The organism is Streptomyces sp. NPDC050416, assembly GCF_044458845.1.
In the GTDB taxonomy this organism is placed as follows: domain Bacteria; phylum Actinomycetota; class Actinomycetes; order Streptomycetales; family Streptomycetaceae; genus Streptomyces.
Genome location: NZ_JBITII010000003.1, coordinates 629,619 through 685,501, shown reverse-complemented (window position 1 = coordinate 685,501; position 55,883 = coordinate 629,619). Strand labels below are relative to the sequence as shown.

Below are 55,883 nucleotides of genomic sequence, written 5' to 3'. Positions count from 1 at the left end.
TCACCCGTTTGCGGGCCCGGTCGTCCGGTGCCCGGTCGAACAGGGCGCGGAACTGCGGGTCCAGGCCGTCCGGGGCGCGGGCGGTGAGCGCCTCGGCGAGTTCGGCGACGACGACGCGCTGGTCGGCGCGCAGGCGTTCCTGCTCGGCGCGCTGCATGACGTAGAGGTCGGCGACGGCCTTGAGGACGGCGCACTCCAGACCGGCCTCGCGCGGCACGACCAGTTCCGCGGCGTACCGGGTGAGCCGTCCGGCGCCGTACGCGGTGCGGGTCGCGGTCTCGGCGGCCAGGCAGAAGCGGCCGATGAGCTGGCTGGTGGCGTCCTTCAGACGGGCCTGGGCGACGGCGGTGCCGTCGTAGCCGTGCGGCCACCACTCCTGGGCGAGCAGCCGGTCCAGGGCCTCGGCGAGTTCGGCGGGGTCGGTGTCCGCCGGTACGTAGCGGTCCCTGGCGACCTGGAAGACGTCCTGCCGTTCGGGCTCGGCGTGCAGGCAGTTCGGGTCGATGTGGCCGGCGTGCAGGCCGTCCTCCACGTCGTGCACCGAGTAGGCCACGTCGTCGGACCAGTCCATGACCTGCGCCTCGAAGCAGGTGCGGGTGCCGGGGGCGTCCTTGCGGACCCAGTCGAAGACCGGGCGGTCGTCGTCGTAGACACCGAACTTGCGGGACTCCGGGTCGGTGGGGTGGGCGCCGCGGGGCCAGGGGTACTTGGTGGCGGCGTCGAGGGCGGCGCGGGTGAGGTTGAGGCCGACGGAGCCTTCGGGGGTGAACCGTTTGGGCTCGATGCGGGTGAGGAGTCTGAGGGACTGGGCGTTGCCCTCGAAGCCGCCGCAGTCCGCCGCGAACTCGTTGAGGGCCGCCTCGCCGTTGTGGCCGAAGGGCGGGTGGCCGAGGTCGTGGGAGAGGCAGGCGGCTTCCACGAGGTCCGGGTCACAGCCGAGGGCCGCGCCCAGTTCGCGGCCGACCTGGGCGCATTCGAGGGAGTGGGTGAGGCGGGTGCGGGGGCTGGCGTCCCAGGCCGGGCCCATGGTGCCGGGCGTCACCACTTGGGTTTTGCCGGCGAGTCTTCTCAGGGCGGCGCTGTGCAGGACTCGGGCACGGTCGCGTTGGAAGGCGGTGCGGCCGGGGCGTTTGTCTGGTTCCGGGGCCCAGCGGTCGGCTGACGCCGGGTCGTAGGCCGGGGGGTGTTGTGAGGTGCCTGCCATGTGTCGACAGTACGGGCATGGGTGTGCTGCTGTGTGCCTGAGCGTTTGCCGGGTTCGGGTGTGTGGCGGGTGCGGGTTGAGTGTGGCTGGTCGCGCAGTTCCCCGCGCCCCTTGGGTACCTGCACCGACCCGCGTTCTAAGCCGATGCCAATTCGGGCACAGCCGATGAAGCCGCCGCCAGCGTCTCGTCGTAGCGGTGGAGGAGGAGGTGGGCCATGGACGGGTGCGTGCCGAGGGGGGCCGCCGCTATCCAGGGGGCCGACTGGGCGCACTCCGTGGCGAAGCGGCCGGGGGCCGTGAAGTAGGAGGCCAGGGCTATGTGGCGGCGGCCCCTGGCGAGGAGGGTGCGGACGGCCGTTTCCACCGTGGGGGTCGCCGCGGAGGCGTAGGCCGGGAGGACGGGGACGCCCAGGCGGACCGCGAGGAGGTGGGCCGTGCGGGTGGTGTCCGTCTTGGCGTCCGGGTCGCGGGAGCCGGCCGCGGCGAGCACCACCGCGCTGCTGCTGCGGGGCGTGCCGCCCCAGCCCGCCTCCTCCAGGCGGGACTGGAGGGCGTCCACCAGCAGGGGGTGCGGGCCGAGGGGGGCCGCCAGGTGGGTGCGGGCCCTGGAGGCCGCGGCCATCTCGGGGATGTCCTGCTTGACGTGGTAGCCGCGGCTGAGGAGGAGGGGGACGAGGACCGCCTCCGTGTCGCCCAGGGCGGCGAGCGTGTCGGGGAGCAGGGGGGCGTTCAGTTCGATGTGCCCGAGGTGCACCGGCACGTCGGGGCGCTGCGCGCGGACGCGGTCCAGGAGCGCGCGTACGGTGCTCAGCGCGCGGGGGTCGCGGCTGCCGTGCGCCACGACCACGAGGGCGGGCGGGGCCGGGCGGCGCGTGGCGGGCTGCGGGACGAGGCTGAGCTGGCTGGGCATGGCATCGATGGTCGCCGCCGCACGTTGCCTTCCCGTTGCGTGGGCGTCACGGGTGTTTTCCGGCGGTTCACGATGCGGGACGGGTGGAGTGTGAGGCGGCTTGACCTGGCGGTTCCGTGTAACGGGTGAAGCTGGTCACGCACCGGCGGATGAACCGGGCGGTCCGTGTGGACGTCCCTGACTGTCGAGGGGCCGACCTGGGGAGGGACCGTCCGATGCGTCCTGTGACGTTCCGCAGACCGCGGCTGCCGCGTACCCGGCGGGGGCAGCGGCGGCTGGTGCAGGCGGTGATGGCCGGGTGTGTGCTCGCGCTGCTGCCGGCGACCTGGATGTACGTGGCCGCGGGTGACCGGCTGCGGACGGCGGCGGACGTGCCGCGGACCGATGTGGCCGTGGTGTTCGGTGCCGGGCTGTGGGACGGGGAGCCGTCGCCGTACCTCGCGCACCGGCTGGACGCGGCGGCCTCGCTGTACCGCGCGGGGCGGGTGAAGGTGGTGCTCGTCACCGGGGACAACAGCCGCGAGGACTACGACGAGCCGGACGCGATGCGGGTGTACCTGACGCGGCACGGGGTGCCCGACGGGCGGATCGTCAGCGACTACGCGGGGTTCGACACCTGGGACTCGTGTGTGCGCGCGAAGAAGATCTTCGGCGTGGACGAGGCCGTGCTGATCAGCCAGGGCTTCCACATCCGGCGGGCGGTGGCGCTGTGTCAGGCGGCGGGCGTCGAGTCGTACGGGGTGGGCGTGGACGCCGTGCACGACGCGACCTGGTACTACGGGGGCGCCCGGGAGATCCTCGCCGCCGGGAAGGCGGCTCTGGACGCGGTGTTGCGTCCGGATCCCCGGTTCCTCGGGCCCCGGGAGCCGGGCGTGGAACGGGCGTTGGCCACGGCCGAGTAGCGGATTGCCGCCGTCGGCGGGGGGGCGGGAGCGCGGCCCGTGCGCTCCCGCCCGTGGCTCGCCTGTGGCCGATCAGCGTGCGTGGAAGCGCGGGGGGCGCTTCTCCAGGAACGCCGTCATTCCCTCCTTCTGGTCCTCGGTGGCGAACAGGGCGTGGAACACCCGCCGTTCGTAGCGCAGGCCGTCCCGCAGGCCCGTCTCCAGGGCCCGGTCGACGCACTCGCGGGCCGCCCTGACCGCCATACGGCCGTACGAGGCGATGGCCGCCGCCGCTTCCAGGGCCTCGGCGACGACCCGGTCGTCGGGGACCACGCGGGAGACCAAGCCGCAGCGCTCGGCCTCCCGGGCGTCCATCGTGCGGCCGGTGAGGATCAGGTCCATCGCCTTGGCGCGGCCGGCCAGACGGGTCAGCCGCTGGGTGCCGCCGATGCCGGGGATCACGCCCAGTTTGATCTCCGGCTGGCCGAACAGGGCCGACTCGCCCGCGACGACCAGGTCGCACATCATGGCCAGCTCGCAGCCGCCGCCGAGCGCGTAGCCGGACACGGCGGCGATCTTCGGGGTGCGCAGGTCCGCGAAGTCCTCCCAGGCCGCGAAGTAGTCCTCGGACATCATGTCGACGGCCGATCTGCCCGCCATCTCCCTGATGTCCGCTCCGGCCGCGAAGACCTTCTCCGAGCCCGTGACGACGAAGCAGCCGACATCGGGGTCGTCGTCCAACGGGCCGAGGAGGCCGAGGAGTTCGGCGAGCAGTTCGGAGCTGAGCGCGTTGAGGGCGTGCGGGCGGTGCAGGCGGACGGTCACGACACGGCCGTCCCGTTCGGCTTTCAGGTGGTTCATCTTTCCTCCCTGGACGGTGGTCACGAGTCCCAGATCGCGCCGTACGCCGGTATGCCGCGCCGTTCCAGGCCGTGCACCACCTGCCAGGTCAGCCGCTTGTTGGAGATGCAGATGACGGCCTCCGCGCCGAAGTCCTGGTACGCGGCGTGGGCGAGCCGCACCATGTCGGGCTTGCCGTGCCGGGAGGTGTCCCAGACCAGGGCGTGCGGCTGGACGGCGAGGATCTCGTCGACGAGGGCGTCGCCGTAGGTGGCGCGGGGGTCGCGGGTCGCCCAGACCAGGCGCGAGGGGACCTCGGCGGCGAGCAGATGGGGCAGGCAGGGGCCGATGCCGCTGCCGGTCGCGACGTAGACGACCTTTGTGAAAAGGACCTCGATGTTGGCGACTCCGGCCGTGGTGATGCCCTTGACCCACACGCGCGACGGCAGGTCGTCGATGAAGGAGCCGGTCCAGTCACCGGCGCGGGAGATGGTGAGCCGGAAGCCGGAGCGGCCGGGGGCGGGGACGTTGGCGAAGGAGTGCCACTCGGTCAGCGGGCTGCGGCTGATCGTAGTCGAGGAGCCGGCGAAGGGGGTCTCGCCGTAGTCGAAGTGAGCCAGGGTCACGTGCGGGGACGGGCGTTCGGTGCGGACGTGCACCTTGCGCAGTCGCAGCCAGGGCAGGGCCACGCTGAACGTGACGACGGCTAGGACCGCGAGCGGCACCGGTCCCTGGCCGGACAGCAGGGTGTGGGTCCACAGGAGTGCGAGGGCGCTCCAGCCGCCGAAGCGGTGGATCTTCTCGAAGTGGTCGTGCCGGCGGGAGCGGAAGGGTGGCAGGGCGGTGGCGGTGATCAGGGCGAGGAGGGCCACCAGGGTCCAGCTCACCGTGATCAGCGGCAGGTCCGTTCCGGCGCGGGTCACCGCGACCGTCAGGGCCAGGAACCAGGCTGTCGCGGCCAGCGCCCCGCCCACGTGCAGCCCGCCGAAGTGATACACCTTCCCGAGCGTCCAGCGGATCTTCAGCGGCCAGTGCGCCGGAGCCGAAGTCGCCAGCCTGAACAGGAGGTTGATGACGTACTGCTGGCGTACCAGGACGGCGAGGGCGAGGTTGGCGAGGGCGGCGTGCCCGAGGGTGGGCCTGGCCGGTGGCCCGGCGGCCCACAGGTACGCCGCGTTGGCCAGGAGGACCAGGGCCGCGAGGCGGTTGTAGTGCATCAGGCGGGGGTGCTTGAGAAGGCGGCGGGGGGCCGGCAGGAGCGGTGGGAGCTCGCCCGCGTCCTGGCGGGCCCGGGCCGGGGACGTGGTCATCGGGCCACCGCCAGGCGGTGTTCCAGCATGCCCAGCAGGGCCTGTTTGTCGACTTTGCCGCGGTCGGTCTCGGGGAGGAACGCGAGGGGCAGGATCTGCTCGGGGACGCAGTAGTAGGGCAGGGCGTCCGCGACGGCGCGGCGGGCCGTGCCGGGGTCGACGTCGGCGGGGCAGACGAAGGACACCAGGGTGCGGGCGTCGCGTTTCAGGGTGACGGCGCGGGTGCAGCCGGCGGCCGTCTCCAGGACGGAGGAGACGGAGTCCAGCTCGACGCGGAAGCCGCGCACCTTGACCTGGTCGTCGGTGCGGCCGAGGTGCTCCAGTTCGCCGCCGGGCGTCCAGCGGCCGAGGTCCCGGGTGCGGAACATGCGCCGGCCGCCGCCGAGGAACGGGTCGGGGGCGTAACGCTCGGCGTTGAGGGCGTCGTCACCGAGGTAGCCCGCGGAGACGCAGTCGCCGCCCGCCCACATCTCGCCGGGCTCGCCGATGGGCAGCGGGCGCCGGTCGGCGTCGAGGACGTAGACCGTGTTGTTGGGGGTGGGGCGGCCGATGGTGAGCAGCGGGGCGGCCGGGTCGTGGCGGCTCATGGTGTTGACGATCGTGGTCTCCGTCGGGCCGCAGCAGTTGTGGAAGACGGCCCGCCGGGCCCAGCGGTCGGCCAGCGGGCGCGGGCAGGGCTCCCCCGCGACGGCGACGGTGCGCACGCGCGGGCAGGCGGCGGGGTCGAGGCCGGAGAGCACGGTCGGGGTGGCGATCAGCACGTCGGAGGTGCGGGCCGCGGCGGCGATGTCCTTGCCGCGGATGACGAGGGTGCCGCCGTGGGCGAGGCAGCCCAGGATCTCCCAGGCCGCCATGTCGAAGGCGATGTTGAGGAGCTGGGCGACCCGGTCGCCGGGGCGGATGCCGAGGCCGCCCGGTTCGGTGAGCAGGATGTTGGCGACGTTGCGGTGGGTGACCTTCACGCCGTTGGGGCGGCCGGTGGTGCCGGAGGTGAACAGCACGTAAGCGCCGTCGTCGCCGGTGACGCGCGGGCGCGGGGCCGGGGCGTACGGCTGCGGCTCGTCGAGCGCGAGGAGACGGTGGCCGTCCGGCAGCGGCACGCGGTGGGCGTGTTCGGCGGTGGTGAGGACGACCCGGGTCCGGGCGGTGCGGATGACGTGGGTGAGCTGGGCCGGGGGCGCGAGGCCGATGTCCTGCGGGACGTAGGCGGCGCCGGCCTTCAGGATGCCGAGGAGGCCGACGAGCATGGGGATCGAGCGGCGGACGAACAGGCCGACGTGGTCGCCGGGGCGTACGCCCTCGCGGGGGAGGCGGGCGGCGAGGGCACCGGCGTACCGGTCGAGCTCGCCGTAGGTGAGGTGCGCGCCCTGGTGTTCGGCGGCCACGGCGTGCGGGGTGGCGGCGGCGTGCCGGGCGACGGCGTGGTGCAGGAGCGGGTCTGGGACGGGGACGGTGGGGCCCCGGCCGAACTGGCGGAACAGGTGCCGGTCATGGGGGGTCAGATGGCGCAGAGGCATGGTCGGGTGGCCTCCTGGCTGTGTTCGAGGGTCGGATGGCCACACGCGGCGGGGCCGCGGGTGGATGCAGCCGTGAGCGGCGGGCATGCCCGGGTGTCGAACGCCGTGCGGAGTCGTGCGAGCGCTGCGCGTAGCGAGAGCGTAGTGCCGCTGCTTCAACTCTCAACGAGGTCGGACCAGCCAAGAAAGGAGAGCAATGAGCCACATGTGACGTTTTTCGTCACATAGGCAACGTCCGTGCCGGTCGGCGGCGACCTGAAGGCGGACAGGCGTGTGCCTCACGCCGGCGGGGTGGTGGCGGGGAGGTTGCCGTCCCTGCCGCGTAACAGGGAACCGTCCCGGGCGTAACACGGCCGAAGCAGGCTGAACGGTATGCAGACCACCGCCACGCCCACGCACTGCCCGTACTGCGCCCTGCAGTGCGGAATGAACCTGACGCCCGCGCCCGACGGGACCGTCGAGGTGAGCGAGCGTACGGACTTCCCGGTGAACCGGGGCGCGCTGTGCGGCAAGGGCCGGACGGCTCCGGCGGTGCTGGCCTCGAACGTGCGCCTCACCTCGCCGTTGGTGCGCGAGGGGGGCACCCTGGTGCCGGCCTCCTGGGACGAGGCGCTGGACCGGATCGCCGAGGGACTGCGCCGCACGCGCGCCGAGTACGGGCCGGACGGGGTCGGGGTGTTCGGCGGGGGCGGTCTGACGAACGAGAAGGCGTACACGCTCGGCAAGTTCGCCCGGGTCGTGCTCGGCACGTCCCAGATCGACTACAACGGCCGTTTCTGCATGTCGTCGGCCGCGGCGGCCGGGATCAAGGCGTTCGGTCTCGACCGGGGCCTGCCGTTCCCGCTGGAGGACATCCCGAAGACCGGCTGCGTGATCCTGGTCGGCTCGAACCTCGCGGAGACCATGCCGCCGTCGCTGCGTTTCTTCAACGAGCTGAGGGAGAACGGCGGCACGCTGATCGTCATCGACCCGCGCCGCACGAAGACCGCCGAGCAGGCGGACCTGCACCTGGCGCCCCGCCCGGGCACGGACCTGGCGCTCGCCCTGGGCCTGCTGCACCTGGTGATCGCCGAGGGCCGGGTGGACGAGGAGTACGTCCGGGAGCGGACCACGGGCTGGGAGGACGCCCGGGCCGCCGCGATGGCGCACTGGCCGGAGTACGTGGAGCGGATCACGGGGGTGTCCGTTCCCGAACTGCGGGAGACCGTACGGATGTTCTGCGAGCCCGAGTCGGCGATGGTGCTCACGGCACGCGGGCCCGAGCAGCAGTCCAAGGGCACCGACACGGTGGGCGCGTGGATCAACCTGTGCCTGGCGACCGGCCGGGCGGGCCGCCCGCTGTCCGGGTACGGCTGTCTGACCGGGCAGGGCAACGGGCAGGGCGGCCGCGAACACGGGCAGAAGGCCGACCAGTTGCCGGGCTACCGCAAGCTCGACGACCCGGCGGCGCGGCGGCATGTCGCCGAGGTGTGGGGCGTGGACCCCGACTCGCTGCCGGGGCCGGGTCGCAGTGCCTACGAACTGCTGGACGCGCTGGGCACCGACATCAAGTCCCTGCTGCTGATGGCGTCCAACCCGGTGGTGTCGGCGCCGCGCGCCGCGCACATCGAGGAGCGCATCAAGTCCCTGGACTTCCTGGCCGTGTGCGACGTGGTCCTGTCGGAGACGGCGGCCCTCGCGGACGTGGTCCTTCCGGTCACCCAGTGGGCCGAGGAAACGGGCACGACCACCAACCTGGAGGGCAGGGTCCTGCTCCGCCGCCGGGCCATCACCCCGCCCGACGGTGTCCGCAGCGACCTGGAGGTCATGCACGAACTGGCCGCCCGCCTGGGCGTGGAGAAGGGCTTCCCGACCGACCCGGAGGAGATCTTCGAGGAACTCCGCCGGGCGAGCGCGGGCGGCCCCGCGGACTACTCGGGGATCACGTACCGCAGGATCGTGGAGGAGAACGGGGTGTTCTGGCCGTGCCCGGCGGCGGAGCCCGAGGGCCTGACGGGGGCCGAGGACGGGGCGGGTGGCCTCGCCGCGCAACGGGGCGCGGCGGGCCGCCCGGCCTCCGCAAAGACGGAGGAAACGGCGGGCGTTGCCCACCCCGGCACCCCGCGCCTCTTCCTCGACCGTTTCGCCACGCCCGACGGACGCGCCCGCTTCGTCCCCGTCTCGCACCGGGCCATCGCCGAGGAACCGGACGACGAGTACCCCGTGCTGCTGACCACGGGGCGGGTCGTGGCGCAGTACCAGTCCGGGGCGCAGACCCGGCGTGTGGCGGAGCTGAACGCCGCCGCGCCCGGGCCGTTCGTGGAGCTGCATCCGCGGCTGGCGGCCCGGCTCGGGGCGGCCGAGGGCGATCCCGTGGCCGTCGTGTCCCGGCGGGGCCGGGCCGTGGCGCCCGCCCGGATCACCAGCACGATCCGCCCCGACACCGTCTTCATGCCGTTCCACTGGCCGGGCGAGGGCCGCGCCAACTCCCTCACCAACCCCGCGCTCGACCCGACCTCCCGGATGCCGGAGTTCAAGGCGTGCGCGGTACGGCTGGAGGCGGTGCGGCCCTGAGCTCCGTACCGGCTCGGCTCACTTCACGTTGACCGCGCTCCAAGCTGCCGCCACGGCCTTCTGCTCCGTGCTGCCGCTGCCGTAGAGGTCCTTCGCCGCGCTCAGGGTCGCCGTGCGGGCGCCCGCGTAGTCCGTCGAGGACGTCATGTAGACCGTCAGGGCGCGGTACCAGATCTTGCCCAGCTTGGCCCGGCCGATGCCCTTCACCGTGGAATCGTCGCAGGTCGGGGAGGTGTGGGCGACGCCGTTGATCGTCTTCACGCCGCTGCCCTCGGCGAGCAGGTACGCGAAGTGGTTGCCGACGCCCGAGGAGTAGTGCACGTCGAGGTCGCCCAGGTCCTTGCTCCAGCAGTCGGCGGACTTCCCGTCCTTCGACGGCTCGTCCATGCGGCGCAGGGCCTCCCGGCCGAGCCCGGAGCGGACGACCTTCTCGCCGATCAGCCAGTCACCCCGGTCCTCGGCGTTGTCCGCGTAGAACTCCACCAGCGTGCCGAAGATGTCCGACGTGGCCTCGTTCAGGCCGCCGGACTCGCCCGAGTACGTCAGCGCCGCCGTCTTCGACGTCACGCCGTGGGACATCTCGTGCCCCGCCACGTCCAGCGACACCAGCGGTCCGAGCTGCTTGCCGTCGCCGTCGCCGTACGTCATGCAGAAGCAGTTGTCGTCCCAGAAGGCGTTGTTGTAGTCCTTGCCGTAGTGGACGCGGTTGTACGAGCCCTTGCCGTCGCCGGCGATGCCGTTGCGGCCGTGCAGGTTCTTGAAGTAGTTCCAGGTGACGTCCGTGCCGTACTGGGCGTCCACCGCGACCGTCGCGCGGTCGGAGGTCGCGCCCGTGGCCCAGTGGTTGTCGGCGTCCGAGAAGACCGTCGCGGGCGCGCGGGTCAGGCAGATCGTCAGCAGGCACTGGTCCGTCTTGTTCGCCGCGTCGCCCGTGTACGTGCCGCCGCGCGTGGCGTCCTTCAACTGGTACGACGAGCCGGACTGCGTCGTCTCCAGCGGAACCGTGCCGCCGTAGAGGGACTTGCCGTCGCCGGACGCCGACTCCAGGGTGTCCCAGGCGTCGATCCGGTCGCCGGTCGTCGCGTCGGTCAGCACCGTGCGCCCGACCGGGTTGCCGAGCCCGTCGTGCGCCACCGCGTCGGTCTGCCAGGCCAGCTTCGGGGCGCCGTGCAGGGCGTCGACGACCAGCCGCGGCTTGGCGGTCAGCTTCTTCAGGGTCTCGCCGAGGTGCGCGGCGCGCAGCAGGCTCGCGGCGAGGTCGGCGGCCTTCGGGGCGGTCACCTTCGGGGTGACGCTCTCGAGGGAGAGCGCGGACTTCGTCGCCCTGCTCGTGCCGCGGTAGGTGCCGTCCGGGTTCAGATGGAGAACGAAGTCACCGCCCAGGACAGGGAGTCGGTGGTACGTGCGGTCGTAGCGGACGTGCCGGGTGCCGTCCTCGTCGACGACCACGTCCCGGACCTTGGTCTTCTGGGCCGAGGTGAGACCCAGGTCCGCGGCCCGGTCGGCGAGGACCGTCTCGGCGCTGTCGATCGCGTCGGACCGGGTCGGGCGTTCCTCCGCCAGGGCGGTCGGCGAGAGCGCGGCGGCCAGCAGGACGGCGGTGCCGGTGGCGGCACCACCCGCGAGGGCGAGACGGGAACCCCGGACGTGACGTATCCGACTCATCGGTCTCCTCATACGGGCGCACCCGGTCGCGTGGGGTCGACCGGGGGCGGCGTTGATGTTGACCGCGAGTTAAGGCGGCCCAGACATGTCATGTCCATAGGCCCGCTGTGGAGGTGTGTGAGGGTGGAGAATCGTTCCTGTGACCCTGCCTTTCTTCGTCTACGGCACCCTCCGTCCCGGTGAGGTCAACCACGACCTCTTCCTGCGCGGCCGCACCCGCTCCGAGGTGCCGGGGCGCCTGTTCGACGCGGTGCTGTACGCGGGGCCGGGCTATCCCTACGCGGTCGAGGAGCCGGGCGGCGGGGTCGTGCGCGGCGAGCTGGTCACCGCGCACCCGGAGACGTACGCGGAGCTGCTCGCCGAGCTGGACCGGCTGGAGGACTACGTGCCGGGCGACCCGCGGAGCCTGTACGAACGCGTCGAGCGGAAGGTCGTGCGCGACGCGGACGGGGCGGCCGTCCGGGCCTGGGTGTACGTGGCCGCGCCCGCCGTCGCCGCACGGCTGCGGACTCGCGGGAGGCCGGTCGCGGGCGGGGACTGGCGGGCGCGGGGGTGACAGGGGCCGGGCGGGGGGGGAGGCGGGGCTCAGCCCGCGTACGGTGTCTTCGCCCTCGCCTCGCGCAACGCCCGGCCCCACCACACCAGTTGGTCCAGCATGGTCTTGGCCGCCGCGTCCGGGCCGGACGGGTCGCGCAGGGTGCCCGCGTCGTCGAAGGACGCACCGGCGTTGTGGAAGGAGACGGTGTCGCGGATCGTCACGGCGTGCAGCTCGGCGAAGACCTGCCGGAGGTGCTCGACGGCGCGCAGGCCTCCGGACAGTCCGCCGTAGGAGACGAGGGCGACGGGCTTGGCCCGCCACTCGCCGAAGTGCCAGTCGACGAGGTTCTTCAGGCCAGCCGGGAAGGAGTGGTTGTACTCGGGGGTGAGGACCACGAAGGCGTCCGCGCCCGCCAGTTTCGGGGTGACGCCGGACAGCGCGGCGGTCGCCTCGGGGGTCGGTTCGAAGGACGTCGGCAGGTCGATGCCGGCGACGTCCACGACCTCGGCGACCAGGTCGTCCCGGTCCCGGAGGCGGTCGAGGAGCCAGCCGGCGACGACCGGGCCGAAGCGGCCGTGGCGGTTGCTGCCGACGACCAGGGTCACCCTGAGGGGCTCGGTCGCGGACTGGGCAGGGCTGGATGCGTCTGTAACGGCTGTGTTCATGCCGCACAGCCTCATACCTCAACCATTCTTGAGGTCAAGCCCCGCCTCTGCGACGCCCGGGTCACCCGTTCACACGCCCGTCCGGCTCTTTTCCGCGATCCGTCCGCCGATCGCCTGTGACCTGCCCAAACGACCGTGAAGACCCGCCTGTCCGCCTCGCCCTGACACCCATTCACCCCAATTCTGACGCCCCCTCAGAGAGCGCGGTCGCCCCGCTGCCCGTTACCTCGGAAGGGCAGGTGCACGACCGACCGAACCGCTCGAAGGAACACCGATGCGACGTACCGCCCGGCCGCTGACCGGCACCGCGCTCGCCGTCGCCGCCGCGGCTCTCGCCGCCGGCCCCGCGTACGGCGTGCCCGCCGGTGACGTGGAGGTGCACCCGTCCTCGGTCGTCCCGGGCGGACAGGTCACGGTGCTCACGGCGGCCTGCGGTGACGGCGGTTCGGCGACGGGTGACGCCGGCGCTGTCGGGGCCGGTTCCCTCGGCCTCGCGCCGGGCCCGCACGAGCAGGACGCGACCGGGCGGTTCAAGGTGCCGCCGAGCGCGCAGCCGGGGACGTACGAGATCACCGCGACGTGCACCGGGAGCGGCCGGCGGATCGCCGGTGACCTGGTGGTCACGCTGACCTCCGGACGTCCGGAGGTCCATCCCAGAGGGAGTGTGAAGACGGGGGTCGGCGGCGCCCTGGGCCCCGATCCCGCGCAGACCGCGGCCGGCGTGGCGGCCCTCGCCGTCGCCGCCGCGGGCGGTACCTGGCTCCTGCATCGCCGGGCGAGAGGCGACGGGATCTGACGGACACCCTCCGCTGTCCGTCGCCGGTACCGCACATCCCCTCCCCCTCCGGGTCCGACGCCCCTCGCGGCCCGGAGGGGGGTACGGGGCGCACCCCGGTCGGGAGGCGGGGTCGAAGGCCGGGGGCCGGGGCCGGAGGCCGAAGGTCGAAGGCCGGGGGCCGGGGCCGGAGGCCGAAGGTCGAAGGTCGAAGGCCGGGGGCCGGGGCCGGAGGTCGAAGGTCGAAGGCCGGGGGCCGGGGGCCGGGGCCGGAGGTCGAAGGTCGAAGGCCGGGGGCCGGGGCCGGAGGTCGGGGGCCCGGGGGCCGAAGGCCGCAGGCCGGGGGCCCGGGGCCGAAGGCCGCAGGTCGGAAGCAGGACGGCTGTCGGGAATCAGGAAAGGTCGGCCATGCGCAGGTTCCCCAGGTACGGCACCAGGTTCGGCAACCCGGCCGACGCCGCCATGGCGGCCGTCACGGTGTTCGCCCTGTGCTCCGGGACATGGCTGGTGCGCGACGGCGCCGAGACGCACGCCCCGCCGCAGCCCTCCGCCGCGCAGGCCCGTACCGGGCAGGACGGGCAGGACGGCCGAGCGGGACATGACGGCCGGGGGCGTGAGCGGCCGGGCGTGCCCGCGCTGCCGCCCTCGCCGCCCGACCGCATCCGCATCCCGGCGATCCGGGTGGACGCGCCCCTGACCGGTCTCGGCCTGACGAGGACCGGCAGTCTCGACGTACCGCCCGCCGAGCGGACGAACCTCGCCGGCTGGTACGAGGCCGGCACCACGCCCGGCGAGCGGGGCACCGCCATCGTCGCCGGGCACGTCGACAACGCCGACGGCCCCGCGGTCTTCTACGGCCTCGGCGCCCTGGCCAAGGGCGCCACGATCGAGGTGGACCGGCGGGACGGCGGCGTCGCGGTGTTCACCGTGGACGCCGTCGAGGCGTACGCGGCGAAGGACTTCCCCGACGAGAAGGTCTACGGCGCCGCCCGCCGCCCCGAGCTGCGGGTCATCACCTGCGGCGGCGGCTGGTCACGCGGCTCCGGGTACCAGGGGAACGTCGTCGTCTTCGCGCATCTCACCGGCAGCCGGTGACCCTCCCAGGACGTTGGCCCTCCCCCAGGCCCCCAGCGGTTTCAGCGCCTCGTTCAGGCAGACGCCGCGGGGTGTCAGCGAGTACTCCACGCGGGGCGGCACCTCGACGTACGCCTCGCGGTGCACCAGCCCGTCGGCCTCCATCTCCCGCAGATGCGAGGCGAGCACCTTCTCGGTGATGCCCGGCAGCTCGCGGCGCAGCTCGCCGAAGCGGCACGGCCGCTCGTTCAGCGCCCAGAGGATCAGCACCTTCCACTTGCCGCCGATCACGTCCATCGCCGCGTCGATCCCGCAGACGTACGCCCCCGGCCGCCGCCCCGTCGTCCCCATGCCCGAACCCTCCCCTTCCGCTGCCTGGACCCTTCCCCCCGGGTAACCACCCACTTCGAAGTACGTACTTGAGCAGGCGCTTCCCCTGGGACGAGCCTAAACGCCATGACCGACAACGCAGTTGTTTCCCGCACCCCTCTCACCCTCCTCGGCACCGGCGCCATGGGCACCGCCCTGGCCCGCGCCTGGCTCGCCGCGGGACACCCGGTGACCGTCTGGAACCGCACTGCCTCCCGCGCCGAACCCCTCGCCGCCGAGGGCGCCACCGTCGCCCGGACCGCCGCGGAGGCGGTGGCCGCGAACCGGCTCGTGGTCCTCTGTCTGCTCGACGACGCCTCCGTGGGCGAGGCCCTCGACGGGGCCTCTCTTGCCGGACGGGACCTGGTGAACCTCACCACCGGCACGCCCGGTGACGGCCGCAGCCGCGCCGCCTGGGCTCAGGCGCGCGGCGCCCGCTTCCTGGACGGCGGGATCATGGCCGTCCCGCCGGTGATCGGGGCCCCGGAGTCCGGCGGATACGTGTTCTACAGCGGCTCCCGCGAGCTGTTCGAGGAGCACCGGGACACCCTCGCCGTCCCGGCCGGCACCCGGTACACGGGGACCGACCCGGGCTTCGCCGCGCTGCACGACGTGGCGCTGCTCAGCGCGATGAGCGGCATGTTCGCGGGTGTCACGCACGCCTTCGCGCTGATCCGCCCGGACGACATCGCCCCGAAGGACTTCGCGCCGCTGCTCGTGGACTGGCTGACCGCGATGGCCCGAGCCGTGCACCGGACCGCCGACCAGCTGGAGAGCGGCGACTACACCAGGGACGTCGTCTCCAGCCTCGCCATGCAGGTCGCGGGCAACGCCACGCTGCTGCGCACGGCGGAGGAGCAGCGGGTGAGCCCGGAACTGCTGACGCCGTACATGGCGCTGATGGAGCGGCGCCTCGCCCAGGGGCACGGCGACGAGGACGGCACGGGGATCGTCGAGCTGCTGGACCTTCGGGCCGGGGCGTCCTCCTAGTACCGCGGCGTCAGGCCAGCCACTGCTCGTACGCCAGGTTCGCCACCAGGGCGAACACCACCGTCAGCAGCACGATCCGTACGAAGCGGCTGCCCTGCTTCAGGGCCGTGTGGGCGCCCAGGGTGCCGCCGGCCAGGTTGAACACGGCCATCAGGGCGGCCAGTTGCCACAGGACCGCGCCCTGCCAGGCGAAGGTCGCGAGGGCGCCCGCGTTGGTGCAGCAGTTGACGATCTTGGCGGTGGCGGAGGCGGTGACGAGGTCGAGGTGGAGCAGGGCGGTGAGCGCGAGGACCAGGAAGGTGCCGGTGCCGGGGCCGATGAGACCGTCGTAGAAGCCGATGCCGAGGCCGGCGAGGCCGATCGCGGCGAGGATCTGGCGCCGGGTGGCCGGGCCGGTCGCGGGGGCCGTGCCGAAGGCGGGCCGCAGGATCACGAAGGCGGCGACCCCGAGCAGCACCACCATGATCACGGGCTTGAGGACGTCGGTGCTCATGCCGGCCGCGAAGAAGGCCCCGGCTGACGACCCGGCGAGCGCGGCCAGCCCGATGCGCACCGCCGTGCGGACATCCACCGGGGCCTTGCGGGCGTAGGTCACCGCCGCGCCCGTCGTGCCGACGATGGCGACCGCCTTGTTGGTGCCCAGGGCGTGCGCGGCGGGCGTGTGCGACGGCAGTCCGAGCAGCAGCACCGGCAGCAGCAGGAGCCCGCCGCCGCCGACCACGGCGTCGATCCACCCGGCGGCCAGAGCCGCGAGGCAGAGCAGAGCGATCATGGTCAGCGGTATGTCGGGCATGATCGGCAGCCTATGCGACGGCCGTGCGAGGCCTGTGCGACGCTGTCCTCACAGCCCGCCGTCAGCGCACCCCAGGAACCCTCACATCCACCCCCGGTCCCCGCTGAGGGCAGCGTTCCCCGTGGGAAACAGTCGTGATGCTGCCGGGAAACACCGGCACCGCACGCTCAAGGACATGACCTCGAATGAGCGTGTGGTGGTGATCGGCACCGGCCTCGCGGGCGTACGGCTCGCCCGGCGGCTCGGTGAGCTCGGCACGCCCGCGTTGCTGATCGGCGAGGAGGAGCACCAGCCGTACAACCGGGTGCTGCTCGCCGAGGTGCTGGCCGGACGTTACAGCCCCGAGGTGATCGCCCTGCCGGCACCCGCGCAGGCCGTGCGCGGGCGGGTCGTCGGCATCGACCGCGACGGGCGGACCGTCGAGTGCGCCGACGGCACGGTGATCGCATACGACCGGCTCGTCCTCGCCACCGGATCCAACCCCGTCCTGCCGCCCCTGCGGGGCCTGTTCACCCCCGACCACGTGCTGCCGGAGGGCGTCCACGCCTTCCGGACCATGGACGACTGCCTGGGCCTGTCCAAGGCGGTCCGGCCGGGGGCGAAGGCGGTCGTCATCGGCGGCGGGCTCCTCGGGGTCTCCGCGGCCCGGGCGCTCGCCCTGCGCGGCGCCCAGGTCGTCCTCGCCCAGCAGTCCGAGCGGCTGATGGAGCGCCAGCTCGACCCGGCCGCCTCCAAGCTCGTCAAGCGGCACCTGACCGACCTGGGCGTCGAGGTGCACACCGAGTGCCGCGTCCGGGACGTGCGCTGCGTCGGCGGCGCCGTCCGCTCCGTGGAGATGGCCGACGGGTACGCGCTCGACGCCGACCTCGTCGTCGTGGCCTGCGGCGTCCGCCCCCGGGTGGGTCTCGCGCAGACCGCCGGCCTCGACGTCCGCAAGGGCGTCGTCGTCGACGACGAGCTGCGCACCTCCGACCCGTACATCCACGCCATCGGCGACTGCGCCCAGCACGACGGCGTCCTCTACGGCCTCGCCGCCCCGGCGCTCGAACAGGCCGACGCGCTCGCGGAGCTGCTCGCCGGCGACGCGAACGCCCGCTACACCGGCACCCGATCCCTGACCCGACTCACGCTGAACGGGCACGACAGCCCCTTCGACCTCGCCGCGTTCGGCGAGACCGAGGCGCTGCCGGGCGACGACGTCGTCCAGCTCACCGACGCCACCCGCGGCACGTACCGGAAGGTCGTCGTCCGCGACGACCGCCTGGTGGGCGGGGTCCTCGTCGGCGAACTCGGCACCGTCGGCGCGCTGGCGCGCGCCTGGGAGGGAGCAGAGCCGCTCCCCTCCGACGGCGGCCCGCTGCTCCACCTGCTTACCAACGACGGAGGCTCCTGATGTCCAAGGACACCCCCACGATCGTGCTCGTCGGCCATGGCATGGTCGGCCAGCGCTTCCTCGAAGCGCTCGCCGAGCGCGGCATGACCGCCACGCACCGCGTGGTCGTGCTCTGCGAGGAGCCGCGCCCCGCGTACGACCGCGTCCAGCTCACCTCGTACTTCTCGGGCAAGACGCCTGAGGACCTGTCCATGACGGACATGCGGTTCATCGAGGACCACGGCATCGAGCTGCGCGTCGGCGACCCGGCGGAGACGATCGACCGCGAGGCGCGCAAGGTGACCGCGCGCTCCGGTCTCGTCGTCGACTACGACGTTCTCGTCCTGGCCACCGGCTCGTACCCGTTCGTGCCGCCGGTCCCGGGCAAGGACGCCGAGGGCTGTTTCGTCTACCGCACGATCGAGGACCTCCTCGCGATCGAGGAGTACGCCAAGAACGCGACGACGGGTGCCGTGGTCGGCGGCGGTCTGCTCGGCCTGGAGGCCGCGGGCGCGCTGAAGGGCCTCGGACTCACCTCCCACATCGTGGAGTTCGCGCCCCGCCTGATGCCCGTCCAGGTCGACGAGGGCGGCGGCGCCGCCCTGCTGCGCACCATCGAGGAGATGGGCCTGAGCGTCCACACGGGCGTCGGCACGCAGGAGATCGTCGTCGGCGAGGACGGCGCCGTGACCGGCATGAAGCTGTCCGACGGCTCCGAACTCTCCACCGACCTGGTGGTGTTCTCCGCCGGTGTCCGCCCCCGCGACCAGCTGGCCCGCGACTGCGGCCTGACGGTCGGCGAGCGCGGCGGCATCGCGGTCGACGAGCAGTGCCGCGCGGTGAACGACCCGCACGTGTTCGCGATCGGCGAGTGCGCGCTGGCCGCCGACGGCCGGGTGTACGGCCTGGTGGCCCCCGGCTATGAGCAGGCGGAGACCGCGGCCGCGACGATCGCCTCCGACGAGGCCGCCTTCACCGGCGCCGACCTGTCCACCAAGCTGAAGCTGCTCGGCGTGGACGTGGCGTCCTTCGGTGACGCGCACGGCACCGCCGAGGACTGCCTGGACGTCGTCTACTCCGACTCCCGCGCGGGCCTGTACAAGAAGCTGGTCATCGGCCGGGACGGCACGCTGCTCGGCGGCATCCTGGTCGGTGACGCGGAGGCGTACGGCACGCTGAAGGCGTTCACCGGCTCGGTCCCGCCGGTCGCGCCCGAGGCCCTCGTCCTGCCCGCCGGTGCGGGCGCCCCGGCGCAGCTCGGCCCGTCCGCGCTGCCGGACGACGCGATCATCTGCTCCTGCCACAACGTCTCCAAGGGCGCGATCCGCGGCGCGGTCACCGACCACCAGTGCACGACCGTGCCCGAGGTGAAGAAGTGCACCAAGGCCGGCACCGGCTGCGGCTCCTGCGTCAAGGTGCTCGGCCAGCTGGTCACCGCCGAGCTGGAGGCCAGCGGCGTCGAGGTCGACAAGGGCCTGTGCGGCTGCTTCTCGCAGACCCGCGAGGAGCTGTACGAGATCGTCCTCGCCCTGCGCATCAACAGCTACCAGGAGCTGCTGGACCGCCACGGCCGCGAGGAGGCCAGGGGCGGGGACGGCTGCGAGATCTGCAAGCCGACGGTCGGCTCGATCATCGCCTCCCTCGCTCCGACGATCGGCGCGAGCGGCTACGTCCTGGACGGCGAGCAGGCCGCCCTGCAGGACACCAACGACCACTTCCTGGCCAACCTGCAGAAGAACGGCTCGTACTCGGTCGTCCCGCGCATCCCCGGCGGTGAGATCGCCCCGGAGAAGCTGATCGTGATCGGCGAGATCGCCCGCGACTTCGGCCTCTACACGAAGATCACCGGCGGTCAGCGGATCGACATGTTCGGCGCCCGCGTCGAGCAACTGCCCCTGATCTGGGCCCGCCTGGTCGACGCCGGCTTCGAGTCCGGCCACGCCTACGGCAAGTCGCTGCGCACGGTGAAGTCCTGCGTGGGGCAGACCTGGTGCCGCTACGGCGTCCAGGACTCCGTCCGCATGGCGATCGACCTGGAGCTGCGCTACCGGGGGCTCCGCTCGCCCCACAAGCTGAAGTCGGCCGTCTCCGGCTGCCAGCGCGAGTGCGCCGAGGCCCAGTCGAAGGACTTCGGCGTGATCGCCACCGCCAACGGCTGGAACCTGTACGTCGGCGGCAACGGCGGCGCCACCCCGCGCCACGCGGACCTGCTCGCGCAGGACCTGTCGGACGCCGAACTGGTCCGCCTGATCGACCGGTTCCTGATGTTCTACATCCGCACGGCCGACCGCCTGGAGCGCACCTCGACCTGGCTGGAGCGGATCCCCGGCGGCCTGGAGCACGTGCGGGACGTCGTCGTCCACGACTCGCTCGGCATCTGCGACGAGCTGGAGAAGCTGATGCAGGCGCACGTCGCGCACTACCGCGACGAGTGGGCCGAGACCATCAACGACCCCGAGAAGCTGGCCCGGTTCGTGTCCTTCGTGAACGCGCCGGACACCCCGGACCCGGTCGTCGCCTTCGTGCCCGAGCGCGACCAGATGAAGCCCGACCTGCCGCTGCTGTCCATCGGTATGCGACCCGCCGAAGACGTACTGGAAGGAAGCGCCCAGCGATGACCCTGGCACCTGAGACCACCGACCTGAAGGTCGAACTCGCTCTGGACGGCGACTGGTTCACCGTCTGCGACCTCAGCATGCTGCTCCCGGGCCGCGGGGTGGCGGCACTGCTGCCGGACGGCCGCCAGGCGGCGATCTTCCGGGACCGCACCGGTGAGCTGTACGCCATCGACAACCGCGACCCGTTCACCGGCGCGGCGGTCCTCTCCCGCGGCCTGACCGGCACCCACCAGGGCCGCCCGTTCGTCGCCTCGCCCCTGCTGAAGCAGCGCTTCGACCTCGCGTCCGGGCAGTGCCTGGACGACGAGGAGGTCCAGGTGACGACGTACAAGGTGCGCACCGCGTAGGAACGCACGAACGCCCGCTCGGAACACCCCTCCCCGGAGGGGTGTTTCTGCTTGTCCCCCTGGCAGGCTGGAGCCATGGTTGCGCAGCCGAACGACAGACCCGGCCTCTCCCGGCTGGGCCCCCCGATCGGCGCCCGCCCGCTGTTCGAGCCGGAACTCGGGGCGCTGCTGGGCCTGTTGCGGGGTCTTCGGCCCGGTCAGTGGCAGGCGGCGGCCGTGCCGGGCTGGACCGTGCACGATGTCGCCGCACACGTCCTCGGCGACTACCGCGCCCGACTCGGCCGCCGGGAGTTCGGCGCCTTCGCGCCGGGAGAGACCCTGGAGGCGTTCATCCACCGCGCCAACCAGGAGTGGGTCGACCGCCACCGGGACATGACCCCGGCCTCGCTCGTCGACGCCCTGGAAGAGGCCGGCTCCGAACTGGCCCGCCGCTTCGCGCACGCCGACCTGGACGCGCCGTCCCTGGGCGTGTCCTGGGCCGGGGTGGACCCGGCGCCGATGTGGCTGGACTGCGCGCGGGAGTACACCGAGTACTGGACGCACCGCCAGCAGATCCGGCACGCGGCCGGGCTGGGCACCGACCCCGAGCCGCGGGCCCTGTCTCTGGTCCTGGACACCTTCCTGCGGGCCCTGCCCCACACGCTGCGCGACACCGCCGCCCCGGCCGGCACGCGGGTGGAGGTGACGGTCCCCGGCCCGGGCGGGGGCACCTGGAGCGTGACCGCCGGGCCGGAGGGCTGGTCCCTGGCGGAGGATCCCGGCGGCCGGCCGGCGGCGGCCAGGGTGGAGCTGGATCCGGAGACCGCCTGGCGGCTGTGCACGCGGGGTGTCCAGCCGGCCGACGCTCTCGCCCGGGCCCGGGTCGAGGGGGACCGGCGGCTCGCCGGGGCCGTGTGCCGGATCGTGTCGATCGTCTATTGATCAACTGCCATGCGGTGACTGTCGAGTTGCTGTCGAGTTCACCGACTCGCCTGCCGTGCCGGGGGTCCTTCGCGTTTCATCGAGTCACACCCCCACCTTCCTTCCACGGAGGCCCGACCATGACTCGGAACCACTCCCGGCCGTCCCGGCGGACCGTGCTCGGCGGGGCCGTCGCCGCGCTCGCGGTGGCCGTCGGCGCCACCGGCACGGCGCAGGCCGCCCCCGGGACCGACTGGCCGAGCGAGTTCCCGCTGCCCGACGGCTGGCTCCCCGAGGGCATCACCATCGGCAGCAGGCCGTACGCCTACATGGGCTCGCGCGCCGACGGCGCGATCTACCGCACCGACCTGCGCACCGGCAAGGGCCGGGTCCTGCACGAGGGCACCGCCGGTCTCGCGTCCATCGGCCTGAAGCTGGACCGGGACGGGCTGCTGTACGTGGCCGGGGGCGCCGGAGGCACCGCGAGGATCGTCGACGCCCGCACCGGCGAGCTGCTCACCACCTACCAACTCACGTGGGACGCCGCGCCGTTCATCAACGATGTCGCCCTGCACGAGGACCGCGCCTGGTTCACCGACTCCCGGGCGGCCGTCCTCCACGGCGTGCCGCGCGGCCGGCGGGGCGAGGTCCGCGCCCTGCCGCTCACCGGCGAGTGGGTGCAGTCGCCTGCCGGGACCAACAGCGCCAACGGCCTGGTCGCCACGCCCGACGGACATGGCCTGATCGTCGTCAACGCGGGTCAGTTGTACACCGTGGACCTGAAGACCGGCCACGCCGTCAAGGTCACGCTGCGGGGCGCGCCGGACGTGGCGGGCGGCGACGGCCTGGTCCGCCTCGGCCGCACGCTGTACGTCGTCCAGAACCGCCTGAACAAGATCACCGTCTGGCACCTCGACCGGAAGGCCGCCACCGCCACGCTGACCAGGACGATCACCGACCCGCGCTTCGACGTCCCCACCACCGCCGCCCGCTACGGCGACCGCCTCTACCTGGTCAACGCCCGCTTCACCAGCCCGCAGACGCCGGAGACGACCTTCAACGCGGTGGCCGTGTCGCTGTGAGCGTCATGCCTTCAGGGCGTCGTACGTCACCCCGGTGAGCTCCTCGGACGCGGCCCACAGCCGCTGCCCCGCCGTGTCGTTGAGGGTCCAGGGCGCCCGCCAGGACGGTGCGGGCGCCCCGCGCCACATGGCGATGTGCGGGCCGGTGAAGGAGTCGGGCCGCACGCCGGGGTCGGTCGCGGCGTAGAGGACCGGCAGCGCGCCCGCCTCGGCGGGCTGGGCGACGACCCGGTTGGCGAGCCGCACGAGCCGCTCGGCGGCCGGGCGGCCCTCGGCGAGCGGTCCGGTGGTCTGGAGGTTGGTGGCCGCGTATCCGGGGTGGGCCGCGGCCGCCACCAGGTCCCTGCCGTGCGCCGCGGCCCGGCGCGCCAGCTCGTGCGTGAACAGCAGGTTGGCCGTCTTGGAACGGGCGTAGGCGATCCAGCGCCGATAACGCCGCTCGCTGTTGAGGTCGTTGATGTCGATGTTGGCGAGGGCGTGCATCCCGCTGGAGACGACCACGACCCGGGCGCCCGGCGCCGCCAGCAGCGCGGGCAGCAGCAGGCCGGTGAGGGCGAAGTGCCCCAGGTGGTTGACGCCGAACTGCGTCTCGAAGCCGTCCGCCGTCGTCCCGTACGGCAGCGCCATCACCCCGGCGTTGTCGACGAGCACGTCCAGCCGCTCGTACGGGAAACCGGCCGCGAACTCCCGTACGGAGGCGAGGTCCCCGAGGTCGAGCCGCCCCAGCTCGACCCGGGCCTCGGGCAGTTCCGCACGGAGCCGGTCCACGGCCGCGTTGCCCCGGGCCTCGCTGCGGCACGCGAGCACCACCCGCGCGCCCTTGCGGGCCAGTTCCCGTGCCGCGACGAACCCGATCCCGCTGTTGGCGCCGGTGACGACGGCGACGCGACCGCTCTGGTCCGGGATGTCCTGTGTGTTCCAGCCTGGCATGGCGGGCTCCCTCCGTCGGTGGCCGCGGTCCAGCCTACGAGGAGGCCCGGAGGCGAGGCGGGCCCGGGCCACCGGCTCCCGGCCGCTGCGTCAGCCCACCGGGCTCGACCGCTGGTCGTCCGGGAGGGGCCGGGTGTCGAGGTAGAACCACTCGGCGCCGGCGGTGGGCCAGGGGGAGGATGCGGTCGGGTCCCCCACGGGTTCGTGCCACGCTTCCTCGGCCGTCGCCGTGACGGGCCGTTTGGGCAGCGGTGCGTGCGCTTCTCCGGCGGGCGGCGCAGCGGCTCGGCCGGCGGCCGGTTTCGCCTCCCCCGGCATCAGCAGCTCCACCCGTAGCCCCAGCCCCCGTTGCTGGGCGGTGAACTCCTCGACCTGGTTGCGGCAGGCGTGGTCCAGGTGGGTCACGCCGGTCAGGTCGAGCCGGATCCTCGGTTTCCCGGCCGCGGCGGCGGCCTCCAGCGCCTCGATCACCTTCGGCAGCCGCAGGAACGTCGCGTTGCCGGCCATGACGACCTTCGCCGTGTCGTCCTCGACGTTCTGGCGGATCGCGGTCCGGGACATGCGCAACGCGGCCAGCACGATGCCCGCTGCGAGGCCGATCAGCACGCCCTCCAGCAACGCGGTCACCACGATGACCAGGGTGGTCAGCGTCATCACCGCGAACTCGCCCTTGTCCTGCCGCCACATCTTCGGGAACTCGGCGGGCCCGAACAGCTTCCAGCCGCTGTGCACGAGGACGCCGGCGAGCACCGAGATCGGGATGAGCGCGAGCACCTGCGGCAGCAGCAGCGCGAACGCGAGCAGCCACAGGCCGTGCAGGGTACGGGAGAGGCGGGTCTTGGCCCCGGCCTGGACGTTGGCCGAACTGCGCGCCACGACCGCGGTGATGGGGAGCGCGCCGAGGATGCCGGCGACGGTGTTCCCGGCGCCCTGGGCGATCAGCTCGGTGTTGTAGCGGGTGCGCGGGCCGCTGTGCATGCGGTCCACCGCGGCGGCCGTGAACAGGCTCTCTGCGGACGCGATGACCGTGAAGGTGAGGATGGCGGTGATGATCGCCCCGTCCGCGAGCCCGGCGAACTGCTCCGGCCCGGGCAGCGACACGGAGGCGAGCAGATTGCCCACCTGGAGCGTCTTGATGTGGACGCCGGGCAGGGCGGCGACCACGATGCCGATGCCTACGGCGACCAGTGCGGCCGGGATCTTCCCGGCCGGGCCCGGCACCTTCTTCCACACGAAGCTGAGCACGATCGTGACGACGCCGAGCAGCGTGGCGATCATCGCCTGCGGGTCGGTCAGGATCCCGGCCAGCAGGGCGGGGATGCCGGCCATGTTCTCGATCGCCGTGCCGGGGGCCTTGGCGTCGGCCATCGGATAGGCCTGGCTGAACATCAGCGGCACACCGATGCCGGCCAGCATGCCCTGGACGACGGCGACGGAGATGGCCTGGAACATCCGGCCGAGCCGCACCAGTCCCAGGATGATCTGGAGGATCCCGGAGAACAGCACGATCACGCCGAGCATGGCCACGCCGACCTCGGCGACGGTCTCCGCGACCAGCGCGGCGAGGCCGGCGGCGGGCCCGCTGACCTGGAGCGTACTGCCGCGCGCCGCGCCGACGACCAGACCGCCGATCACCCCGGAGATGATCCCGAGCTCGGCGGGCACGCCGGAGGCGACGGCGACACCGATGCACAGCGGCAGGGCGACGAGGAAGACGACGAGCGAGGCGGTGATGTCGGTGACGAGGTCACCCTTGGTCCGGGCTTTGCCGCCCTCGCCCTTCACCCGCCCGACCAGCCCACCCAACACATCCAGCACACCGCCCAAGCCGCCCCCCGGGCCACCGGGAGGACCGCCCGACCGCCGTCCTGCAACACCACCCGACGAGTCCCACGCAGGGCCACGGCCGGGACCGCCACTCGGGCCGTGGTCGGGGCCGCCGTCCGGGCCGTAACCGGGGCCGCCATCCGGAGCGCGGCCCGGGCCACTCGATCGACCACCCGCCGGACCACCTGGCCGTCCCCGCGCGGCACCCCCCGCCGAGTCCCCCGCGGGGCCGCCACCCGGGCGACCCGACCGGCCGCCCGCAAAACCCCCCGGGGAGTCCCATGCCGGGTCACCGCCGGGGCCACCCGACCGGCCGCCCGCGGCATCCCCCGCCGAATCCCCCGCCGGACCACCCTCCGGGCCACCCGACCGACTGCCCGTCACACTGCCCGCCGGACCGCCCGACCACCGTCCCGCAGCATCCCCCGCCGAGTCCCCGGCCAGGCCGCCACCGGGGCGACCCGACCGGCCCCCCATCAAACCGCCCGCCGGCCCGCCTGCTCCCCAGCCCGCGGCACCCCCCTCCGAACCACCCACCGGCCCGCCCGGCCCCCAGTCCGAAGCGCCCCCGTCGGAACCAGCCGTGCCCCATCCCGCCGTGCCCTCACCGCGACCGCCCGGGCCCTCGGTGAAGCCGCCCGACCCCCAGTCCCCCGCACCTTCCGAGGAACTGCCCGATCCCCAACCCGAAGCACCCCCCTCGGAACCAGCCGACCCCCAACCCGCCGCGCCCTCACCGCGACCGCCCGGGCCCCAGCCCCCCGGGCCCTCGGTGAAGCCGCCCGACCCCCAGTCCCCCGAGCCCTCCGAGGAACCACCCGGCCCCCAGCCCGCAGCACCCCCCTCGGGTCCAGCCGGCCCCCAGCCTGCAGCACCCCCCTCGGAGCCACCCGTCCCCCAATCCGCAATACCCCCCTCAGAACCAGCCGACCCCCAGCGCCCCGCGTCTCCCGCAGGCCCCGCCTGCCGGCCCCCCGGCGTGGTGCCCCCCCGTGCCCGCCCCCGTGCGTGCGCCCCGCTCACGCGGCATGCACCTGGAACGCGCCGTCGTCGCCGAGTTCGTAGACGAACCCCGTGTCGACCTCGTAGTACCAGCCGTGCAGACGCAGCCGGCCCGCGTCGAGCCGCTGTCGCACCACCGGGTAACTCCGCAGCGCGGCCAGCTGGTTGACGACGTTGCCCTGGGAGACCTCCGGCAGCGACGGGTCGTCCGGCGCGGACTCCAGTACGGGGGCCAGTTCGGGGCGGGCGATGTGGAGCCAGGCGTCCACGCCCGGCAGGGCGGACAGGTCGTCGCCGGACTTCAGCGCACCCATCGCGCCGCAGTGTGAGTGACCGCACACCACGATGTCCTGAACCCCGAGCACTTCCAGTGCGTACTCGATGGTGGCCGCCTCTCCCGAGGCCCCGGGCCGTCCGTAGGGCGGCACGATATTGCCCGCGTTGCGCAGCTCGAATATCTCCCCGGGCCGCGCACCCGTGATGAGTGCGGGTATGACCCGGGAGTCCGAGCAGGTGATGAACAACGCCTCCGGATATTGCCCCTCGGCCAGTTTCCGGTATTCGCCGCTGTCGAAATCGACGCGCGTCCTGAACGTGCGGGCACGGTCCAGCAATGCCTTCAACTTCGCCTCCTGAACTCTCCTGAGCTGCGATTTCGCTCTCTGCACCCCACCGTAGACGGACGACCTGCAGAGGAAGGTTAAGCGAGCTCCAGAGCGCGGCCAGGAATTGAACATTCTTTGTCCGGATACCCAGAAGAACGGTCATCTTGTAGCGTGTGAACTCCAGGGCGGAGAATGCGAATTCACGCTGCCCTGATTCATGTCGGCTTCACGGAGAGACAGGACGTATGGGCCTACGAGTGCTGCTCATCGAGGACGACGAGACGATCGCGGAGCCGCTCACCGAAGGGCTGGGCCACTTCGGCCTGACGGTCGATCATGTCGCCACCGGCACGGACGGGCTGAGAGGCCCGTACAACGACGTCGTCCTGCTCGACCTGGGGCTGCCGGACATGGACGGCATCGACGTCTGCCGCGGCATCCGGCAGGTCTCGGACGTGCCCATCGTCATCCTCAGCGCCCGCGGCGAGGAGGCCGACCGCGTACTGGGCCTGGAACTGGGCGCCGACGACTACCTGGCGAAACCGTTCAGCGTGCGGGAACTGGTCGCCCGGGTCCGGGCGGTGACGCGCCGCACGCAACGCACCCGGCAGACGTTCCCGGAGCCGCCGGGCACCCCGGGCACCCCGGGCGCGCAGGGCACACCGGGCACAGCAGACGACCCTTCTGCCACACCGTCGTGCGACCCTCCGCACGACCCGGGCCCGCTCGTCGTGGACCGCCGTACCCGCCAGGTCTGGGTCGGCGACTCCCCCGTACCGCTCACCCCCAAGGAGTTCGACCTGCTGGCGCTCCTCAGCGAGGACCCGGGCGCGGTCTACTCGCGCCAGCAGATCCTCGACCGGGTCTGGGATCCGCACTACGACGGCCCGACCAAGACACTGGACGTCCATGTGGCCGCGCTGCGCCGCAAGCTGGGCCACCCGGCGTGGATCAGGACCCTGCGGGGCGTGGGCTTCCGGCTGGCGGTGCACACGGGGCCGAACACCCCCCAGGTGCCCTCTCCATGACCCGCCGGCTGCTGATCGGCTACCTCAGCCTCGCCGCGCTGGTGCTGCTCTGCCTGGAGATCCCGCTGGGCTTCGTCTACTCGCGCGGCGAGCGGGAGCAGGTGGTCAACGCGGCGAAGGACGAGGCCGAGTCGGTCTCCGCGTACGCCGCGCTGTCCCTGGCGGCTGGGCGGGCCGAACAGGACCTGCCCGCGCGGGTGGCGCACTGCGCGAAGCGCATCGGCGGGAAGGTGGTGATCGTCGCCGCCTCCGGCACGATGCTCGCCACCTCGCACCCGCTCGACACCTCGGTGTCCGGCGTCCTGGCCCACCGGCCGGGCATCGCGGCCGCGCTGCGGGGCACCTCGACGGTGGACGTGCGCACCTCCACGATCGGCGGGGTCGAGTACCTGTCGGTGGCGGCGCCGGTGGGTCAGGAGGCGCGGCCGGTGGGTGCCGTGTGGCTGACGGTGCCCACACGGACCGTGCATGAGCGGGTCCACCACGTGTGGCTGCTGCTCGTCCTGGGCGGACTGGCCGTGCTGACGGCGGTGGCCGTGGTCGGTTTCGCCTTCGCCCGCTGGGCCGGCCGCCCCATCCGCGAACTGGAGCAGGCGACGCACGACTTGGCGGAGGGCGGCGGCCGGTTCACCCCGGTGACGATCACGAAGGGCCCGCCGGAAGTACGCAGTCTGGCCGCCGCGTTCAACCGCACCGCGGCCCGCCTCGCCCATCTGCTCGCCTCCCAGCGGGCGTTCGCGGGCGAGGCCTCGCACCAGCTGAAGACCCCGCTGGCGGCGCTGCGGCTGCGCCTGGAGAACCTGGAGCCGGACGTCGCCGCCCGGGCCCGGGGCAGCCTCACCGCGGCCGTCACGGAGACGGACCGGCTCGCCCGGATGGTCGAGCACCTGCTGGCGATGGCCCGGCTGGAGGAGCACGCGGCGATTCCCGCCCCCGTCGACCTGGGCGCGGTCTGCGCGGAACGGCACCGCACCTGGCAGCCCCTGTTCGCGCGGGAGGACGTCTCCCTGGTGCTCTTCGCGGGCGGCGTCGCACCGGTGCTGGCGGTGCCGGGAGCCGTCGAGCAGATCATGGACAACCTGCTGTCCAACGCCCTGCGGGCGTCCCCGCCCGGCAGCACCGTCACGATCGAGCTGCGGATGCCGGCCCCGCCCCGGCGCGCCCTGCGCGACAGCCGCCCCCGCTGGGTCGACCTGCACGTCACCGACGAGGGCCCCGGCATGACGGAGGAGCAGCGGGCCCGCGCCTTCGACCGTTTCTGGCGCGCCCCGGGCGCCCCCAAGGGCGGCTCGGGACTCGGCCTCGCCCTGGTGCAGCGCCTCGCCCACGCCAGCGGCGGCGAGGCGACCCTGCACGCGGCGGCGACGAGCGGCCTGGACGTGGTGATCCGCCTGCCGTCCGTACGACCACCCACCGAGGGCCACGGACCGGGCACCGACCGGCCGCGGACCGGCCGGAGACGGGAGGCCCCGGCGCTGCCCGCGTGAGCCCGCGCACGACAAAGCGAGGTCCGCGAGCGCCCGGCCCCACAGGCGGCACACAGCATGCCGCCCCCGGGCCATGAATTGTCCATGCCCCGTCAACCCTGCCCGCTTAGCGTCGCTCCCGCCTCCCCCACGCACAACCCTGCCGTCGACCGGCGGCAGGGCGGTACGGCACCTCTTGGAGTGAGCGTGGAACGTCGTAGCCTCCTGCGTGCGGCCGTCCTCGTCGGTACGTCGGCCGCCCTGGGCGGAACCCTGTGGCGCGGCGCCGCGTACGCGGCCCCGGCCCAGCCCGGCACCGGCCCCTACGGGCCGCTGGGCTCCCCGGACGCCAACGGCATCAGACTCCCCGGCGGCTTCACCAGCCGGGTGATCGCCCGGTCGGGCCAGCGGGTCGGGAGCACGTCGTACACCTGGCACAACGCCCCGGACGGCGGCGCCTGTTACGCCGACGGCACGGGCTGGATCTATGTCTCCAACTCCGAGATCAACCCGTCGGGCGGCGCGAGCGCGGTGAGGTTCTCCTCGACCGGCGCGATCACCGGCGCGTACCGCCTCCTCTCCGGCACCCGCCAGAACTGCGCCGGCGGCAAGATGCCCTCCGGCTCCGAGATCACGGGCCCGGCCTTCTCCCCGGACGGCACCCGCCTCTACTTCTCCAGCCAGCGCGGCACCAGCGGCAGCTCGTCGGGCGGCATCACCTACGAGGTGAAGGGCCCGTTCCGCGCATAGCCGCCCCACCGGGCTTCACGCGACCATCACAAAATGGTCACCTCTCCGCCATCCTGAGCCACCCGGATCTACGGTCGTCCCCTCACGTGTCACCACTGGGGGGACGACCATGACAAATCCGTACACCGGCCCGAACGCCAACCCGTATCCCGGGCCGCCCATGCCGCCCGCGCCGCAGCCCGCCCGCCCGGCGCCCCGCTGGGCCCGCAAGCGCTACGTGCTGCCCGCCCTCGGCCTGGCCTGGTTCATCGGCGTCGGCATCGGCGCCTCCGGCGACACGACGGCCGACGCGAAGCCCGCCGCCGCGAAGCCGCAGCCGGCCGTCACGGTCACCGCGACCACCACCGCCACCGCGACACCGCTCGCGAAGAAGCCGGAGCCCGCACCCACGGTCACCGCCACCAAGACCGTGAGAGTCACCACCACGGTCACCGCACGACCGGCAGCGGGCGGCGGCTCCGACGACAGCGGTTCGGGCAGTTCGGGCGGCTCAGGGGGCTCGGCGGACGTCTACTACGCCAACTGCTCCGCCGTCCGGGCCGCCGGTGCCGCCCCCATCCACCGTGGCGAGCCCGGCTACGCCTCCCACCTGGACCGTGACAACGACGGAGTCGCCTGCGACACCTGACACGTGACACGTGTACGCCGGTGACCATCGGCGCGTCCGGCCGTTCCACCGTTTGGGCAGCTCGTCCCGGGCTGCCCGGACGACGGAAGGAACACCACCGTGGACACGACCGTGCCCGCCACCGACGTACCGCGCGTGCTGCCGCGTGACGAGTGGGTCAGGACGCTGCCGCAGACCATCGTCGCCTCGTGCGTCCTGCTCCTCGACGCCGAGGACCGGATGCTGCTGCTGCGCTACGCCGAGGACGAGCCCGGCGCCGGTCTCTGGGGGCTGCCGGGCGGCATGCTCGACCACGGGGAGGACCCCCTCGGTGCCGCGCACCGGGAGCTGCACGAGGAGACCGGCATCGCCTTGGACCGGGAGCCCCGGTTCATCGGCTACGACCACCGGGCCGATGTGAAGGGCACGGGCCCGGTGCTCGACTTCTACTTCCACGGCGGCCGCTTCGCCCCCGGGCAGTCCGTCAGGCGCAGCGACGAGCACGACCAGGACGCCCTGTTCGCCCTCGCCGACCTGGAATCCACCCCGCTGGCGGTCCCGCTGCCGGCCCTCACCGCCCTGCACACGGCAGCCCTGACGGGCACCGTCGTATGCCTGCGTGAAGGCCTGCCCCGGTGACAGCCCCCCTGCCCGAACGGATCACGAGAGAGCGGGGGCGCACCTCCGCACAAGGTGCGCCCCCGCTCTCCTCCGTGCACCGGAGCCGCCGCGATCGGTGAGGGTCGGGGACCGCCGACGGCTCCGGGTCCTGAGCAACCCCGCAGGGGCCACAGTGAAGTGGCCCTGCACGGGCCACGGTCTACCGGTGGTCGCTGCCCTGCGACTGGACCGCCGCCCGGCCCGCTTCCAGGCGGGCGACCGGGATGCGGAACGGGGAGCAGGAGACGTAGTCGAGTCCCACCTCGTGGAAGAAGTGGACCGACTCCGGGTCGCCGCCGTGCTCGCCGCAGACGCCGAGCTTGAGGTCCGGGCGGGTCTCGCGGCCGGCCTGGGCGGCGAGCTTCACCAGGGAACCGACGCCGTCCTTGTCGATCGTCTCGAACGGGGAGACGCCGAAGATGCCCTTCTCCAGGTACGCGGTGAAGAAGCTGGCCTCCACGTCGTCCCGGGAGAAGCCCCACACCGTCTGGGTGAGGTCGTTCGTGCCGAAGGAGAAGAACTCGGCGGCCTCGGCGATCTGACCGGCGGTCAGGGCGGCGCGCGGCAGCTCGATCATCGTGCCGATGGACAGCTTGAGCTGCGTGCCGGAGGCCGCCTCGACCTCGGCGATGACCTTGTCGGCCTCCTCACGCACGATCTCCAGCTCCTGCACCGTACCGACGAGCGGGATCATGATCTCGGCGCGCGGGTCGCCCTTGGCGGCCTTGCGCTCGGCGGCGGCCTCGGCGATCGCCCGGACCTGCATGGTGAACAGGCCGGGGATGACCAGTCCGAGGCGCACGCCGCGCAGGCCCAGCATCGGGTTCTGCTCGTGCAGGCGGTGGACCGCCTGCAGGAGGCGGAGTTCGTTCTCGTGCGGCTCCTGGCGGGACTCCGCCAGGGCCACGCGGACCGACAGCTCGGTGATGTCGGGCAGGAACTCGTGCAGCGGCGGGTCCAGGAGGCGGACGGTGACCGGGAGGCCGTCCATCGACTCGAAGAGCTGGACGAAGTCCTGCTTCTGCAGCGGCAGCAGTTCCTTGAGGGACTCCTCGCGCTCGGCCTGGGTGTCGGCCAGGATCAGCCGCTCCACCAGCTCGCGCCGGTCGCCGAGGAACATGTGCTCGGTGCGGCACAGGCCGATGCCCTGCGCGCCGAAGCGGCGGGCCCGCAGCGCGTCCTCGGCGTTGTCCGCGTTGGCCCGCACGCGCAGCCGGCGCTTGCGGTCGGCGAACGCCATGATGCGGTGGACCGCCTCGACCAGCTCGTCGGCGTCCTCGGCACCAGCGTGCATCCGGCCCTCGAAGTACTCCACGACCGGCGACGGCACGACCGGTACCTCACCGAGGTACACCTTGCCCGTCGAGCCGTCGATGGAGACGACGTCGCCCTCCTCGACGACGTGCCCGCCCGGCACGGTCATCCGGCGGCGCTTGGTGTCGACCTCCAGCTCCTCCGCGCCGCAGACACAGGTCTTGCCCATGCCGCGTGCGACGACGGCCGCGTGGGAGGTCTTGCCGCCGCGCGAGGTCAGGATGCCCTCGGCGGCGATCATGCCGTCGAGGTCGTCGGGGTTGGTCTCGCGGCGGATCAGGATGACCTTCTCGCCCGAGCGGGACCACTTGACCGCCGTGTAGGAGTCGAAGACGGCCTTGCCGACCGCCGCGCCCGGGGAGGCCGCGATGCCCCGGCCGACCGTCTCGACCTTCGCGCTCTCGTCGAAGCGCGGGAACATCAGCTGGGCGAGCTGGGCGCCGTTGACGCGGGTGAGCGCCTCGGCCTCGTCGATCAGGCCCTGGTCCACCAGCTGGGTGGCGATGCGGAAGGCAGCGCCCGCGGTGCGCTTGCCGACCCGGGTCTGGAGCATCCACAGCACACCGCGCTCGATGGTGAACTCGATGTCGCAGAGGTCCTTGTAGTGGTTCTCCAGCGTCTCCATGATCTGCATCAGCTGGTCGTACGACTTCTTGTCGATCCGCTCCAGCTCCGCGAGCGGCACGGTGTTGCGGATGCCCGCGACCACGTCCTCGCCCTGGGCGTTCTGCAGGTAGTCGCCGTAGACGCCCTGGTGGCCGGAGGCGGGGTCGCGGGTGAAGGCGACGCCGGTGCCGGAGTCGGGGCCGAGGTTGCCGAAGACCATCGAGCAGACGTTGACGGCGGTGCCCAGGTCGTGCGGGATGCGCTCCTGGCGGCGGTAGAGCTTGGCGCGGTCGGTGTTCCAGGAGTCGAAGACCGCGTGGATGGCGAGGTCCATCTGCTCGCGCGGGTCCTGCGGGAAGTCGCGGCCGGCCTCGGTCTTGACGATCTTCTTGAACTTGGTGACGAGCTTCTTGAGGTCGGCTGCCTCCAGCTCGGTGTCGACCGTGACCTTCTTGGTCTCCTTGGCCTTCTCCAGCGCGTCCTCGAAGAGCTCGCCGTCGACGCCGAGGACGGTCTTGCCGAACATCTGGATGAGGCGGCGGTAGGAGTCCCAGGCGAAGCGCTCGTCGCCGGCCTGCTTGGCCAGGCCCTGCACCGACTTGTCGGAGAGGCCGATGTTGAGGACGGTGTCCATCATGCCGGGCATGGAGAACTTGGCGCCCGAGCGCACCGACACCAGCAGCGGGTCGTCGGCCTGGCCGAGCTTCTTGCCCATGCGCTGCTCCAGCGCGTCGAGGTGCGCACTCACCTCGTCACGCAGTGCCGCCGGCTCCTCGCCGCTTTCGAGGTAGACCTTGCACGCCTCGGTGGTGATCGTGAAGCCGGGCGGGACCGGAAGGCCCAGATTGGTCATCTCGGCGAGGTTCGCGCCCTTGCCACCGAGGAGGTCCTTGAGGTCCTTGTTGCCCTCGGTGAAGTCGTAAACGAACTTCACGCCCTCAACACTCTTACCGTGCTCAGCTACGTGGGGATCTTTGTTTTCCGACACGGGTCTCGACTCCTCGAGGACGCGGTGGCTGCCCTGACGGCGAGGAACATACCCAGATCAAAGGCTTCTGGGTACGTCCACTCGCGCGTCATACGCCTGTAACCACTCGTCCGCCAGTGGATCGAAAGTCAAGGCTCGGCAAGCGATCACAGCCGTATGTTTTCACTTCTTGAACGCACGAACCTCCGCTGAGCCTACAGGGCGCTCATGTGAGCGGTGTTCGGCACGCTTGATTTCGCTCGATGAACGATCAAAGGGTGGCACTCAGTGCCACACTTTGGAGAAGTGCAGCCGCTCAAGATCCGCTCATCTGAGCACAACCCTTATCAAGGGTGGCGAGAATCACGCTGCCACAGCCGACGAGATTTCACCATGCGGACGCGTCTCGGGCCGAAATGTCCCGGTCACACCCCGAGCGCGCGCAGCCGCTCCTCGACCCGCTCGGGGGCGTAGAGGTGCTCCACGACCATCGCCCCGGCTCCCACCAGCCCGGACCGCTCGCCGAGCCGTGCCGTCACGACGTCCAGGTGGGCGGTGGAGCGGGGCAGCGCCCGCTGGTAGAGCAGCTCGCGCACGCCCGTGAGGAACGGGGTTCCGGCCAGATCCCCGGCGATCATCAGCACCCCGGGGTTGAGCAGCGTCACCACGGTCGCCAGCACGTCCCCGACCCGGCGCCCGGCCTCCCGGGCGAGGCCGACCGCGTCGGGATGGCCGGAGGCCAGCAAATCCCGCACGTCCGAGCCGGAGGCCGCCGGCACCCCGGCCTCCGCCAGCCGCCGCGCCACCGCGCCACCGCTCGCGATGGCGGCCAGACAGCCGTAGGAACCGCACCGGCACAGCGTCTGGGCGCCCTCCGGCACCCGGATGTGCCCGATGTCCCCGGCGCCCCCGTCGATGCCCCGGAACACCGCGCCGTCCACCACGACCCCGGCGCCGATGCCGGTGGAGACCTTGACCAGTACGAAGGCGGAGCAGTCGGGATAGCCGGTGCGCTGTTCGCCGTACGCCATGAGGTTGGCGTCGTTGTCCACCAGCACCGGCACCTCGGCGGCGCCCGTGTGCTCGGTCAGCGCCCGGGCCAGCCGGCTCCTTATGTCGTAGCCGTCCCAGCCGGGCATCATCGGCGGCTGGACGACGCGGCCGGTCTCGGTGTCGACCGGGCCGGGCACGGCGAGCCCGACCCCGCACACCGACTCGGCCCCGCGGCCGGTCTTCTCCAGCAGCTCGCCGAACCAGCGGCCGAGTTCGCCCAGCACGGCGTCCGGCCCGTCCTCGACGACGAGGGTGCCGGAGTGCTCGGCCAGGATCTCGCCGCTCAGCGACAGCACGGCCGCCCGCGCGTGCCGGGTGTCGAGGTCGGCGGCCAGGACCACCGCGTGCTCGTCGTCGAACTCCAGGGTGATGGAGGGGCGCCCGCCCAGCGGGGAGTCCACCGGCCCCCCGGCGCCCTCGCGCAGCCAGCCGGCGCGGAAGAGCCGGTCCAGCCGCTGCCCGACCGTGGCCCGGGACAAACCGGTCGCCCGCTGGAGCGCACCCCGGGTCACGGCCCGGCGACTGCGCACCAGTTCGAGCAGTTCGCCGGCGCTCCCCTGGCCGGCACCTCGTCCCGTCCTGACGGGCCGTCCGGTCATGCACACCCCCTTGTGTTTCTCAACCTTGCCTTACATAGTGGGTTTTGCGTGTTAAATAGACGTAACCCCACGGTAGCCGCAGCCGAACCTGTCGGCCGGACGTCTTCCCGGAGAGCCCCCAGTGGACAGCACCGCCCAACGCGCCCTTCGTCCCACGGGACGAACCATTGCATACGATCCGTCCAGCGCCGCGTCGCCCTTGCACGTCAGGGCAGCCGCCGTGCTGGAGGCCGGCTGGACGGGCACGTCCACAGTGCCCTCGCGCGGTCTGTATCCGCACCAGTGGTCCTGGGACTCGGCGTTCATCGCCATCGGCCTGCGGCACGTGTCGCCGTTACGGGCACAGACGGAACTGGAGACGCTGCTGGCCGCCCAGTGGGCGGACGGGCGGATCCCGCACATCGTCTTCAACCCCTCCGTCCCGCTCGACGCGTACTTCCCGAGCCCCGACTTCTGGCGCTCCTCGACCGCCGGACGCGCCGCGGGCGCCCCGCGCACCGTACAGACCTCCGGGATCGTGCAGCCACCGGTCCACGCGCTGGCCGCGTGGCTGGTGCACCTCGCCGACCCCGGTCTGTCCCGGTCACGCGGGTTCCTCACCCGGGTGTATCCGCGGCTCGCGGCCTGGCACCGGTATCTGCTGCACCGGCGCGACCTGGGCGGGGGCGGACTGGTGTCCGTCGTGCACCCCTGGGAACAGGGTATGGACAACAGCCCCTGCTGGGACCGCCCGCTCTCCCGGGTCACTCCGGCCCCGGCCCGCTCCTTCCGCCGCGCCGACCTCGACCACGGCTCCCCCGAGGACCGGCCGACGGATCTGGACTACGGGCGGTACGTGCGACTGGCGAGCGACTACCGGGACCGGGGGTACTCCGACGGACCGGGCGACTTCGCCGTGGAGGACCCGGCGTTCAACGCCCTGCTCATCGCCTCCGAGTACGCCCTGGCCCGGATCGCCCGCGAACTGGGTGCGGCGGCCTCGGCCCGGCAGGACCGCGCCGAGCGGCTCACCACCGCCCTGGTGGAGCGGCTGTGGGAGCCGACTGCGGGGATGTTCCTGTGCCGGGACGTGCGCGCCGGGGAGCTGATCCCCGAGCGCGGTGTCTCCGGGCTGGTCCCGCTGCTGCTGCCCAGCCTGCCGCGCGACCTCGCGGCCGGCCTGATGCGCACCCTGTGCGGCCCGCACTTCGGGCTCGGCGGCACGACCCGGCTGGTGCCCAGCTACGACCTGCTCGGCGAGGCCTTCGACCCGCACCGCTACTGGCGCGGCCCGGCCTGGTTCAACACCAGCTGGCTGCTGGAGCGCGGGCTGCGACTGCACGGCGAGCGCGGCCGGGCCGACGCCCTGCGCAGGGGGATCCTGCACACCGCCGGCGCCTCCGACTTCGCGGAGTACGTGGACCCGCACACCGGACAGGCCTGCGGCGCCACCGGCTTCGGCTGGACCGCCGCGCTCACGCTCGACCTGCTGCACGACCGGCCCGCAGGGGACAGGAACGGCGTCACGGCGATCAAGGGAGGGCACCGGGGATGACGGACCGGCATCATCTGCTCGTGCACGGCGGGACGTTCGCCGCCGTCGGCGACCGCGGCGACATCAGCGGCTACCGGGGCGGCAGCGCCCCGGACGGAATGTTCGTACAGGACGCGCGGCACCTGAGCCGGTGGCAGCTCACCGTCGACGGGGCCGTGCCCGAGACGCTGACGCCCGTGGCCGACGGGGACACCGCGCGCTGTGTCCTCGTCCCGCGCGGCGGGCGCAACGAGCCGCCCGCGTACACGCTCTTCCGCGAACAGGCCGTCGGCGACGCCTCGTTCGTGGAGGCGGTGCGGGTCACCAGCAACCGCCCGGTGCCGACGACGGTCCGCCTCGCGGTCACCGCCGACGCCGACTTCACCGACCAGTTCGAGCTGCGCTCCGACCACCGCACCTACACGAAGGCGGGCGCCGTCCGCTCCCGCCAGGTCCTCGGGCACGGAGTCGAGTTCAGCTACCGGCGCGGCGAGTGGCACTCCGTCACGACCGTGACGACCGAGCCCCAGCCGGACGCCGTGGAGGAGACCGGCACCGGGGCCCGCCGCCTGGTGTGGACCCTGGACCTCGAACCGCACGGCACGGCCGAGCTGGTCCTGCGCGTCATGGCCCGCCCGCACGGCGACAGGCGCGCCCTGCGCGTGCCCCGCTCCCCCGCCGCCCTGAAGGAGCAACTCCTGGCCCAAGAGGGCCGGTTCACGGAGGGCGTGGCCCTGCCGGCCGGCTGGCCTGAGCTGTCCGCGGCCTGCGCCCGGGGCCTCGCCGACCTGGCCGCGCTCCAGGTCCCGGCGAAGGGCCCGGACGGCGAGGAGCTGCGCGTGCCGGCCGCCGGTGCGCCCTGGTTCCTCACCCTGCTGGGCCGGGACGCCCTGCTGACCTCGCTGTTCGCCCTGCCCTACCGGCCCCGGCTGGCCGCCGCCACGCTGCCCGCGCTGGCCGCGACCCAGGCCACGGACACCGGTGTCAGCGAGGTCGCCCAGCCCGGCAAGATCGTGCACGAGGTGCGGTTCGGCGAACTGGCGCACTTCGGCCAGGTCCCCTACGCCCGCTACTACGGCTCGGTCGACGCCACGCCCCTGTTCCTCGTCCTGCTCGGGGCGTACACCGAGCAGACCGGCGACCCGGGCCTGGCCCGCCGTCTGGAGCCGCATGCCCGGGCGGCGGTCGGCTGGATGCTCGACCACGGCGGCCTGACCTCGCGCGGGTACCTCGTCTACCGCGCCGATCAGGGCGGCCTCGCCAACCAGAACTGGAAGGACTCCCCCGGCGCCATCTGCTCCGCCGAGGGCACCCGTCCCAACGGCCCGGTGACGGCCGCGGGCGCCCAGGGCTACGCGTACGACGCGCTGCGCCGCACGGCGTGGCTCGCGCGCACGGTGTGGCAGGACGCGACGTACGCGGACCTGCTGGAGCAGGCGGCCGGTGACCTGCGCGACCGTTTCCAGCGGGACTTCTGGATGCCGGAGCACTCCTTCCCGGCGCTCGCCCTCGACGGCCGGGGCCGGCAGGTCGACGCGCTCGCCTCCGACGCCGGGCATCTGCTGTGGTCGGGCCTGCTGGACAAGGAGTACGGCGAACAGGTCGGCCGGCGCCTGCTGGAGCCGGACTTCTTCTCCGGCTGGGGCGTGCGCACCCTGGCCGCCGGGCAGCCCGCCTACCACCCGCTCTCCTACCACCGCGGCTCGGTCTGGCCGCACGACAACGCGCTGATCGCACTGGGCCTGGCCCGCTACGGACTGCACGACGAGGCCCGCGCGATCGCCCGCGGCCTGGTCGACGCGGCGAGCGTGACCGGCCACCGGCTGCCGGAGGTCCTCGCGGGCTACGGCCGCGACACCCATCCCGAGCCGGTGCCGTACCCGCACGCCTGCGTCCGCGAATCCCGCTCGGCATCGGCCCCGTTGGCCCTGCTCACGGCGGTCGGAGGCGCCTGAGCACCGGGTTGGCCGGGCGTTTGCCCGGAGTTTGCCGAGCGCTGGCCCGGTGGGCTGAACACAGCTGCCGGGCGCCCCGTACGGAACTGCGGCGGACCCGTCCCCCCACGCGGGTCCGCCACCTCGCCGCGTTCCGCACGGGAAGGACCTCCGGGTGCCTGTCTTCACACGCTTCAGCCGGTCGCCGCAGCCGGGCATCCCAGGGGCCGAGGCCGAGACGGAGCGTGACGAGAGGGCGGAGGTCCTCGCAGAGGAGGTGGGGACCCCCGGGTCCGGATCCCGCCTCGCCCGCCTCCGCACCTGGCGCACCCGTCACCCCCGGGCCGCCCGTGCCCTCCGCCTGACCACCACCACCGTCGCGGCCGTCCTGGTCCTCGGGGCCCTGCTCCTGCCCAACACCCTCCCGGCCGTCGAGCCCGACCGCTTCTTGCGGATCCCGGCGGAGGCGGTCGTCGGGGCCGTCGTCATGCTGGCGCTGCCGCGCCGCCCCCGGCTGGCGGCGGCGGTGCTGTACGGGCTCGGCCTCACGGCGCTGACCACGGTGAACCTGCTCGACATGGGGTTCAACGAGTACCTGGGCCGGGGCTTCAACGCCGCGCTGGACTGGGACCTGCTGCCGGACGCGCAGGCCTACGTCGAGGACACGCTGGGCGGGGGCGTCGCGACCGCCGCAGCCGTCGGCGCGGTCGTGCTCGTCCTGCTCGTGGCGGCCGTCATGGTCGCGGCGACGATCCGGCTCGCCGACGTGCTGGCCCGCCACCGGCCCCGGGCGACCAAGGGCGCCCTGCTCGCCGGCACCGCCTGGGTCACCTGCTCCGCGCTCGGCCTGACACTGTTCGGCGGTCCGATCGCCTCCGAACGCGGGGCCGGGGCCCTGCGGGTGCACGCGCAGCGGACGGTGGAGTCGCTGCGCGACGAGGCGGCGTTCATGAAGCAGTCGAAGGCGGACACCTTCGGCAACACCCCTCCCGGCCAGCTCCTGCCCGACCTGCGCGGCAAGGACGTGATCTTCACGTTCATCGAGAGCTACGGCCGCAGCGCCGTCGAGGACCCGGTCATGGCACCCGGCGTCGACCGCACCCTCGACACGAGCACCGAGGCCCTGGCGAAGGCCGGTTTCCACGCCCGCAGCGGCTGGCTGACCTCGGCGACCTACGGCGGCAGCAGCTGGCTCGGCCACTCCACGACCATGTCCGGCCTGTGGATCGACAACCAGCGCCGCTACCGCACGGTCACCGCGGGTGACCACCTCACCCTCACCAAGGCGTTCCAGAAGACCGGCGCCTGGGACACGGTCGGTGTGATGCCGGGCGTGCAGAAGGGCTGGCCGGAGGAGAAGTGGTACGGCCTCGGCAAGCTCTACGACGCCTTCGACCTGGGTTACCGGGGCCCGAAGTTCAGCTGGTCGACGATGCCCGACCAGTACGCGCTGGAGGCGTTCCAGCGCCGGGTGCACGGAAAGAAGCGCGACAAGCCGCTGATGTCGTTCGTCATCCTGACCTCCAGCCACCAGCCCTGGGCGCCCCTTCCCGAGATGGTCGGCTGGGACGAACTCGGCGACGGCTCGGTCTTCGACGCGATCCAGAAGGCGGGCGAAAAAGCGTCGGACGTCATCACCGACACCACCAAGTCCCGGCAGGAGTACGGCAAGTCCATCCAGTACTCGGTCACCAGCCTCACCCAGTGGCTGGAGCGCTACGGCACCGACGACACCGTCCTGGTCTTCCTCGGCGACCACCAGCCCATCGCCCGGGTCAGCGGCGACCGCGCGAGCCGGGACGTGCCGGTGTCGATCGTCGCGAAGGACCCGAAGGTCCTCGACAAGGTCGCCGGCTGGAACTGGACGGAAGGCCTCAAGCCGGACCGCGACGCCCCCGTCTGGAAGATGAGCGCGTTCCGCGACCGCTTCCTCACGGCGTTCGGCTCCACACCGCACCCCTCCTAGGGGGTGTCCGCAAAGTCCCGTCGTCCGCCCGGAGGGCGGGCCCTGCGGTGTCCGGTGCGTGCTCTGGGGGCAGGCGGGACTTTGCGGCCACCCCCAAGGGCTGATCAGCCGCCGGAGGTGTCCAGCTCCGCGTCCTCGCTGATGCCCGCGCAGTCGTACGGGTCCTTCAGCCAGCCGTCCGGCAGCACCACCCGGTTGTTGCCGGACGTACGGCCGCGGGGGCCGTCGGCGCCGGCGGGCCAGGGCTGGTCGAGGTCCAGCTCGTCGAGGCCGGCCCGCAGTTCCTCGAGCGACGAGGTGATGGCGAGCCGCTTGCGCATCTCGGAGCCGACCGCGAAGCCCTTCAGATACCAGGCGACGTGCTTGCGGAAGTCGATCACGCCCCGCGACTCGTCCCCGATCCACTCGCCGAGCAGGGTGGCGTGCCGGACCATGACGTCGGCGACTTCCCTGAGGGTGGGCCGTGCGATGTCCTGAGAGCGCCCCTCGAAAGCCGCGACGAGGTCCGCGAACAGCCAGGGCCGCCCGAGGCACCCGCGCCCCACGACCACCCCGTCACAGCCGGTCTCCCGCACCATCCGCAGGGCGTCCTCGGCCGACCAGATGTCGCCGTTGCCGAGCACGGGGATCTCCGGCACGTGCTCCTTCAGCCGGGCGATGGCGTCCCAGTCGGCGGTGCCGCCGTAGTGCTGGGCGGCGGTGCGGCCGTGCAGCGCGATGGCGGTGACGCCCTCCTCGACGGCGATCCGGCCGGCGTCGAGGAAGGTGATGTGGTCGTCGTCGATGCCCTTGCGCATCTTCATCGTCACGGGCAGGTCGCCGGAGCCGCTGACGGCCTCGCGCAGGATGGCCCGCAGCAGGTTCCGCTTGTACGGGAGCGCGGAGCCGCCGCCCTTGCGGGTCACCTTCGGCACCGGGCAGCCGAAGTTCAGGTCGATGTGGTCGGCGAGGTCCTCCTCCGCGATCATGCGGACGGCCTTGCCGACGGTCGCCGGATCCACGCCGTACAGCTGGATGGACCGGGGGCGCTCACTCGCGTCGAAGTGAATGAGCTGCATCGTCTTCTCGTTGCGCTCGACCAGCGCCCTGGTGGTGATCATCTCGCTGACGAACAGGCCCTTGCCACCACTGAACTCCCGGCACAGCGTGCGGAAGGGCGCGTTGGTGATCCCGGCCATGGGGGCCAGGACGACGGGGGGCTGGACGGTGTGCGGACCGATCTGAAGGGGCGTGGACATTCCTCCATTGTGCCGTGCAATGAGTTGGCAAAAGTCATTAGTTAGCCACACTATCGAAATCGGCGTACGATGACGTCCATGCCCGAGCTCAGCCCCCGCCGCCGCATGCTGGTGCTCGCGATCTGCTGTATGAGCCTGCTGATCGTGAGCCTGGACAACACGGTCCTGAACGTGGCCCTGCCGTCGATGCAACAGGACCTGCACGCGAGCACTTCCGGCCTCCAGTGGACGATCGACGCCTACACCCTGGTCCTGGCCTCGCTGCTGATGCTCGCCGGCTCCACGGCCGACCGGATCGGCCGCAAGCGCGTCTTCATGGCGGGCCTGGTCGTCTTCACCCTCGGCTCGGTCCTGTGCTCCCTCGCGCCGAACCTCGAAGCGCTGGTCGTCTTCCGGATGGTGCAGGCCGTGGGCGGCTCGATGCTGAACCCGGTCGCCATGTCGATCATCACCAACACCTTCACCGACCCTCGCGAGCGGGCCCGGGCCATCGGCGCGTGGGGCGCGGTCGTCGGCATATCGATGGCCGCCGGCCCGCTGGTCGGGGGCCTCCTGGTCGAGTCGGTCGGCTGGCGCTCGATCTTCTGGATCAACCTGCCGGTGGGCCTGGCGGCACTGCTCCTCACCCTGCGCTTCGTCCCCGAGTCCCGGGCCCCCAAGGCCCGCCGCCCGGACCCGGTCGGGCAGCTCCTGGTGATCGCGCTGTTCGGCACGCTCACCTACGCGATCATCGAGGCGCCGAGCACGCCGCTCGCCTCGATCGCCCCGTTGGCCGTCGTCGCCCTGGCCGCGCTGGGCGGCCTGCTGTGGTACGAACCACGCCGCGCGCAGCCGCTGATCGACCCGCGCTTCTTCCGTTCGGCGCCGTTCAGCGGGGCCACGGTCATCGCGATCAGCGCGTTCGCCGCACTCGGCGGCTTCCTGTTCCTGTCCACGCTGTACCTGCAGAACGTCCGCGGTCTCAACGCCCTGGAGGCGGGCCTGTGGATGCTCCCGATGGCGGTCCCGACGTTCCTGTGCGCCCCGCTCTCCGGCCGCCTCGTCGGCAGTCGGGGTCCGCGTCTGCCCCTGCTGATCGCGGGCTGCGCGATGACGGTGAGCGGCATCCTCTTCGCGGTGTTCGAGGCCGAGACCTCGAACACCACCCTCTTCGCCGGGTACGTCCTGTTCGGCATCGGCTTCGGTTTCGTCAACGCGCCGATCACCAACACGGCGGTCTCCGGCATGCCCCGCGCCCAGGCGGGTGTCGCCGCGGCCGTCGCCTCCACGAGCCGCCAGCTCGGCCAGACGCTCGGGGTCGCCGTGGTGGGCGCGGTGCTCGCCTCCGGCGTGGGCGCGTCCACGTACCGCGCGATGTTCGTGCCGGCCGCGCGGCCGGGCTGGTGGATCATCGCGGGGTGCGGGTTCGCGGTGCTGGTGCTGGGGGCGGTGAGCAGTGGGCGCTGGGCTCGAGGGACCGCCGAGCGGACGGCCGAGAGGCTGGAGGCGGCGGAGGTGCGGGATGTCGTGCCGGCTGCGGAGCGTGCCTAGCCGCGGGTGGGTTGTGGCCGGCCGCGCAGTTCCCCGCGCCCCTGAAGGCCGGTTTCCCTGCTCAGCGCTATGGCTTGCAGCCTCTCCAGGCGCTCTCGTGAGTCCTGGTCCGCCGGTACGTAGGTGACGATCCGCGGGCCCGTCCCCGGCGTCAGCCAGAAGTCCGTGTGGTCGACGGTGATGCGGCCGACGTGGCGGTTGAGGAACTCCTTGCGCTTGGTGCGGTGGGCGACGACCTCGTGGCGGTCCCAGGCCGTGCGGAAGGCGGGGGACTCCGTGCGCAGTCGCTTCAGGAGCATCGTCCAGGCGGGCTCGGCGAGATGGCCGGCCATCGCGGCCCGGAAGCGCGCGGCCATCAGCCGCTGCGTCTCCTCCAGGTGCACGATCGACGACTGCCACTCGGCGTGCGTGTAGGACAGGACCATGCAGTTGCGGTCCTCGGGCGGCACCGCGTCCAGGTCGCACAGCAGCAGCCCGTACGTGCGGTTGTGGGCGAGGATGTCGTACCGGCTGTTCTGCAGGCACGCCGGGAACGGCTCGACCTGCTCCAGCACCGCCCGCATCGCCGGAGTGACCGACGGGCACGTGGTCGCCGGTGTCGGGTCGGCGGCCCCGGCCAGCCGGAAGAGGTGGGCGCGCTCGCTGGGGTCGAGCAGCAGCGCGCGGGCCAGCGCGTCGAGGACCTGGACGGAGACCTGGATGTCCCGGGCCTGCTCCAGCCACGTGTACCAGGTGACGCCCACGGCGGAGAGCTGGGCGACCTCCTCGCGGCGCAGCCCCGGCGTCCGGCGCCGGCGTCCGCGGGGCAGGCCGACCTGCTCGGGGGCGATCCGCTCCCGGCGGCTGCGCAGGAACGACGCCAGCTCCTGCCGCCGGACGTCCGCGTCAGCGTGGGCCTCGGGCGGGTGGGCTGCCGTCTCCTGCGCCATGGTCGTCATACCCTTCAGCCTGCCGCCGCCCGGACCCTGTTTCCAGGTGGTGCTACTACCAGGATAAGGACACTCTGGTACCAGTCTGTGCGCCGTCGGAGGCTGTTGACGTGACCACGGAATCCCTCACTTCACGTCCCGTCCGCTCCCCCGCCGCCGCGGCTCCCGTGCTCGGCGGGCTCGGACTGTTCACGGTGCTGCTGGCCGCGGCACTCCCGCTCATCGACTTCTTCATCGTGAACGTCGCCCTGCCCACCATCGGCGCCGACCTCGCCGCGAGCGAGTCGGTCCTCGAACTCGTCGTCGCCGGGTACGGGGTGTCGTACGCGGTCCTGCTGGTCCTCGGCGGCCGGCTCGGTGACCTGTTCGGCCGGCGGCGGCTGTTCCTCGTCGGCATGGCGGCCTTCGGGCTGACCTCGCTGGCGTGCGGGCTGGCGCCGGGCGCCTGGTCGCTGGTCGCGGCCCGGGTCGCCCAGGGCGCGTCGGCCGCCGCGATGCTGCCGCAGGTGCTGGCCACCATCCAGGCGACCACGACCGGCCCCCGGCGGGCCAAGGCCATGGGCCTGTACGGCGCGACCGCCGGGCTGTCCATGGTGGCCGGGCAGATCCTCGGCGGGGTCCTGGTGGCCGCCGACATCGCGGGGACCGGCTGGCGGTCGGTGTTCCTCGTCAACGTGCCGGTCGTCCTCACCGGGCTGGTCCTGGCCGCCCGCGCGGTCCCCGAGACCCGCTCCACGCGCCCGGAGCCGGTCGACGTCCCGGGCACGGTCCTGCTGGCGGCCTCGCTCCTCACGCTGCTCGTCCCGCTCACCGAGGGCCGGGCGGCGGGCTGGCCGCTGTGGACCTGGCTGTCGCTGGCGGCTTTCCCGTTCGCGGCGGCGGCGTTCTACGTCGTGGAGCGGCGGGCCGACCGGGAGGGCCGTACGCCGCTGGTCCCGCCGAGCCTGTTCGCGCTCACCTCCCTGCGCCGCGGGCTGCTGCTGGTGCTGCCCTTCTCCATCGGCTTCAGCGGCTTCATGTTCGTGATCGCGGTGGCGTTGCAGCAGGGCGCCGGACTCGACCCGGTCGCCGCGGGCTTGGCGCTCGCGCCGCTGGCGGTGGTGTTCTTCGTGTTCTCGCTGCTGGGCCCGCGGCTGGTCACCCGATACGGCACGCGGGTGGTGACGGCGGGCGCCGCGCTCCAGGGGCTGGGCCTGGCGCTGATGGCGCTGGCCGCCTGGCGCTTCTGGCCGCACCTCGGCTTCGTCGAGCTGCTCCCGGGGGCGGCGGTCGCAGGCGCGGGCCAGGCGCTGCAACTCCCTGTCATCTACCGGGTCATCCTCTCGGAGGTGCCGGCCGCCCGCGCCGGTGTCGGCAGCGGCGTGATGATCACCACTCAGCAGTCGGCGCTGGCACTCGGGGTGGCGACCCTGGGCACGCTGTTCCTGTCCCTGGTCCCGGGGATGGGCATGCGGGACGCCCTGGTCACGACGCTGCTGGTGCAGCTCGCCGGTGTGGTGCTGACCGGCCTGCTGAGTCTCCGGCTGCCGCGCACGGTCGCTTGAGCTATCTCACGGCCTGATAACTCGCATCTGGGAAAACCCTGTTGATGTTGGTCTTGCAGCACACTCCTTGCTGCGAGCGGACCGGATCCGCCGGATTCCTGGACGCGGGAGGCGTCATGGCGCAAAGCGACACCGGCAAGGTCAGCCGCTGGGACCAGCACGGCCGGGAACATGTGGTGCGGGTGCGGCGCACGGGCGTGCAGCGCACGATCAGATGCGACACCTGCGGCTGGCGCAGAGGCGCCCAGTTCCTGCCCTGGCTCAAGGCCGAGGAGCACCTGGCGGAGGCCCACCAGGCGACGGTGGACCCGACGGCGGCGTGAACGGCCGGACGGGTCCTGTACGGACAGGCCCTTTTTCGGGCCAGGCCCTAGTAGAGGATCGAGGGCAGGTACGCCCCGTCGGGCTGGTTGTACAGGCCGATGGTCATCAGGCTCATCAGCTGCACGACCTTGAGGCCGTTGGACAGGCACCACCTCAGCAGCACGCTGTCGCTCGCGGGGACGAGGATGCCCGGGCCGGCGAACTGCGGTGCCGCCGCGATCAGGGCCTGGAGGTCCGGGGTGGTCTCGCCGACGGCGTGCGCGAAGAAGGCCAGGTCGGTGGCGTACCCGGTGACGCGTCCCGCGCGCTCGACGACCCGGGCGGTGCCCTGTTTGAGCCCGTCGGCGACCTCGCCGCCCCGGTCGACGCCGTGGACCTGCCGGCACACCTCGTTGCAGGCGCCGAGGTCCGCGTCTGTGGCCTCCCGCACGGTGTAGCCGGGCAGGGCACGCCCGATCGGCGGGCCCTGGACGCAGGCGACCGTGGCCCGGTGGGCGAAGCCCAGGCTGACGTACAGCGAGAACGACCTGTTGTGGTAGCCGCTCTGCAGCAGCCGGATGCCCGGCGCCCCGCGCTCGTCGGCCCGCCGCATCACGTCCAGCATCAGGCGGCGGCCCACGCCCGCGTTCTGCACGCCGGGGTCGACGGTGATGGGCCCGACCCCGACGACGGCCGAGCGTTCGTCGAGGAAGTTGCTGCCCACGATCCGCCCGTCGAGCTCGGCGACGACACTGTAGAAACCCGGGTGCGTCAGGGCTCCCTCGATCACCGCCACACCCACGTCGGGGCTCGGGAAGTCGGGTGGGAACGCGTGCTCCGCGGCGATGCCCGCGAAGGCCTCGTAGCAGATCCTTCCGCACTCCGCGGCATCGTCCGCGGTGCCCGGGCGCAGTACGAGATCCATGACCGCCATCTCCTTCTCAGCGCCCCCGCGCGGCGACCCACGCCTCCCTTCCCATCCTGTGCCTCAGCCCGGCGAGGCGCACCCGGTGGGTACGGCGATGCCTCTAGGGCCGCAGGCCTCGCACCAGCAGGTCGACGAGCGAGGCGAAGTCGGCCTCGCTCCCGGGCTGTTCCCACTCCCGCGCGTAGCAGGGGTCGTGGAAGCGCCCCGTCGCCTGGAAGACCGCGCGGGCCGTGGCCTCCGGGTCGGTGGCGGCGAAGTGGCCGGTCTCGACTCCGGCCTGGATGATGCGGGTCAGCTGGGACGTCAGGTCGGCGATGTGCTCACCGACCGCCGCGCCGTTCTCGTCCGTGAGGACCGTGTACGTGGCGAACAGCTCCGGGTCGCCGCCCGCCTTGCGGCGCTTCGCGGCGAACAGCGCGGCGAGCCAGTCCCGCAGCCGGGTCTCCGGGTCGCCGTCCCCCGCGGCGATGCCCGAGAGCTCCCCGGACGTGCGGTCCAGCCAGCGCTTGGTGACGGCCTCGCGCAGCGCCGCCTTGGTGCGGAAGTGACGGTAGACGCTGCCGTGGCTGACGCCGAGCGCGCGGGCCACGTCCACCACGGTGGCCTTGGCCGGGCCGTGGCGGCGCAGCACCTCCTCGGTCGCCTCGAGGATGCGCTCGGCGGTCAGGATCTCGCTGGTCGGTGCCATGCCCTGACCGTACCGGGAGCCGGCTTCAGCTCTCGAGGTGTGCCATCTGGGCCGCCGGGTAGCGGTCGCCTGCGGCGGCGCCGGGCGGTACGGCCTCCTCGATCGCGGCCAGGTCGGCCGCGTCCAGCGTGACGTCCAGCGCGCCCAGTGCCTCCGTGAGCCGGTCGCGGCGGCGGGCCCCGACCAGGGGAACGATGTCCTCACCGCGGGACAGCACCCAGGCGATGGCGATCTGCGCGACGCTGACGCCCTTCTGCTCGGCGATCTTCCGCAGCGCCTCGACGAGGTTCAGGTTGTGCCGGAGGTTGTCCCCCTGGAAGCGCGGCGACATCGCCCGGAAGTCGCCGGCACCGAGCTGCCGGTCGGCGGTGAAGTGGCCGGAGATCAGTCCCCGGGAGAGCACGCCGTACGCCGTGACGCCGATGCCCAGTTCGCGCGTGGTGGGGAGGATCTCGTCCTCGATGCCGCGCGAGATCAGGGAGTACTCGATCTGGAGGTCGGAGATCGGCGCGGTGGCGGCGGCCCGCCGGATCGTCTCGGCGCCTACCTCGCTGAGGCCGATGTGCCGCACGTACCCCTTCTCGACCAGTTCCGCGATCGCGCCGACCGTCTCCTCGATCGGCACGTCGGGGTCGAGGCGGGCGATGCGGTAGACGTCGATGTGGTCGACGCCGAGCCGCTGGAGGGAGTACGCGGCGAAGTTCTTGACGGCGGCGGGCCGGCCGTCGTAGCGGGACCAGCCGCCGTCCGGGTCGCGCAGGGCGCCGAACTTCACGCTGACCAGGGCCTGTTCACGCCGGGCGGCGGGGGCCGCGCGCAGGGCCTCGCCGATCAGCATCTCGTTGTGGCCCATGCCGTAGAAGTCGCCGGTGTCCAGCAGGGTGACGCCCGCTTCGAGCGCCGCGTGGATGGTCGCGACGGACTCGGCCCGGTCCGCCTCGCCGTACAGCGCGGACATGCCCATGCAGCCGAGACCGAGGGCGGAGACCTGGGGGCCGGTGGTTCCGAGGGTTCGGGTTCGCATCGTCATGACGTCCACTGTGCCATGACAGCTGACAGATTTCAATATCTGTCATTCGATATTTGTCAGCCCCGCGCAGCCCCGCCGCAAACGCACCGGTGCCGGGTTCCTCCGCGGAGGAACCCGGCACCGGTGTGTGGACGAAAAGCGATCAGCAGCCGACCAGGCGGGCCGCCAGGTAGCCCTCGATCTGGTCGAGGGAGACGCGCTCCTGCTTCATCGAGTCACGCTCACGGACGGTGACCGCGTTGTCCTCCAGGGTGTCGAAGTCGACGGTCACGCAGAACGGCGTGCCGATCTCGTCCTGGCGGCGGTAGCGGCGGCCGATGGCGCCGGCGTCGTCGAACTCGATGTTCCAGTGCTGGCGCAGCGCCTGGGCGAGGCCCTTGGCCTTCGGGGACAGCTCCGGGTTCCGGGACAGCGGCAGCACCGCGACCTTCACCGGGGACAGGCGCGGGTCGAGGCGCAGCACCGTGCGCTTCTCCATCTTGCCCTTGGCGTTGGGCGCCTCGTCCTCGATGTAGGCGTCCAGGAGGAACGCCAGCATCGCGCGGCCGACACCGGCCGCGGGCTCGATGACGTACGGGGTCCAGCGCTCACCGGCCTCCTGGTCGAAGTAGGTGAGGTCCTGGCCGGAGGCCTTGGAGTGGGCGCCGAGGTCGTAGTCGGTGCGGTTGGCGACGCCTTCGAGCTCACCCCACTCGCTGCCGCCGAACTGGAAGCGGTACTCGATGTCGGCGGTGCGCTTGGAGTAGTGGGAGAGCTTCTCCTTCGGGTGCTCGTACCACCGCATGTTCTCCTCGCGCAGGCCGAGACCGGTGTACCAGTTCCAGCGCTGCTCCATCCAGTACTCCTGCCACTTCTCGTCCTCGCCCGGCTTGACGAAGAACTCCATCTCCATCTGCTCGAACTCGCGGGTGCGGAAGATGAAGTTGCCGGGCGTGATCTCGTTGCGGAAGGACTTGCCCATCTGGGCGATGCCGAACGGCGGCTTGCGGCGCGAGGTGGTCTGCACCTGGGAGAAGTTGGTGAAGATGCCCTGCGCGGTCTCGGGCCGCAGGTAGGCGATGGAGCCGGAGTCCTGGGTCGGGCCGAGGTGCGTGGACAGCAGGCCCGAGAACTGCTTGGGCTCGGTGAACTGGCCCTTGTTGCCGCAGTTGGGGCAGTTGACGTCGGCCAGGCCGTTCTCCGGCAGGCGGTTGTGCTTGGCCTCGTAGGCCTCCTCCAGGTGGTCCGCGCGGAACCGCTTGTGGCAGGAGGTGCACTCGGTCAGCGGGTCCGTGAAGGTGGCGACGTGGCCGGAGGCGACCCAGACCTCGGGGGCCAGGATCACGGACGAGTCGATACCGACGACGTCCTCGCGCGACGTCACCATGTAGCGCCACCACTGGCGCTTGAGGTTCTCCTTGAGCTCGACACCCAGGGGGCCGTAGTCCCAAGCGGCGCGCTGACCGCCGTAGATCTCACTACAGGGGAATACGAAGCCACGGCGCTTGCTCAGGCTGACGATGGTGTCGATCTTGTCGGCGGCCACGGTGCTCTCTTCATTACGACGACGGGCGACGAAGCGAGTTGCTTCCAGCGAATGCTTCAGGTTACCGGCGGGGGCGCCCCCTCAATCAAATCGCTCCCCCTTCCGCGACCGCCAGACCCCCTCCACGGAACCCGCTCAGCTGGTTTTGTTGACAACGGTTTCCATATTTGTTGAAAATGAGTGTCATGAACGTACGACGGCGCCTCATATCCGCCACCGCGGTCACCGCGGCCACCGCTCTCGGCCTCGGTGCTCTCTCCGCCTGCTCCAGCGACAGCGCGGCGACGGGCAACACGGACAAGTTCGACGTCGTCGCGTCGTTCTACCCGATGGCGTTCCTCACGGAGCAGATCGGCGGCGACCACGCGAACGTCACCAGCCTGACCGAACCCGGCCAGGAGCCGCACGACCTGGAGATCAGCACCAAGCAGCGGGCACAGCTCGAAGCGGCCGACGCGGCGCTCTACCTCAAGGGTCTCCAGCCCGCCGTCGACGAGGCGGTCTCGCAGACCGGCATCAAGACGAAGATCGACGCGGCCACGCTGACCACCCTCGAGGACCACGGCAGCACCGAGCACGACCACGCGGGCGAGGAGGGCCACGCCGAGGAGAAGGGCCACGCCGAGGAGGAGGAGCACGCCCGCGACCCGCACATCTGGCTGGACCCGGTGAAGTACGCCGAGGTCGCCCAGGGCGTCGGCAAGGCCTTCGAGAAGGCCGACCCGGACCACGCCGCCGACTACAAGAAGAACACCGCGGCCCTGGTCAAGAAGCTGAACGGCCTCAACGGCAAGTTCGAGACCGGCCTGAAGGACACCAAGACCAAGGTCTTCTTCACCAACCACGCCGCCTTCGGCTACCTCGCCGAGCGCTACGGCCTCACCCAGGAGGCCATCTCCGGCCTCGACCCCGAGAGCGAGCCCAGCGCCGCCCGGGTCAGGGAGCTCCAGCAGGAGGCCAAGGCCGACGGCGTCACCACCGTCTTCTACGAGACACTTGTCTCCGACAAGACCGCGAAGACCCTCGCCAAGGACGCGAAGCTCAAGACGGACGTCCTCGACCCGCTCGAGGGCATCACCGACAAGTCCCGCGGCGACGACTACTTCCAGGTCATGGAAGCCAACCTCAAGGCCCTTCAGGCGGCCCTGGGAGCGAAGTGATCGACCCATCGGAGGACGGCATGACCGAGCCCATCGTATCCCTGCGCGGCGTCCGCGCGGACCTGGGCTCGCGCCCCGTCCTGCGCGGCATCGACCTCACCGTGCACCACGGCGAGGTCGTCGCGCTGCTCGGCGCGAACGGCTCCGGCAAGTCCACGGCCGTGCGCAGCATCATCGGCCAGGTGCAGACCGGCGCCGGCGAGATCGAGCTGTTCGGCACGGACCGCAGGCGGTTCCGCGACTGGCACCGCGTGGGCTACGTCCCGCAGCGCACCACGGCCGCCGGCGGCGTGCCCGCCACGGTGACCGAGGTGGTCTCCTCGGGCCGCCTGTCCCGGGCCCGCTTCGGCGTGCTGCGCAAGGCGGACCACGCGGCCGTGCGCGCGGCCCTGGAGCTCGTCGGCATGGCGGACCGGGCCAAGGACTCGGTCAACGCCCTCTCGGGCGGCCAGCACCAGCGCGTCCTGATCGCCCGCGCGCTCGCCTCCGAGCCGGAACTGCTGATCATGGACGAGCCGATGGCCGGTGTCGACCTGGCCAGCCAGGAGGTCCTCGCACACACACTGCGCGAGCAGGTCTCCCAGGGCACGACGGTGTTGCTCGTGCTGCACGAACTGGGCCCCCTGGAGCCCCTCATCGACCGGGCGGTCGTCCTGCGCGACGGCTGCGTCGTGCACGACGGACCGCCCCCGAAGGCGGTCGGGCAGCACGCCCTGCCCGGCCACGACCACGTACACCCGCACGCACCCGCGGGCGCCGAACCGATCCGCACGGGACTGCTGAGCTGATGGACTTCCTCGACTACGCCTTCATGCAGCGGGCGCTGCTCGCCGCCGTCCTGGTCGGCATCACGGCGCCCGCGGTGGGGATCTACCTGGTCCAGCGCCGCCAGGCCCTGATGGGCGACGGCATCGGACACGTGGCGATGACCGGCGTCGGCCTCGGCTTCCTGCTGACCTGGTCCCCGGTGTGGATGGCGACCCTCGTCTCCGTCATCGGCGCGGTCCTCATGGAGCTGATCCGCTGGTACGGCAGGACCCGGGGCGACATCGCCCTCGCCATGCTGTTCTACGGCGGCATGGCCGGCGGTGTGATGTTCATCAACCTCGCGCCGGCGGGCTCCAACGCCAATCTGACGTCGTACCTCTTCGGCTCCCTGTCGACGGTGTCCGAGTCGGACGTCACGGCCATCTGCATTCTGGCCGCCTTCGTCGTCCTGGTCACCCTCGGCCTGCGCCGGCAGCTGTTCGCGGTCAGCCAGGACGAGGAGTTCGCGCGGGTGACGGGCCTGCCGGTGCGCGCCCTGAACCTGCTGACGGCGATCACCGCGGCCGTCACGGTGACGGTGGCGATGCGCGTGGTCGGCCTGCTCCTGGTCAGCGCGCTGATGGTGGTGCCCGTCGCGGCCGCCCAGCAGATCGGGCGCAGCTTCGCCGCGACCTTCGTGATCGCCGTGGCCATCGGCGTGAGCGTCACGATCGGCGGCACGGTCACCTCGTACTACCAGGACGTCCCGCCCGGCGCGACGATCGTGCTGCTGACCATCGGCGCCTTCGTGGTGCTGACGGCGCTCGCGACTCCGCTGGCCCGCCGCCGCGCCCGTGCCCAGGCGGCCGCGGATCCCGCCCACGACCCTGCCGAGTGCGCGATTCCGGGCACCCGGAAGGAAGCCGACGAAGTCGGCGTCTGACCGCCCCCGACCCGGGCTGGCACAATGGCCCGGGCAAGGCAGACGTGAGGAGGCAACGGTGACGACCGCTGGACCGTCCGTGAAGGGCCGCGCCACCAGGCAGCGTGCCGCCGTGGCGGCGGCCCTGGACGAGGTCGAGGAGTTCCGCAGCGCGCAGGAACTGCACGACATGCTCAAGCACAAGGGCGACTCGGTCGGGCTCACCACGGTCTACCGCACCCTGCAGTCCCTCGCCGACGCCGGCGAGGTCGACGTCCTGCGCACCGCCGACGGCGAGTCCGTCTACCGCCGCTGCTCCACCGACGACCATCACCACCACCTGGTGTGCCGCGGCTGCGGCAAGGCCGTCGAGGTGGAGGGCCCGGCCGTGGAGAAGTGGGCGGAGGCCATCGCCGCGGAGCACGGCTTCGTGAACGTGGCCCACACGGTGGAGATCTTCGGCACGTGCGCGGACTGCGCGGCTGCCTCCGGCGGCTGAGCCGCTGTTCGCCGTAGGGGTGAGGCTTCGTTGCCGACTGCGGGCGCGTGGTGGCTTGTCGCGCAGTTCCCCGCGCCCCTGAGGGGAACTGCGCCGCCCTTGCCCGTGAGGCGCTGCTACTCCTGCTTTCCCTCCATGGCCAGCAGTTCCTCGTTCGGGATGGCGCCGCCGAAGCGGCGGTCGCGTGAGGCGAACTCCAGGCAGGCCCGCCACAGGTCACGGCGGTCGAAGTCCGGCCACAGCACGTCCTGGAAGACCATCTCGGCGTACGCGCTCTGCCAGAGCAGGTAGTTGGACGTGCGCTGCTCACCGCTCGGACGCAGGAACAGGTCCACGTCCGGCATGTCCGGGTAGTACATGTACTTCGCGAACGTCTTCTCGTTGACCTTCGACGGGTCGAGCTTCCCGGCCTTCACATCGGCCGCCAGCGCCTGCGCCGCGTCGGCGATCTCGGCGCGCCCCCCGTAGTTCATGCAGAAGTACAGCGTGAGCTTGTCGTTGCCCTTGGTCTGCTCCTGGGCGATCTGGAGCTCCTTGGCGACCGAGCGCCACAGCTTGGGCATACGGCCCACCCAACGCACCCGGATACCCAGCTCGTCCAGCTGGTCGCGGGTCTTGCGGATGAAGTCCCGGTTGAAGTTCATCAGGAAGCGCACCTCGTCCGGCGACCGCTTCCAGTTCTCGGTGGAGAAGGCGTACAGGGAGATGGCGCCCACGCCCATCTCGATGGCGCCCTGGAGCACGTCCAGCACCCGCTCGGCGCCGACCTTGTGCCCCTCGGTGCGCGGCAGGCCCCGCTCCTTCGCCCACCGCCCGTTGCCGTCCATGACGATCGCCACATGCTGGGGTACGAGCTCTCCGAGCTTCGGCGGCCGCGCGCCGGACGGGTGGGGCTCCGGCGTCCTGTACTCCCGGCGCTGCCGCCCCAGGATCCCGCGTACGGCCATGTGTTTCTCGTCTCCTCGTGCTTGCTTGCTTCGCTTACTTCTCCACGTAGCGCAGGGAGCGCAGCCCGCGCTCCATGTGCCAGTGCAGATACGCGGACACCAGGCCGCTGCCCTCCCGGACGTAGCGCGCCTCGCAGGCGTCCGCGGTCTCCCAGTCTCCCGTAAGCAGCGCGCCGAGGAGTTCCAGGGCCTGGGGCGAGGGTACGACGCTGCCGGGCACCCGGCAGTCGACGCAGACGGAACCGCCCGAGGCGACGGAGAAGAACCGGTTGGGCCCGGGCATACCGCACTTCGCGCAGTCGGTGAAGCTCGGCGCGTAGCCGTTGACGGCGAGGGAGCGGAGCAGGAACGCGTCCAGCACCAGATGCGGCGCGTGCTCCCCGCGGGCGAGGGTCCGCAGCCCCCCGACGAGCAGCAGGTACTGCTGGACGGCCGGCTCGCCCTCGTGATCGGTGAACCGCTCGGCGGTCTCCAGCATGGCCGTGCCCGCGGTGTACCGGGCGTAGTCGGTGACGATCCCGCCGCCGTAGGGGGCGATGGTCTCGCTCTGCGTGCACAGCGGCAGCCCGCGTCCGACCAGTTCGCTGCCCTTGGCGAAGAACTGCACGTCGACGTGGGAGAAGGGTTCGAGGCGCGCACCGAACTTCGACTTCGTCCGGCGCA

At 72.4% G+C, this 55,883-nt stretch carries 47 protein-coding genes and 1 pseudogene (2 of these 48 cut by a window edge); 26 read left to right on the top strand and 22 right to left on the bottom strand.

Features of this window, described 5'->3' with window-relative positions; genetic code table 11:
* Positions 1 to 1,204: the 5' portion of a deoxyguanosinetriphosphate triphosphohydrolase gene (locus ACIBL4_RS12620; RefSeq protein ID WP_399409105.1), read on the bottom strand. The gene continues 74 nt to the left of window position 1, outside the view; the window shows 1,204 of its 1,278 coding nt (coding positions 1-1,204); its start codon is at positions 1,202 to 1,204; the stop codon falls past the left edge of the window.
* Positions 1,205 to 1,340: 136 nt separating this feature from the next.
* Positions 1,341 to 2,114, bottom strand: coding sequence for a sirohydrochlorin chelatase (locus ACIBL4_RS12615; RefSeq protein ID WP_399409103.1), 774 nt, complete (start codon positions 2,112 to 2,114; stop codon positions 1,341 to 1,343).
* 215 nt (positions 2,115 to 2,329) lie between these two features.
* On the opposite strand from ACIBL4_RS12615, the gene ACIBL4_RS12610 reads away from it, so the two are divergent.
* Complete coding sequence (locus ACIBL4_RS12610) at positions 2,330 to 3,016, top strand: vancomycin high temperature exclusion protein (protein WP_399409101.1); 687 nt, start codon at positions 2,330 to 2,332, stop codon at positions 3,014 to 3,016.
* Between the two features lie 72 nt (positions 3,017 to 3,088).
* Here ACIBL4_RS12610 and ACIBL4_RS12605 read toward each other — a convergent pair whose 3' ends face one another.
* From ACIBL4_RS12605 to ACIBL4_RS12595, 3 genes are read right to left on the bottom strand one after another with little or no spacing between them, the layout of a single operon-like run.
* Complete coding sequence (locus ACIBL4_RS12605; RefSeq protein WP_399409099.1) at positions 3,089 to 3,856, bottom strand: enoyl-CoA hydratase-related protein; 768 nt, start codon at positions 3,854 to 3,856, stop codon at positions 3,089 to 3,091.
* Between the two features lie 20 nt (positions 3,857 to 3,876).
* On the bottom strand, positions 3,877 to 5,145 hold the full coding sequence (locus ACIBL4_RS12600) for a hypothetical protein (RefSeq protein WP_399409097.1): 1,269 nt from the start codon (positions 5,143 to 5,145) through the stop codon (positions 3,877 to 3,879).
* Positions 5,142 to 6,662 carry an amino acid adenylation domain-containing protein gene (locus ACIBL4_RS12595; RefSeq protein ID WP_399409095.1) on the bottom strand — a complete coding sequence of 507 codons (1,521 nt, stop codon included), beginning with the start codon at positions 6,660 to 6,662 and terminating at the stop codon, positions 5,142 to 5,144. Before ACIBL4_RS12595 ends, ACIBL4_RS12600 begins: the two co-directional genes overlap by 4 nt.
* 372 nt (positions 6,663 to 7,034) lie before the next feature.
* Between ACIBL4_RS12595 and ACIBL4_RS12590 the strand changes: the two genes are divergently transcribed.
* The gene (locus tag ACIBL4_RS12590) at positions 7,035 to 9,215 is read left to right on the top strand and encodes a molybdopterin oxidoreductase family protein (RefSeq protein ID WP_399409093.1); all 2,181 of its coding nucleotides are present in this window, start codon (positions 7,035 to 7,037) and stop codon (positions 9,213 to 9,215) included.
* 18 nt (positions 9,216 to 9,233) lie between these two features.
* Here the strand turns inward: ACIBL4_RS12590 and ACIBL4_RS12585 are convergent, their stop codons facing one another.
* On the bottom strand, positions 9,234 to 10,880 hold the full coding sequence (locus ACIBL4_RS12585) for a M4 family metallopeptidase (protein ID WP_399409091.1): 1,647 nt from the start codon (positions 10,878 to 10,880) through the stop codon (positions 9,234 to 9,236).
* A 139-nt stretch (positions 10,881 to 11,019) separates the two neighbouring features.
* Between ACIBL4_RS12585 and ACIBL4_RS12580 the strand changes: the two genes are divergently transcribed.
* The gene (locus tag ACIBL4_RS12580; RefSeq protein WP_399409089.1) at positions 11,020 to 11,436 is read left to right on the top strand and encodes a gamma-glutamylcyclotransferase; all 417 of its coding nucleotides are present in this window, start codon (positions 11,020 to 11,022) and stop codon (positions 11,434 to 11,436) included.
* A gap of 29 nt (positions 11,437 to 11,465) precedes the next feature.
* Here the strand turns inward: ACIBL4_RS12580 and ACIBL4_RS12575 are convergent, their stop codons facing one another.
* Positions 11,466 to 12,083, bottom strand: a complete 618-nt coding sequence (locus ACIBL4_RS12575) for an NADPH-dependent FMN reductase (protein ID WP_399409087.1) — start codon at positions 12,081 to 12,083, stop codon at positions 11,466 to 11,468.
* A 274-nt stretch (positions 12,084 to 12,357) separates the two neighbouring features.
* Between ACIBL4_RS12575 and ACIBL4_RS12570 the strand changes: the two genes are divergently transcribed.
* The gene (locus tag ACIBL4_RS12570; protein ID WP_399409085.1) at positions 12,358 to 12,879 is read left to right on the top strand and encodes a hypothetical protein; all 522 of its coding nucleotides are present in this window, start codon (positions 12,358 to 12,360) and stop codon (positions 12,877 to 12,879) included.
* Positions 12,880 to 13,266: 387 nt separating this feature from the next.
* Entirely contained in the window at positions 13,267 to 13,953 is a 687-nt protein-coding gene (locus ACIBL4_RS12565; RefSeq protein ID WP_399409083.1) for a class F sortase, read from the top strand.
* Here the strand turns inward: ACIBL4_RS12565 and ACIBL4_RS12560 are convergent.
* A complete protein-coding gene (locus tag ACIBL4_RS12560) occupies positions 13,891 to 14,283 on the bottom strand; it encodes a winged helix-turn-helix transcriptional regulator (RefSeq protein ID WP_399409081.1) in 393 nt (130 codons plus the stop codon). The genes ACIBL4_RS12565 and ACIBL4_RS12560 overlap by 63 nt on opposite strands.
* 105 nt (positions 14,284 to 14,388) lie before the next feature.
* Here ACIBL4_RS12560 and ACIBL4_RS12555 point away from each other — a divergent pair, with 105 nt between their 5' ends.
* Positions 14,389 to 15,291 carry an NAD(P)-dependent oxidoreductase gene (locus ACIBL4_RS12555; RefSeq protein ID WP_399409079.1) on the top strand — a complete coding sequence of 301 codons (903 nt, stop codon included), beginning with the start codon at positions 14,389 to 14,391 and terminating at the stop codon, positions 15,289 to 15,291.
* A 10-nt stretch (positions 15,292 to 15,301) separates the two neighbouring features.
* Here ACIBL4_RS12555 and ACIBL4_RS12550 read toward each other — a convergent pair whose 3' ends face one another.
* The gene (locus ACIBL4_RS12550) at positions 15,302 to 16,084 is read right to left on the bottom strand and encodes a sulfite exporter TauE/SafE family protein (RefSeq protein WP_399409077.1); all 783 of its coding nucleotides are present in this window, start codon (positions 16,082 to 16,084) and stop codon (positions 15,302 to 15,304) included.
* A 175-nt stretch (positions 16,085 to 16,259) separates the two neighbouring features.
* Between ACIBL4_RS12550 and ACIBL4_RS12545 the strand changes: the two genes are divergently transcribed.
* The 5 genes from ACIBL4_RS12545 (at position 16,260) to ACIBL4_RS12525 (ending at position 22,403) form a co-directional block, all read left to right on the top strand.
* A complete protein-coding gene (locus ACIBL4_RS12545; RefSeq protein WP_399409075.1) occupies positions 16,260 to 17,477 on the top strand; it encodes an NAD(P)/FAD-dependent oxidoreductase in 1,218 nt (405 codons plus the stop codon).
* Complete coding sequence (nirB, locus tag ACIBL4_RS12540; protein WP_399409073.1) at positions 17,477 to 20,074, top strand: nitrite reductase large subunit NirB; 2,598 nt, start codon at positions 17,477 to 17,479, stop codon at positions 20,072 to 20,074. The genes ACIBL4_RS12545 and nirB overlap by 1 nt, the downstream gene beginning before the upstream one ends.
* A complete protein-coding gene (gene nirD / locus ACIBL4_RS12535; RefSeq protein ID WP_356929446.1) occupies positions 20,071 to 20,421 on the top strand; it encodes a nitrite reductase small subunit NirD in 351 nt (116 codons plus the stop codon). The genes nirB and nirD overlap by 4 nt, the downstream gene beginning before the upstream one ends.
* Before the next feature lie 75 nt (positions 20,422 to 20,496).
* On the top strand, positions 20,497 to 21,342 hold the full coding sequence (locus tag ACIBL4_RS12530) for a maleylpyruvate isomerase family mycothiol-dependent enzyme (protein WP_399409071.1): 846 nt from the start codon (positions 20,497 to 20,499) through the stop codon (positions 21,340 to 21,342).
* A gap of 119 nt (positions 21,343 to 21,461) precedes the next feature.
* Complete coding sequence (locus ACIBL4_RS12525; RefSeq protein ID WP_399409069.1) at positions 21,462 to 22,403, top strand: SMP-30/gluconolactonase/LRE family protein; 942 nt, start codon at positions 21,462 to 21,464, stop codon at positions 22,401 to 22,403.
* 3 nt (positions 22,404 to 22,406) lie between these two features.
* Here the strand turns inward: ACIBL4_RS12525 and ACIBL4_RS12520 are convergent, their stop codons facing one another.
* The 3 genes from ACIBL4_RS12520 to ACIBL4_RS12510 form a co-directional block, all read right to left on the bottom strand.
* The gene (locus ACIBL4_RS12520; RefSeq protein WP_399409067.1) at positions 22,407 to 23,333 is read right to left on the bottom strand and encodes an oxidoreductase; all 927 of its coding nucleotides are present in this window, start codon (positions 23,331 to 23,333) and stop codon (positions 22,407 to 22,409) included.
* A gap of 90 nt (positions 23,334 to 23,423) precedes the next feature.
* Positions 23,424 to 25,142 carry a SulP family inorganic anion transporter gene (locus ACIBL4_RS12515; RefSeq protein WP_399409349.1) on the bottom strand — a complete coding sequence of 573 codons (1,719 nt, stop codon included), beginning with the start codon at positions 25,140 to 25,142 and terminating at the stop codon, positions 23,424 to 23,426.
* Between the two features lie 1,037 nt (positions 25,143 to 26,179).
* Positions 26,180 to 26,785 carry a carbonic anhydrase gene (locus ACIBL4_RS12510; protein ID WP_356929441.1) on the bottom strand — a complete coding sequence of 202 codons (606 nt, stop codon included), beginning with the start codon at positions 26,783 to 26,785 and terminating at the stop codon, positions 26,180 to 26,182.
* A gap of 227 nt (positions 26,786 to 27,012) precedes the next feature.
* Between ACIBL4_RS12510 and ACIBL4_RS12505 the strand changes: the two genes are divergently transcribed.
* From ACIBL4_RS12505 to ACIBL4_RS12485, 5 genes and pseudogenes are all read left to right on the top strand, one after another.
* A complete protein-coding gene (locus ACIBL4_RS12505; protein ID WP_399409065.1) occupies positions 27,013 to 27,795 on the top strand; it encodes a response regulator transcription factor in 783 nt (260 codons plus the stop codon).
* Positions 27,792 to 29,282: a sensor histidine kinase gene (locus tag ACIBL4_RS12500; protein WP_399409063.1), complete on the top strand. Its 1,491-nt coding sequence runs from the start codon at positions 27,792 to 27,794 to the stop codon at positions 29,280 to 29,282. Before ACIBL4_RS12505 ends, ACIBL4_RS12500 begins: the two co-directional genes overlap by 4 nt.
* Positions 29,283 to 29,468: 186 nt before the next feature.
* A pseudogene (locus ACIBL4_RS12495) lies at positions 29,469 to 29,879 on the top strand (translocation protein TolB); the annotation flags it as partial.
* Positions 29,880 to 30,120: 241 nt separating this feature from the next.
* The gene (locus tag ACIBL4_RS12490; RefSeq protein WP_399409061.1) at positions 30,121 to 30,639 is read left to right on the top strand and encodes an excalibur calcium-binding domain-containing protein; all 519 of its coding nucleotides are present in this window, start codon (positions 30,121 to 30,123) and stop codon (positions 30,637 to 30,639) included.
* Between the two features lie 99 nt (positions 30,640 to 30,738).
* Entirely contained in the window at positions 30,739 to 31,257 is a 519-nt protein-coding gene (locus ACIBL4_RS12485) for an NUDIX hydrolase (RefSeq protein WP_399409059.1), read from the top strand.
* Positions 31,258 to 31,438: 181 nt separating this feature from the next.
* Here ACIBL4_RS12485 and ppdK read toward each other — a convergent pair whose 3' ends face one another.
* Entirely contained in the window at positions 31,439 to 34,186 is a 2,748-nt protein-coding gene (gene ppdK, locus ACIBL4_RS12480; protein WP_399409057.1) for a pyruvate, phosphate dikinase, read from the bottom strand.
* Positions 34,187 to 34,590: 404 nt separating this feature from the next.
* Positions 34,591 to 35,817 (bottom strand): ROK family protein, encoded by a 1,227-nt coding sequence (locus tag ACIBL4_RS12475; RefSeq protein ID WP_399409055.1) that lies wholly within the window; start codon positions 35,815 to 35,817, stop codon positions 34,591 to 34,593.
* A 121-nt stretch (positions 35,818 to 35,938) separates the two neighbouring features.
* Here ACIBL4_RS12475 and ACIBL4_RS12470 point away from each other — a divergent pair, with 121 nt between their 5' ends.
* From ACIBL4_RS12470 to ACIBL4_RS12460, 3 genes are all read left to right on the top strand, one after another.
* Entirely contained in the window at positions 35,939 to 37,351 is a 1,413-nt protein-coding gene (locus tag ACIBL4_RS12470; protein WP_399409053.1) for an MGH1-like glycoside hydrolase domain-containing protein, read from the top strand.
* On the top strand, positions 37,348 to 39,285 hold the full coding sequence (locus ACIBL4_RS12465) for a glycogen debranching N-terminal domain-containing protein (protein WP_399409051.1): 1,938 nt from the start codon (positions 37,348 to 37,350) through the stop codon (positions 39,283 to 39,285). The genes ACIBL4_RS12470 and ACIBL4_RS12465 overlap by 4 nt, the downstream gene beginning before the upstream one ends.
* A 154-nt stretch (positions 39,286 to 39,439) precedes the next feature.
* On the top strand, positions 39,440 to 41,230 hold the full coding sequence (locus tag ACIBL4_RS12460; protein ID WP_399409049.1) for a CDP-alcohol phosphatidyltransferase: 1,791 nt from the start codon (positions 39,440 to 39,442) through the stop codon (positions 41,228 to 41,230).
* Between the two features lie 104 nt (positions 41,231 to 41,334).
* On the opposite strand, the gene dusB is transcribed toward ACIBL4_RS12460, so the two are convergent.
* Complete coding sequence (dusB, locus tag ACIBL4_RS12455; protein WP_399409047.1) at positions 41,335 to 42,468, bottom strand: tRNA dihydrouridine synthase DusB; 1,134 nt, start codon at positions 42,466 to 42,468, stop codon at positions 41,335 to 41,337.
* 78 nt (positions 42,469 to 42,546) lie between these two features.
* Here dusB and ACIBL4_RS12450 point away from each other — a divergent pair, with 78 nt between their 5' ends.
* On the top strand, positions 42,547 to 43,998 hold the full coding sequence (locus tag ACIBL4_RS12450) for an MFS transporter (protein ID WP_399409045.1): 1,452 nt from the start codon (positions 42,547 to 42,549) through the stop codon (positions 43,996 to 43,998).
* Here ACIBL4_RS12450 and ACIBL4_RS12445 read toward each other — a convergent pair.
* The gene (locus ACIBL4_RS12445) at positions 43,995 to 44,936 is read right to left on the bottom strand and encodes a helix-turn-helix domain-containing protein (protein WP_399409043.1); all 942 of its coding nucleotides are present in this window, start codon (positions 44,934 to 44,936) and stop codon (positions 43,995 to 43,997) included. The genes ACIBL4_RS12450 and ACIBL4_RS12445 overlap by 4 nt on opposite strands.
* A gap of 101 nt (positions 44,937 to 45,037) precedes the next feature.
* On the opposite strand from ACIBL4_RS12445, the gene ACIBL4_RS12440 reads away from it, so the two are divergent.
* Positions 45,038 to 46,471 carry an MFS transporter gene (locus ACIBL4_RS12440; protein WP_399409041.1) on the top strand — a complete coding sequence of 478 codons (1,434 nt, stop codon included), beginning with the start codon at positions 45,038 to 45,040 and terminating at the stop codon, positions 46,469 to 46,471.
* Between the two features lie 116 nt (positions 46,472 to 46,587).
* A complete protein-coding gene (locus ACIBL4_RS12435; protein ID WP_399409039.1) occupies positions 46,588 to 46,794 on the top strand; it encodes a hypothetical protein in 207 nt (68 codons plus the stop codon).
* A gap of 47 nt (positions 46,795 to 46,841) precedes the next feature.
* Here ACIBL4_RS12435 and ACIBL4_RS12430 read toward each other — a convergent pair whose 3' ends face one another.
* The 4 genes from ACIBL4_RS12430 to ACIBL4_RS12415 form a co-directional block, all read right to left on the bottom strand.
* Complete coding sequence (locus ACIBL4_RS12430) at positions 46,842 to 47,699, bottom strand: GNAT family N-acetyltransferase (protein ID WP_399409037.1); 858 nt, start codon at positions 47,697 to 47,699, stop codon at positions 46,842 to 46,844.
* A 103-nt stretch (positions 47,700 to 47,802) separates the two neighbouring features.
* Entirely contained in the window at positions 47,803 to 48,390 is a 588-nt protein-coding gene (locus ACIBL4_RS12425) for a TetR family transcriptional regulator (RefSeq protein WP_399409035.1), read from the bottom strand.
* 25 nt (positions 48,391 to 48,415) lie between these two features.
* On the bottom strand, positions 48,416 to 49,420 hold the full coding sequence (locus tag ACIBL4_RS12420; protein ID WP_399409033.1) for an aldo/keto reductase: 1,005 nt from the start codon (positions 49,418 to 49,420) through the stop codon (positions 48,416 to 48,418).
* Positions 49,421 to 49,562: 142 nt separating this feature from the next.
* A complete protein-coding gene (locus ACIBL4_RS12415) occupies positions 49,563 to 50,945 on the bottom strand; it encodes a glycine--tRNA ligase (RefSeq protein ID WP_399409031.1) in 1,383 nt (460 codons plus the stop codon).
* Between the two features lie 185 nt (positions 50,946 to 51,130).
* On the opposite strand from ACIBL4_RS12415, the gene ACIBL4_RS12410 reads away from it, so the two are divergent.
* The 4 genes from ACIBL4_RS12410 to ACIBL4_RS12395 are packed head-to-tail and all read left to right on the top strand — an operon-like array spanning position 51,131 to position 54,273.
* Entirely contained in the window at positions 51,131 to 52,105 is a 975-nt protein-coding gene (locus ACIBL4_RS12410; RefSeq protein WP_399409029.1) for a metal ABC transporter substrate-binding protein, read from the top strand.
* A gap of 20 nt (positions 52,106 to 52,125) precedes the next feature.
* Complete coding sequence (locus ACIBL4_RS12405; protein ID WP_399409027.1) at positions 52,126 to 52,893, top strand: metal ABC transporter ATP-binding protein; 768 nt, start codon at positions 52,126 to 52,128, stop codon at positions 52,891 to 52,893.
* Positions 52,893 to 53,795 carry a metal ABC transporter permease gene (locus ACIBL4_RS12400; protein WP_399409025.1) on the top strand — a complete coding sequence of 301 codons (903 nt, stop codon included), beginning with the start codon at positions 52,893 to 52,895 and terminating at the stop codon, positions 53,793 to 53,795. The genes ACIBL4_RS12405 and ACIBL4_RS12400 overlap by 1 nt, the downstream gene beginning before the upstream one ends.
* 58 nt (positions 53,796 to 53,853) lie before the next feature.
* The gene (locus ACIBL4_RS12395) at positions 53,854 to 54,273 is read left to right on the top strand and encodes a Fur family transcriptional regulator (protein ID WP_399409023.1); all 420 of its coding nucleotides are present in this window, start codon (positions 53,854 to 53,856) and stop codon (positions 54,271 to 54,273) included.
* Positions 54,274 to 54,389: 116 nt separating this feature from the next.
* Here ACIBL4_RS12395 and ACIBL4_RS12390 read toward each other — a convergent pair whose 3' ends face one another.
* The gene (locus ACIBL4_RS12390; protein ID WP_356092331.1) at positions 54,390 to 55,220 is read right to left on the bottom strand and encodes an isoprenyl transferase; all 831 of its coding nucleotides are present in this window, start codon (positions 55,218 to 55,220) and stop codon (positions 54,390 to 54,392) included.
* A gap of 34 nt (positions 55,221 to 55,254) precedes the next feature.
* Positions 55,255 to 55,883: the 3' portion of a DNA repair protein RecO gene (recO, locus tag ACIBL4_RS12385; RefSeq protein ID WP_356924168.1), read on the bottom strand. 118 nt of this gene lie beyond the right edge of the window; the window shows 629 of its 747 coding nt (coding positions 119-747); its start codon lies off the right edge, out of view — the gene reads right to left on this strand; it ends in the stop codon at positions 55,255 to 55,257.

Bases quoted from the DNA above. Each gene is read 5' to 3' on its own strand.
- ACIBL4_RS12605 (WP_399409099.1), bottom strand. From the start codon at position 3,856: ATGAACCACCTGAAAGCCGAACGGGACGGCCGTGTCGTGACCGTCCGC.
- ACIBL4_RS12400 (WP_399409025.1), top strand. From the start codon at position 52,893: ATGGACTTCCTCGACTACGCCTTCATGCAGCGGGCGCTGCTCGCCGCC.
- nirD (WP_356929446.1), top strand. From the start codon at position 20,071: ATGACCCTGGCACCTGAGACCACCGACCTGAAGGTCGAACTCGCTCTG.
- ACIBL4_RS12610 (WP_399409101.1), top strand. From the start codon at position 2,330: ATGCGTCCTGTGACGTTCCGCAGACCGCGGCTGCCGCGTACCCGGCGG.
- ACIBL4_RS12475 (WP_399409055.1), bottom strand. From the start codon at position 35,817: ATGACCGGACGGCCCGTCAGGACGGGACGAGGTGCCGGCCAGGGGAGC.
- ACIBL4_RS12430 (WP_399409037.1), bottom strand. From the start codon at position 47,699: ATGGATCTCGTACTGCGCCCGGGCACCGCGGACGATGCCGCGGAGTGC.
- ACIBL4_RS12445 (WP_399409043.1), bottom strand. From the start codon at position 44,936: ATGACGACCATGGCGCAGGAGACGGCAGCCCACCCGCCCGAGGCCCAC.
- ACIBL4_RS12425 (WP_399409035.1), bottom strand. From the start codon at position 48,390: ATGGCACCGACCAGCGAGATCCTGACCGCCGAGCGCATCCTCGAGGCG.
- ACIBL4_RS12615 (WP_399409103.1), bottom strand. From the start codon at position 2,114: ATGCCCAGCCAGCTCAGCCTCGTCCCGCAGCCCGCCACGCGCCGCCCG.
- ACIBL4_RS12570 (WP_399409085.1), top strand. From the start codon at position 12,358: ATGCGACGTACCGCCCGGCCGCTGACCGGCACCGCGCTCGCCGTCGCC.
- ACIBL4_RS12450 (WP_399409045.1), top strand. From the start codon at position 42,547: ATGCCCGAGCTCAGCCCCCGCCGCCGCATGCTGGTGCTCGCGATCTGC.
- ACIBL4_RS12410 (WP_399409029.1), top strand. From the start codon at position 51,131: ATGAACGTACGACGGCGCCTCATATCCGCCACCGCGGTCACCGCGGCC.
- ACIBL4_RS12530 (WP_399409071.1), top strand. From the start codon at position 20,497: ATGGTTGCGCAGCCGAACGACAGACCCGGCCTCTCCCGGCTGGGCCCC.
- ACIBL4_RS12545 (WP_399409075.1), top strand. From the start codon at position 16,260: ATGACCTCGAATGAGCGTGTGGTGGTGATCGGCACCGGCCTCGCGGGC.
- ACIBL4_RS12490 (WP_399409061.1), top strand. From the start codon at position 30,121: ATGACAAATCCGTACACCGGCCCGAACGCCAACCCGTATCCCGGGCCG.
- ACIBL4_RS12590 (WP_399409093.1), top strand. From the start codon at position 7,035: ATGCAGACCACCGCCACGCCCACGCACTGCCCGTACTGCGCCCTGCAG.
- ACIBL4_RS12465 (WP_399409051.1), top strand. From the start codon at position 37,348: ATGACGGACCGGCATCATCTGCTCGTGCACGGCGGGACGTTCGCCGCC.
- ACIBL4_RS12405 (WP_399409027.1), top strand. From the start codon at position 52,126: ATGACCGAGCCCATCGTATCCCTGCGCGGCGTCCGCGCGGACCTGGGC.
- ACIBL4_RS12390 (WP_356092331.1), bottom strand. From the start codon at position 55,220: ATGGCCGTACGCGGGATCCTGGGGCGGCAGCGCCGGGAGTACAGGACG.
- dusB (WP_399409047.1), bottom strand. From the start codon at position 42,468: ATGTCCACGCCCCTTCAGATCGGTCCGCACACCGTCCAGCCCCCCGTC.
- ACIBL4_RS12565 (WP_399409083.1), top strand. From the start codon at position 13,267: ATGCGCAGGTTCCCCAGGTACGGCACCAGGTTCGGCAACCCGGCCGAC.
- ACIBL4_RS12435 (WP_399409039.1), top strand. From the start codon at position 46,588: ATGGCGCAAAGCGACACCGGCAAGGTCAGCCGCTGGGACCAGCACGGC.
- ACIBL4_RS12560 (WP_399409081.1), bottom strand. From the start codon at position 14,283: ATGGGGACGACGGGGCGGCGGCCGGGGGCGTACGTCTGCGGGATCGAC.
- ACIBL4_RS12520 (WP_399409067.1), bottom strand. From the start codon at position 23,333: ATGCCAGGCTGGAACACACAGGACATCCCGGACCAGAGCGGTCGCGTC.
- ACIBL4_RS12595 (WP_399409095.1), bottom strand. From the start codon at position 6,662: ATGCCTCTGCGCCATCTGACCCCCCATGACCGGCACCTGTTCCGCCAG.
- ACIBL4_RS12585 (WP_399409091.1), bottom strand. From the start codon at position 10,880: ATGAGTCGGATACGTCACGTCCGGGGTTCCCGTCTCGCCCTCGCGGGT.
- ACIBL4_RS12500 (WP_399409063.1), top strand. From the start codon at position 27,792: ATGACCCGCCGGCTGCTGATCGGCTACCTCAGCCTCGCCGCGCTGGTG.
- ACIBL4_RS12555 (WP_399409079.1), top strand. From the start codon at position 14,389: ATGACCGACAACGCAGTTGTTTCCCGCACCCCTCTCACCCTCCTCGGC.
- ACIBL4_RS12420 (WP_399409033.1), bottom strand. From the start codon at position 49,420: ATGACGATGCGAACCCGAACCCTCGGAACCACCGGCCCCCAGGTCTCC.
- ACIBL4_RS12550 (WP_399409077.1), bottom strand. From the start codon at position 16,084: ATGCCCGACATACCGCTGACCATGATCGCTCTGCTCTGCCTCGCGGCT.
- nirB (WP_399409073.1), top strand. From the start codon at position 17,477: ATGTCCAAGGACACCCCCACGATCGTGCTCGTCGGCCATGGCATGGTC.
- ACIBL4_RS12525 (WP_399409069.1), top strand. From the start codon at position 21,462: ATGACTCGGAACCACTCCCGGCCGTCCCGGCGGACCGTGCTCGGCGGG.
- ACIBL4_RS12600 (WP_399409097.1), bottom strand. From the start codon at position 5,145: ATGACCACGTCCCCGGCCCGGGCCCGCCAGGACGCGGGCGAGCTCCCA.
- ACIBL4_RS12575 (WP_399409087.1), bottom strand. From the start codon at position 12,083: ATGAACACAGCCGTTACAGACGCATCCAGCCCTGCCCAGTCCGCGACC.
- ACIBL4_RS12505 (WP_399409065.1), top strand. From the start codon at position 27,013: ATGGGCCTACGAGTGCTGCTCATCGAGGACGACGAGACGATCGCGGAG.